38 protein-coding genes, 2 tRNA genes and 3 pseudogenes are annotated in these 45,921 nt (G+C 74.1%); 14 read left to right on the top strand and 29 right to left on the bottom strand.

All coding sequences use genetic code 11. From position 1 onward, the window contains the following. Positions 1-38: 38 nt before the first annotated feature. Genes purL through purS form a run of 3 tightly spaced genes read right to left on the bottom strand, consistent with a single transcriptional unit; the run spans position 39 to position 3,219 of the window. Positions 39-2,294, bottom strand: a complete 2,256-nt coding sequence (purL, locus tag ACFUK0_RS23320) for a phosphoribosylformylglycinamidine synthase subunit PurL (RefSeq protein ID WP_380253206.1) — start codon at positions 2,292-2,294, stop codon at positions 39-41. Further along, positions 2,294-2,971, bottom strand: coding sequence for a phosphoribosylformylglycinamidine synthase subunit PurQ (gene purQ, locus ACFUK0_RS23315; RefSeq protein ID WP_380253204.1), 678 nt, complete (start codon positions 2,969-2,971; stop codon positions 2,294-2,296). The genes purL and purQ overlap by 1 nt, the downstream gene beginning before the upstream one ends. Beyond that, positions 2,968-3,219, bottom strand: coding sequence for a phosphoribosylformylglycinamidine synthase subunit PurS (gene purS / locus ACFUK0_RS23310; RefSeq protein ID WP_073929151.1), 252 nt, complete (start codon positions 3,217-3,219; stop codon positions 2,968-2,970). Before purS ends, purQ begins: the two co-directional genes overlap by 4 nt. A 452-nt stretch (positions 3,220-3,671) precedes the next feature. Between purS and ACFUK0_RS23305 the strand changes: the two genes are divergently transcribed. From ACFUK0_RS23305 to ACFUK0_RS23275, 7 genes are all read left to right on the top strand, one after another. After that, complete coding sequence (locus ACFUK0_RS23305; protein WP_380253202.1) at positions 3,672-3,989, top strand: Lsr2 family protein; 318 nt, start codon at positions 3,672-3,674, stop codon at positions 3,987-3,989. A 143-nt stretch (positions 3,990-4,132) separates the two neighbouring features. After that, positions 4,133-4,205: transfer RNA gene (locus ACFUK0_RS23300), tRNA-Gly, on the top strand. A 60-nt stretch (positions 4,206-4,265) separates the two neighbouring features. Beyond that, positions 4,266-4,341, top strand: a tRNA-Gly gene (locus ACFUK0_RS23295). 168 nt (positions 4,342-4,509) lie between these two features. After that, a complete protein-coding gene (locus tag ACFUK0_RS23290) occupies positions 4,510-5,577 on the top strand; it encodes an ABC transporter ATP-binding protein (RefSeq protein ID WP_380253200.1) in 1,068 nt (355 codons plus the stop codon). After that, a complete protein-coding gene (locus ACFUK0_RS23285) occupies positions 5,574-6,404 on the top strand; it encodes an ABC transporter permease (RefSeq protein WP_380253198.1) in 831 nt (276 codons plus the stop codon). The genes ACFUK0_RS23290 and ACFUK0_RS23285 overlap by 4 nt, the downstream gene beginning before the upstream one ends. Before the next feature lie 71 nt (positions 6,405-6,475). Then, on the top strand, positions 6,476-7,747 hold the full coding sequence (locus ACFUK0_RS23280) for a sensor histidine kinase (RefSeq protein ID WP_380253196.1): 1,272 nt from the start codon (positions 6,476-6,478) through the stop codon (positions 7,745-7,747). Beyond that, positions 7,744-8,418: a response regulator gene (locus tag ACFUK0_RS23275; RefSeq protein ID WP_380253194.1), complete on the top strand. Its 675-nt coding sequence runs from the start codon at positions 7,744-7,746 to the stop codon at positions 8,416-8,418. The genes ACFUK0_RS23280 and ACFUK0_RS23275 overlap by 4 nt, the downstream gene beginning before the upstream one ends. 30 nt (positions 8,419-8,448) lie before the next feature. Here the strand turns inward: ACFUK0_RS23275 and ACFUK0_RS23270 are convergent, their stop codons facing one another. From ACFUK0_RS23270 to purD, 4 genes are all read right to left on the bottom strand, one after another. Further along, positions 8,449-9,348 (bottom strand): phosphoribosylaminoimidazolesuccinocarboxamide synthase, encoded by a 900-nt coding sequence (locus tag ACFUK0_RS23270; RefSeq protein ID WP_380253192.1) that lies wholly within the window; start codon positions 9,346-9,348, stop codon positions 8,449-8,451. Between the two features lie 112 nt (positions 9,349-9,460). Continuing rightward, positions 9,461-10,999, bottom strand: coding sequence for a N,N-dimethylformamidase beta subunit family domain-containing protein (locus ACFUK0_RS23265; RefSeq protein WP_380253190.1), 1,539 nt, complete (start codon positions 10,997-10,999; stop codon positions 9,461-9,463). 223 nt (positions 11,000-11,222) lie between these two features. Next, positions 11,223-12,824 carry a hypothetical protein gene (locus tag ACFUK0_RS23260; protein ID WP_380253188.1) on the bottom strand — a complete coding sequence of 534 codons (1,602 nt, stop codon included), beginning with the start codon at positions 12,822-12,824 and terminating at the stop codon, positions 11,223-11,225. A 568-nt stretch (positions 12,825-13,392) separates the two neighbouring features. Then, positions 13,393-14,640: a phosphoribosylamine--glycine ligase gene (gene purD / locus ACFUK0_RS23255; RefSeq protein ID WP_380253186.1), complete on the bottom strand. Its 1,248-nt coding sequence runs from the start codon at positions 14,638-14,640 to the stop codon at positions 13,393-13,395. A 539-nt stretch (positions 14,641-15,179) separates the two neighbouring features. On the opposite strand from purD, the gene ACFUK0_RS23250 reads away from it, so the two are divergent. Continuing rightward, entirely contained in the window at positions 15,180-15,971 is a 792-nt protein-coding gene (locus tag ACFUK0_RS23250) for an SLATT domain-containing protein (RefSeq protein ID WP_380253185.1), read from the top strand. 53 nt (positions 15,972-16,024) lie between these two features. Here the strand turns inward: ACFUK0_RS23250 and ACFUK0_RS23245 are convergent, their stop codons facing one another. The 3 genes from ACFUK0_RS23245 to ACFUK0_RS23235 form a co-directional block, all read right to left on the bottom strand. Further along, positions 16,025-16,672 (bottom strand): hypothetical protein, encoded by a 648-nt coding sequence (locus ACFUK0_RS23245; protein ID WP_380253183.1) that lies wholly within the window; start codon positions 16,670-16,672, stop codon positions 16,025-16,027. A gap of 85 nt (positions 16,673-16,757) precedes the next feature. Beyond that, positions 16,758-17,666 (bottom strand): GntR family transcriptional regulator, encoded by a 909-nt coding sequence (locus tag ACFUK0_RS23240; RefSeq protein ID WP_380253181.1) that lies wholly within the window; start codon positions 17,664-17,666, stop codon positions 16,758-16,760. Between the two features lie 109 nt (positions 17,667-17,775). After that, entirely contained in the window at positions 17,776-18,573 is a 798-nt protein-coding gene (locus tag ACFUK0_RS23235) for a carbon-nitrogen family hydrolase (RefSeq protein WP_380253179.1), read from the bottom strand. A gap of 170 nt (positions 18,574-18,743) precedes the next feature. Here ACFUK0_RS23235 and ACFUK0_RS23230 point away from each other — a divergent pair, with 170 nt between their 5' ends. After that, complete coding sequence (locus ACFUK0_RS23230; protein WP_380253177.1) at positions 18,744-19,565, top strand: maleylpyruvate isomerase family mycothiol-dependent enzyme; 822 nt, start codon at positions 18,744-18,746, stop codon at positions 19,563-19,565. Between the two features lie 50 nt (positions 19,566-19,615). Here ACFUK0_RS23230 and ACFUK0_RS23225 read toward each other — a convergent pair whose 3' ends face one another. The 6 genes from ACFUK0_RS23225 to pdhA all read right to left on the bottom strand — a co-directional run bounded on the left by ACFUK0_RS23225 (position 19,616) and on the right by pdhA (position 27,435). Then, positions 19,616-20,983: a nitrate/nitrite transporter gene (locus ACFUK0_RS23225; RefSeq protein ID WP_380253175.1), complete on the bottom strand. Its 1,368-nt coding sequence runs from the start codon at positions 20,981-20,983 to the stop codon at positions 19,616-19,618. Between the two features lie 62 nt (positions 20,984-21,045). Further along, positions 21,046-22,272, bottom strand: coding sequence for a M64 family metallopeptidase (locus tag ACFUK0_RS23220; RefSeq protein WP_380253173.1), 1,227 nt, complete (start codon positions 22,270-22,272; stop codon positions 21,046-21,048). A gap of 190 nt (positions 22,273-22,462) precedes the next feature. Then, positions 22,463-23,704, bottom strand: coding sequence for a benzoate/H(+) symporter BenE family transporter (locus tag ACFUK0_RS23215; RefSeq protein ID WP_380253171.1), 1,242 nt, complete (start codon positions 23,702-23,704; stop codon positions 22,463-22,465). A gap of 167 nt (positions 23,705-23,871) precedes the next feature. Next, positions 23,872-25,296, bottom strand: a complete 1,425-nt coding sequence (locus tag ACFUK0_RS23210) for a dihydrolipoamide acetyltransferase family protein (RefSeq protein WP_380253169.1) — start codon at positions 25,294-25,296, stop codon at positions 23,872-23,874. Between the two features lie 13 nt (positions 25,297-25,309). Next, complete coding sequence (locus ACFUK0_RS23205) at positions 25,310-26,284, bottom strand: alpha-ketoacid dehydrogenase subunit beta (protein ID WP_380253167.1); 975 nt, start codon at positions 26,282-26,284, stop codon at positions 25,310-25,312. After that, entirely contained in the window at positions 26,284-27,435 is a 1,152-nt protein-coding gene (gene pdhA, locus ACFUK0_RS23200) for a pyruvate dehydrogenase (acetyl-transferring) E1 component subunit alpha (protein WP_380253165.1), read from the bottom strand. The genes ACFUK0_RS23205 and pdhA overlap by 1 nt, the downstream gene beginning before the upstream one ends. A gap of 381 nt (positions 27,436-27,816) precedes the next feature. On the opposite strand from pdhA, the gene ACFUK0_RS23195 reads away from it, so the two are divergent. Together ACFUK0_RS23195 and ACFUK0_RS23190 are read left to right on the top strand one after the other, a co-directional pair. Continuing rightward, positions 27,817-28,476 (top strand): response regulator, encoded by a 660-nt coding sequence (locus ACFUK0_RS23195; RefSeq protein ID WP_380253163.1) that lies wholly within the window; start codon positions 27,817-27,819, stop codon positions 28,474-28,476. Positions 28,477-28,539: 63 nt separating this feature from the next. Beyond that, the gene (locus ACFUK0_RS23190) at positions 28,540-29,727 is read left to right on the top strand and encodes a phosphotransferase (RefSeq protein ID WP_380253161.1); all 1,188 of its coding nucleotides are present in this window, start codon (positions 28,540-28,542) and stop codon (positions 29,725-29,727) included. 10 nt (positions 29,728-29,737) lie between these two features. Here the strand turns inward: ACFUK0_RS23190 and ACFUK0_RS23185 are convergent, their stop codons facing one another. The 5 genes from ACFUK0_RS23185 to ACFUK0_RS23165 all read right to left on the bottom strand — a co-directional run bounded on the left by ACFUK0_RS23185 (position 29,738) and on the right by ACFUK0_RS23165 (position 36,337). Beyond that, a complete protein-coding gene (locus ACFUK0_RS23185; RefSeq protein ID WP_380253159.1) occupies positions 29,738-31,504 on the bottom strand; it encodes a protein kinase in 1,767 nt (588 codons plus the stop codon). 112 nt (positions 31,505-31,616) lie between these two features. After that, positions 31,617-33,086, bottom strand: a complete 1,470-nt coding sequence (locus tag ACFUK0_RS23180; protein WP_380253157.1) for a protein kinase — start codon at positions 33,084-33,086, stop codon at positions 31,617-31,619. Between the two features lie 219 nt (positions 33,087-33,305). Then, positions 33,306-33,911 (bottom strand): bacterial proteasome activator family protein, encoded by a 606-nt coding sequence (locus ACFUK0_RS23175; protein WP_380253155.1) that lies wholly within the window; start codon positions 33,909-33,911, stop codon positions 33,306-33,308. A 199-nt stretch (positions 33,912-34,110) separates the two neighbouring features. Further along, positions 34,111-35,223 (bottom strand): hypothetical protein, encoded by a 1,113-nt coding sequence (locus tag ACFUK0_RS23170; RefSeq protein ID WP_380253153.1) that lies wholly within the window; start codon positions 35,221-35,223, stop codon positions 34,111-34,113. A gap of 136 nt (positions 35,224-35,359) precedes the next feature. After that, a complete protein-coding gene (locus ACFUK0_RS23165) occupies positions 35,360-36,337 on the bottom strand; it encodes an NAD(P)H-quinone oxidoreductase (protein ID WP_380253151.1) in 978 nt (325 codons plus the stop codon). A 183-nt stretch (positions 36,338-36,520) separates the two neighbouring features. Here ACFUK0_RS23165 and ACFUK0_RS23160 point away from each other — a divergent pair, with 183 nt between their 5' ends. Further along, positions 36,521-37,639: a potassium channel family protein gene (locus tag ACFUK0_RS23160; RefSeq protein ID WP_380253149.1), complete on the top strand. Its 1,119-nt coding sequence runs from the start codon at positions 36,521-36,523 to the stop codon at positions 37,637-37,639. A 10-nt stretch (positions 37,640-37,649) separates the two neighbouring features. Here ACFUK0_RS23160 and ACFUK0_RS23155 read toward each other — a convergent pair whose 3' ends face one another. The 5 genes and pseudogenes from ACFUK0_RS23155 to ACFUK0_RS23135 all read right to left on the bottom strand — a co-directional run bounded on the left by ACFUK0_RS23155 (position 37,650) and on the right by ACFUK0_RS23135 (position 41,659). After that, positions 37,650-38,894: a molybdopterin molybdotransferase MoeA gene (locus tag ACFUK0_RS23155; RefSeq protein ID WP_380253208.1), complete on the bottom strand. Its 1,245-nt coding sequence runs from the start codon at positions 38,892-38,894 to the stop codon at positions 37,650-37,652. A gap of 5 nt (positions 38,895-38,899) precedes the next feature. Next, positions 38,900-39,157 (bottom strand): annotated as a pseudogene (locus ACFUK0_RS23150) (DUF6457 domain-containing protein); the annotation flags it as partial. Positions 39,158-39,271: 114 nt separating this feature from the next. Next, positions 39,272-39,856, bottom strand: a pseudogene (locus ACFUK0_RS23145) (molybdenum cofactor guanylyltransferase); the annotation flags it as partial. Positions 39,857-39,876: 20 nt separating this feature from the next. Continuing rightward, positions 39,877-40,833, bottom strand: a complete 957-nt coding sequence (locus ACFUK0_RS23140; protein ID WP_380253147.1) for an MBL fold metallo-hydrolase — start codon at positions 40,831-40,833, stop codon at positions 39,877-39,879. A 190-nt stretch (positions 40,834-41,023) separates the two neighbouring features. Beyond that, complete coding sequence (locus ACFUK0_RS23135) at positions 41,024-41,659, bottom strand: FMN-dependent NADH-azoreductase (protein WP_380253145.1); 636 nt, start codon at positions 41,657-41,659, stop codon at positions 41,024-41,026. Between the two features lie 105 nt (positions 41,660-41,764). On the opposite strand from ACFUK0_RS23135, the gene ACFUK0_RS23130 reads away from it, so the two are divergent. Then, positions 41,765-42,136, top strand: coding sequence for a winged helix-turn-helix transcriptional regulator (locus ACFUK0_RS23130; RefSeq protein ID WP_380253143.1), 372 nt, complete (start codon positions 41,765-41,767; stop codon positions 42,134-42,136). A gap of 134 nt (positions 42,137-42,270) precedes the next feature. On the opposite strand, the gene ACFUK0_RS23125 is transcribed toward ACFUK0_RS23130, so the two are convergent. Further along, entirely contained in the window at positions 42,271-43,038 is a 768-nt protein-coding gene (locus tag ACFUK0_RS23125; RefSeq protein WP_380253140.1) for a polyprenol monophosphomannose synthase, read from the bottom strand. 308 nt (positions 43,039-43,346) lie between these two features. Between ACFUK0_RS23125 and manA the strand changes: the two genes are divergently transcribed. Then, positions 43,347-44,546, top strand: a complete 1,200-nt coding sequence (gene manA, locus ACFUK0_RS23120; RefSeq protein ID WP_380253138.1) for a mannose-6-phosphate isomerase, class I — start codon at positions 43,347-43,349, stop codon at positions 44,544-44,546. A 74-nt stretch (positions 44,547-44,620) separates the two neighbouring features. On the opposite strand, the gene ACFUK0_RS23115 is transcribed toward manA, so the two are convergent. Both ACFUK0_RS23115 and ACFUK0_RS23110 read right to left on the bottom strand, forming a co-directional pair. Further along, a complete protein-coding gene (locus ACFUK0_RS23115) occupies positions 44,621-45,412 on the bottom strand; it encodes an ABC transporter permease (protein ID WP_380253136.1) in 792 nt (263 codons plus the stop codon). Next, positions 45,409-45,921, bottom strand: a pseudogene (locus ACFUK0_RS23110) (ABC transporter); the annotation flags it as partial. The pseudogene ACFUK0_RS23110 and the gene ACFUK0_RS23115, both read right to left, overlap by 4 nt.

Genomic DNA, 45,921 nt, shown 5'->3' with positions numbered 1-45,921 from the left:
CCGCGCGGGTGCGCGGGCCGCCCCTCGGGCAGTCGTGATCAGGCGAGCAGGGCCTCGATGACGCCGGTGTGGGCGTCCTTCAGCTCCGCCAGCGAGACGGCGAACTGGCCCTGGACCTCCAGGACGTCGCCGTCCACCACGCCGATCCGGGTGGCCGGCAGGCCACGCGCACCGCACATGTCGTTGAACCGGAGCTCCTCGCTGCGCGGGACGGCCACCACGGCGCGCCCGGCGGACTCGGAGAACAGGAACACGAACGGGTCCAGGCCGGCCGGGACGATCACCCGGGCGCCGTTGCCGCCCTTGAGGCAGCTCTCCACCAGGCTCTGCGCCAGGCCGCCGTCGGAGAGGTCGTGCGCCGCGTCGATCATGCCGTCGCGCGAGGCGGCGATCAGGATCTCGGCGAGCAGCCGCTCGCGCTCCAGGTCCACCTTGGGCGGCAGGCCGCCGAGGTGGTCGTGGGCGACCTGCGCCCAGGCCGAGCCGCCCAGCTCGTCGGCGGTGTCGCCGAGCAGGTAGAGGTGCTGGCCCTCCTCCGCGAAGCCGATCGGGGTGCGGCGGGTGACGTCGTCGATGACGCCGAGCACCGCGACCACGGGGGTCGGGTGGATGGCGGTCTCGCCGGTCTGGTTGTAGAGCGAGACGTTGCCGCCGGTGACCGGGGTGCCGAGGATCTGGCAGGCGTCGGCCAGACCGCGGGTCGCCTCGGCGAACTGCCACATGACGTCCGGGTCCTCGGGGGAGCCGAAGTTGAGGCAGTCCGAGACGGCGAGCGGCTTGGCGCCGCCGGCCGCGACGTTGCGGTAGGACTCGGCGAGGGCCAGCTGGGCGCCGGTGTACGGGTCCAGCTTGGTGTAGCGGCCGTTGCCGTCGGTGGCGACCGAGACGCCGAGGTTGGTCTCCTCGTCGATCCGGATCATGCCGGAGTCCTCGGGGGTGGCCAGCACGGTGTTGCCGATGACGTACCGGTCGTACTGGTCGGTGATCCACGCCTTGGAGGCCTGGTTCGGGGAGCCGGTGACGGCCAGCAGGGCCGCCTTGAGCTCCTCGCCGGTGGCCGGGCGCAGCAGGCGCTCGGCGGTCGGGGCGTCGGCCTGGAGCGCGTCCTGCCAGCTCGGACGGGCGTACGGGCGGTTGTACGTCGGGCCGTCGTGGGCGACGGAGCGCGGCGGCACGTCGACGACCTGCTCGCCGTGCCAGAAGATCTCCAGCCGCTCGCCCTCGGTCACCTCACCGATGACGGTGGCGATGACGTCCCACTTCTCGCAGATCTCCAGGAACCGCTCGACCTTGCCGGGCTCCACGATCGCGCACATGCGCTCCTGCGACTCGCTCATCAGGATCTCCTCGGGGGAGAGCGAGGAGTCGCGCAGCGGCACGGTGTCGAGGTCGACCCGCATGCCGCCGGAGCCGGCCGAGGCCAGCTCGCTGGTGGCGCAGGAGAGACCGGCGCCGCCGAGGTCCTGGATGCCCAGGACGAGCTTCTCGGCGAAGATCTCCAGGGTGCACTCGATGAGGAGCTTCTCCTGGAACGGGTCGCCGACCTGGACGGCCGGGCGCTTGGCCGGGCCGGTGGCGTCGAAGGTCTCCGAGGCGAGCACGGAGACGCCGCCGATGCCGTCGCCGCCGGTGCGGGCCCCGTACAGGATGACCTTGTTGCCGGCGCCGGAGGCCTGCGCGAGGTGGATGTCCTCGTGCTTCATGACGCCGACGCAGAGCGCGTTGACCAGCGGGTTGCCCTGGTAACAGGGGTCGAAGACGACCTCGCCGCCGATGTTCGGCAGGCCCAGGCAGTTGCCGTAGCCGCCGATGCCCGCGACGATGCCGGGCAGCACGCGCCGGGTGTCGGGGTGGTCGGCCGCACCGAAGCGCAGCGGGTCCATCACCGCGACCGGGCGGGCGCCCATCGCGAGGATGTCGCGGACGATGCCGCCGATGCCGGTGGCCGCGCCCTGGTAGGGCTCGATGTACGACGGGTGGTTGTGCGACTCGATCTTGAAGGTGACCGCGTAGCCCTGGCCGACGTCGACCACACCGGCGTTCTCGCCGATGCCGACGAGCATGGCGTCCGAGGCGGGCGCCTTCTCGCCGAACTGCTTGAGGTGCACCTTGGAGCTCTTGTACGAGCAGTGCTCCGACCACATGACCGAGTACATCGCGAGCTCGGCGCCGGTCGGGCGGCGGCCGAGGATCTCGCGGATGCGCGCGTACTCGTCCTCCTTGAGGCCCAGTTCGCGCCAGGGCTGGCCCGCGTCCGGGGTCTGCTCGGCGTTCTTGACGGTGTCGAGGCTCATCAGGCGTTCACCAGCTGCTTCAGTACGGAGGTGAAGAAGCCCAGGCCCTCGATGGTCGGGCCGGTGAGCGGCTCCACGGCGTGCTCGGGGTGCGGCATCAGGCCGACGACGTTGCCGGCGGCGTTGGTGATGCCGGCGATGTCGCGGTACGAACCGTTGGGGTTCAGGTCGAGGTAGCGGGCGACCACCCGGCCCTCGGCCTCCAGTTCGTCCAGCACGTGGGCGTCGGCGACGAAGCGGCCCTCGCCGTTCTTCAGCGGTACGACGATTTCCTGGCCGGCCGAGTAATCACCCGTCCACGCAGTGTTCGCGTTCTCGATCCGCAGCTTCTGGTCGCGGCAGATGAAGTGCAGCGAGTCGTTGCGGGTGAGCGCACCGGGCAGCAGGTGCGATTCGCACAGCACCTGGAAGCCGTTGCAGATTCCGAGGACGGGCATTCCCAGCTTCGCCTGCTCGATGATGGTGTCCATCACCGGCGAGAAGCGCGAGATCGCACCGCAGCGCAGATAGTCGCCGTAACTGAATCCGCCGGGCAGGACGACGGCGTCGACCTGGTGGAGATCCTTGTCACGGTGCCAGAGCGCGACCGGCTCGGCGCCGGCCAGGCGGACCGCGCGCTGCGCGTCACGGTCGTCGAGCGAGCCCGGGAAAGTGACGACGCCGACGCGGGTGGTCACGAGGACTCCTCCACTCGAACGGTGAAGTCCTCGATCACGGTGTTGGCGAGAAAGGTTTCGGCGGCTTCGCGGATGCGGGCGAGCGCGGCGTCATCGACCGGGCCCTCCAGCTCCAGCTCGAAACGCTTGCCCTGGCGGACGTCGGCGATCCCGGCGAAACCGAGGCGGGGCAGTGCACGCTGCACCGCCTGTCCCTGGGGGTCGAGGATCTCCGGCTTGAGCATGACGTCGACTACGACGCGTGCCACTGGCACTCCCGGTGGTGTCTTCGTGAAGGCGGGGGAACTCCAGACTACCGGGGGTTTGGGGTCCGATTGCGGCCCGGCCGGGGCGACGCGCGTAGACAATCGACCCTTACGAGACCGGGTCCGCAAGCCCGGAGCACTCCCGGCGTCGCCCCTTTTCGCCGCATTCGGACCCCTTCCCAAGAACACCCGAATACCGGCACTCCGGACAGATCGGCCATCCCTGACGACCCGTATACGTCGGCCGGCGAATCACGTGAATATCCGGAAAAGAAAGCGGGACTCTTCGATTTCCACCCGCTTCGGGTGCAGAATAGGGCCACCTGCCGCGGCAAGTGCTGCGTATCCGGCATGGCATCCCGCCTGCCCGTATGCGCTTGCGCGACTGGTGCACATCGGGCCTCAGGAGCGCACCCCGCGCCCTGCGGCCGAATTGCCCGAGAGGATTGACACCCATGGCTCAGCGTGTAGTTGTCACGCTCTCCGACGACCTGGACGGCGGCGCGGCAGCGGAAACCGTCCACTTCGGCGTCGACGGGAAGTCGTACGAGATCGACCTGTCCCTGGACAACGCGGAAAAGCTGCGGGAGGCCCTCGCTCCGTTCGTCGCGGCCGGCCGCCGCCAGAGCCGCACCGGAAAGTCCTTCCGGCGTACCGCCCTCACCCCGGACCCCGCCGCCGTGCGCGCCTGGGCGCAGTCCCGCGGCATGGAGCTGCCGGCCCGCGGCCGGATCCCCAAGGCCGTCTACGAGCAGTTCGCCGAGGCGAACTGACCCAGGCCCGGCCCACAGCGCCCGGCCGGTCGTCCTGCCCGCACGCAAAGGGTGGGGCGACCACCCCGGCCGATGGGGTAAAGTATTCCTCGTCGCCGCAACCGGATCCCGGTCGAGGCGACCAGTGCCTCACAAAGCACTGTGCGGACGTGGCTCAGTTGGTAGAGCATCACCTTGCCAAGGTGAGGGTCGCGAGTTCGAATCTCGTCGTCCGCTCGTAGTACGCAGTACCAGCAGTACGCAGTAGCAGTGCGGAACAACTCAATAGCTCAGCATGCGGACGTGGCTCAGTTGGTAGAGCATCACCTTGCCAAGGTGAGGGTCGCGAGTTCGAATCTCGTCGTCCGCTCCACAGAAAACGAAGGGCCCCCTCGACGAGGGGGCCCTTCGTCGTTCCCGCTTGCCGCCGGGGACCACCGGGCCGCCCATGACATTTGTCATCGCCGACCCGTGCGTCCTCACCCCCGGCCGGTGACAGCCCGCACTGCCCGCACGGCCGGGCCGCCGGGAGGCTTGAGGCATGGAACCCAGCCTGCTCCCGCCGCCCGCGGACACCGCGAGCGCCGACCACGTGATCGAGGTCACCGGCCTGCACCGCCGCTACGGCGGGGCCGGCGCCAACGGCTTCGACGCCGTCCGCGGCGTCGGCCTCGGCGTCCGCAGGGGCGAGCTGTTCGCCCTGCTCGGTACGAACGGCGCGGGCAAGACCTCCACCATGGAACTCATCGAGGGCCTGGCCGCACCCACCGCCGGGCGGGTCCGGGTGCTCGGCCACGACCCGTACCGCGAGCGCGGCGCCGTCCGGCCGCGGATCGGCATCATGCTGCAGGAGGGCGGCTTCCCCGGCGAGCTGACCGTCGCCGAGACCGGCCGCAGCTGGGCCGGGCTGACCAGCGGCGCCGGCCCGGACGGCGGCGGCCGGACACCCGCCGAGGCGCTGGAGCTGGTCGGGCTGACCGGCCGCCGCGGTGTCCGGGTCAAGCAGCTCTCCGGCGGCGAGCGGCGACGCCTCGACCTCGCGATGGCCCTGCTCGGCCGCCCCGAGGTGCTCTTCCTGGACGAGCCGAGCACCGGCCTCGACCCGGAGGCCAGGGCCGCCACCTGGCGGCTCGTCCGCGAGCTGCGCGCGCAGGGCACCACGGTGCTGCTGACCACGCACTACCTGGAGGAGGCCGAGGAACTGGCCGACCGGCTGGCGATCATGCACCGCGGCCGGATCGTCACCACCGGCACGGTCGCCGAGGTGATCGCCGGCCGCCCCTCCCGGATCTCCTTCGAGCTGCCCGAGCGGGAGGGCGGGTTCGCCACCCTCACGCTGCCGCCGCTGCCCGGCGCCGAAGTCCGCGCCGAGGGGCGCCGGATCACCGTGCAGACCACCGAGCTCCAGGCCGCCCTGACCGAGCTGCTCGGCTGGGCCGCCCACCACCAACTCGCCCTCGCCGGGCTCGACGCCCGCAGCGCCTCGCTCGAAGAGGCCTTCCTGGCCATCGCCGCCGGGGCCGGCGACCACCCGGACGACACCCCCGGGGCCCCCGCCGGGCCCGCCCGCCGTCACCCCCTGCGCAAGCTGATCGGAAGTGCCCGATGACCGCCGCCACCACCGCCCGGCGCGCCGCCGGCACCACCACCCCGGCCGGGCGGATCCTCGCCCTCGGCCGGGCCGAGGCCACCCTGCTGCTGCGCAACCGCAGCGCCGTCTTCGTCGCCCTGGGCCTGCCGGTGCTGATGGTCGGCGCCCTGCGCGGCCTCCTGGACCAGCAGGCCCAGGACCACCCCGGCCTGGACCTGGACGCCGCGCTGATCACCGGCATGATCGGCTTCGTACTGATGTTCGTCGTCTACTACAACCTGACCGGCGCGTACGTCGCCCGGCGCAACGACCTGGTGCTCAAGCGGCTGCGGACGGGCGAGGCGACCGACCTGGAGCTGCTGGCCGGCACCGCGGCCCCCGCGGCCGCGCTGGCCCTGCTGATGTGCGCGCTGGTCGGCGGTGCGGGAGCCGTCCTGCTGCACCTGCCGGTACCGGTGAACCCCCTGCTGATGCTCGCCGGTCTGGCCCTGGCGCTCGCCCTGCTGACCGCGCTCGCCGCACTGTCCAGCGCCTTCACCCGGACCGTCGAGACGGCCGGCATCACCACCCTGCCGGTGATGCTGCTGACCCAGTTCGGATCCGGCCTGCTGGTACCGCTGGAGGCGATGCCGGACGGCTTCGCCGACTTCTGCCGGCTACTGCCCACCACACCGGCCTTCAGCCTGATCCGGCTCGGCTGGTTCGGCACCGACGGATCGGGCCCGGCGACGGGGTTCGCGGGCACCTGGGGCGAGGCCGCGCCGCTGCTGGCCGTCGGCACGGTCTGGACGGTGCTGGCCGTCCGGGCCACCCTGCGCGGCTTCCGCTGGGAGCCCCGCCGCTGAACGGCTGGCCCGGCACGCTCCCCCACTGATAGACAGGCGGCAGGCTCATGGCAGCAGGGGGAACACCGAACATGGACGTCAGAGCACCGGTCCGGCGCTGGAGGAACGCCGGCAAACCGCAGCGCAGCGAGGTGTACCTCCGCTGGTCGCTCTACTTCATGGCGCTGCTCCAGCCGCTGGTCGTCCTGCTGTCCCTCGCCGGGGCGGTCGGCATCGGCCTGTCCGGGGAGGTGCCGGCCCTGCTGCTGGCCCTCTGCTGCGCCGTCACCTGGCTGTCGGTCAGGGCGTTCAGTGCCGCCGTCGACCACTACCTCGGCCGCCCGGGCGACATCGACCGCCGCCTCACCGTGCTCGCCACCGCCGCCCTGGGCGCGGTCTGGGCCGCCGCCCTGCTCTGCCTGCGGACGGGCAGTACTTCCGACGCGGACGCCACCTCGCTGGCCGCCATCGTGGCCGGCTGCCTGCTGGTCCTCTGGTTCGGGCCGGTCAGCGTCGCCCGCCCGCTGCGGAGCGTCGTCGTCCAGGGCCTGCTGGGGCTCGCCCTGCTCGCTCCCCCGCTGCTGCTGGCCGGCGGCGACCTCGCCACCACGCTCGGCATCCTGACCGGGCTCAGCCTGATCCTGCCGGCGCTCGGGGCCAGCTGCCGCAGCTTCGCCTGGCTGCTCGGGGTGGTCTGGGAGCTGGACGCCGCCCGCGAGGCGCAGTCCCGGCTGGCGGTGGCCGAGGAACGGCTGCGCTTCTCCCGGGACCTGCACGACGTGATGGGGCGCAACCTCACCACCATCGCGCTGAAGAGCGAGCTGGCCGTCCAGCTCGCCCGGCGCGGCCGGCCGGAGGCCGCCGACCAGATGACCGAGGTGCAGCGGATCGCCCAGGAGTCCCACCGCGAGGTCCGCGACCTCGTCCGTGGCTATCGCACGGCCGATCTGAACGCCGAGGTGATCGGCGCCCGCGCGGTGCTGCGGGCGGCCGGCGTCGAGTGCGAGATCGACCTCGGGGAGGAGGCGGGCGATCTCTCCGGGCCCGTCCAGTCGGTGCTCGGCTGGGTCCTGCGGGAGGCCACCACCAACGTGCTGCGGCACAGCGAGGCCGGCTGCTGCCGCGTCCGGCTGCGGGTCGACGATGGCCGGGCGGTACTGGAGCTGGAGAACGACGGCGTCCCCTCCCCCGCGACCGCACCGGCGCACCGGAGCAACGGCACCGGCCTGCACGGGCTGCGCGAGCGCCTCGCCGCCCACGGCGGCGAACTCGACCTGCCGGCCGCCGCCGCCGGCAGCTTCCTGCTGCGGGCGTCCGTCCCGCTGGCCGCCGGCCCGACCGTTCTGGAGCACACGCCCCGATGACCGACCCCACGATTGAGCCGACGACCGAGCCGACGACCGAGCTGGCCGCCGCGCCCGCGCCGCCGCCCGTCCGCGTCCTGCTCGCCGACGACGAGCACCTGATCCGGGGCGCGCTGGCCGCGCTGCTCGGGCTGGAGGACGACCTGACGGTGGTGGCCGAGGCCGCCTCCGGCCCGGAGGCGCTCGCGATGGCCCGGGCGCACCGGCCCGACGTCGCCGTGCTGGACCTGCAGATGCCGGGCCTGGACGGCATCGAGGTCGCCACCGAGCTGCGCCGGCTGCTGCCGGACTGCCGCACCATGATCGTCACCGGCCACGGCCGCCCCGGCTACCTCAAGCGGGCGCTGGAGGTCGGTGTCCGGGGCTTCCTGCCGAAGACCGTCTCGGCCGCCGACCTGGCCGGCATCATCCGCACCGTGCGGGCCGGCGGGCGCTACGTCGACCCGGAGCTCGCGGCGGACGCCATCGCGGCCGGGGAGAGCCCGCTGACGCCGCGCGAGACGGACGTCCTGGAGCTGGCCGCGGACGGCACCTCGGTGGCCGGCATCGCGGAGCGCGCGACGCTCTCCCAGGGCACCGTCCGCAACTACCTCTCCTCGGCCGCGGCGAAGCTCGGCGCGGAGAACCGGCACGCGGCGGTGCGGATCGCCCGCGAGCACGGCTGGATCTGAGCGCCTGCCTGCTCGCGGGCGGCCGGGCCGCTACACCCAGTCGGTGCCGGTCAGGCGCTCGTACGCCTCGATGTACTTCGCCCGGGTCAGCTCGACGATCTCGTCCGGCAGGGCCGGCGGGGGCAGCTCGCTGTGGCGGTCCCAGCCGGAGGCCGGGGAGGTCAGCCAGTCCCGGATGATCTGCTTGTCGAAGGACGGCTGGGTGCGGCCGGGCTGCCACTGGTCGGCGGGCCAGTAGCGCGAGGAGTCCGGGGTGAGCACCTCGTCGCCGATCACCAGCTCGCCGTCGGCCAGGCCGAACTCGAACTTGGTGTCGGCCAGGATGAGCCCGCGCTCCCGGGCGATGTCCCGGGCCCGGGAGTAGACGTCCAGCGTGGTGCGGCGCAGCTGCGCCGCCAGCTCGGCACCGATCCGGCGGGCGGTCTCCTCGTAGGGGACGTTCTCGTCGTGGTCGCCGACCTCGGCCTTGAGCGCCGGGGTGTAGATCGGGGCGGGCAGCTCGGAGCCGTCCTCCAGGCCGTCGGGCAGGGCGATGCCGCAGACCGTGCGGTCGTTGTCGTACTCGGTCAGGCCGGAGCCGGTCAGGTAGCCGCGGGCCACGCACTCGACCGGCGCCATCTCCAGGCTGCGGCAGATCAGCGTGCGGCCGGCCCAGTCGGCGGGGGCGCCGGCCGGCAGCTCGGTGGAGATCACGTGGTTGGGGACGATGTCGGCGATCCGCTCGAACCACCACAGCGAGAGCTGGGTGAGGATCCGGCCCTTGTCGGGGATCTCGTTGGGCAGCACCCAGTCGTGGGCCGACGTCCGGTCGCTGGCGACCATCACCAGCTCGCCGTTCGCGGCGCGGTAGAGATCCCGCACCTTGCCGGTGTGCAGGTGGATCAGGCCGGGTACCTGGACAGGCTCGGGCTTGGTGACAAATCCGCTCAAGGTCGTCTCAGTCCTCAGGGTGGTTCGCGGTATCGCGGGGCACGAAAGGGCAGGTCGGTGAGGCCGAGTCTTTCACGGGCCCCCTCGTGCTCCCACCCGCGGCGGCGTCCGCTCAGCCGTCCTTGCACAGACGGTCCAGCAGGTTGGCGGTCGCCCGCTGCACCCGCTCGTCGGTGTGGCCGGGGCGGTCCAGGGCCGGTGACCAGGCGAACGTACCGGCGGCGAACACGTACGCGCCGCTCGGCGCCCGGTACAGCGAGGTCTCCTGGTGGCGGATGCGCCCGGCCGAGTCCCGGTACGGGGAGTGCGCGAGCAGCACCCGCTCGGTGTGCTCGGGGAGCGCCACCTTGGGGAAGTAACGGTCCGCCTCGCCGGCCACGAGGCCGGGCAGCTCGTCGCCCTCCTGGAGGCCGGTGCCGTCCCAGAGCCAGTGCGTGGTGTTGCGGGCGACCAGCGGGACGGGTGCGGCGACCCGGCTCGCGTACTGGATGCCCAGCAGGTGCTGCTCGGGCTCGGCCGCGTCCCGCCAGAGCGCGCTCTGGCTGCCCGGGACCCCGGCGGCGGGGCTGCCCGCCGGGGCCTTCTGCCGCTTGCGGCAGTTCAGCAGCCGGTTGGGCTCACCGGAGGCGGCGGCGGAGAGCTCGACCCGCCAGTACATGGTGTTGGCGGACAGGAAGACCAGCGAGGTGCCGCCGTCCCTGGCCTGCTCGACGGCCCTGCGCATCGGCTCGGACCAGTACTCGTCGTGGCCGGGGAAGATCAGCGCGCGGTGCCGCTCCGGGGCGACCAGGCCCGCGTGCAGGTCCGTGGCGGTGGCGTAGGCGAGGTCGTAGCCGTAGCGCTCCGCCCAGCGGATGAAGTCGTAGGCGTGGCCGACGTGCAGCGGGAGGCCCGCGCCGGCGTGCGGGCGGTCGAAGGAGACGGTGACGGCCGCCTCCCGCTCGCCGAGCAGCCGGCCCCCCTCGTCCCAGGCGTGGTAGAGGCTGGCGCCGTCCCGGCCGTCCTCGGGGAAGAGGTTGTACGCCTGCCAGGTCACGTCGGGGAGCACCAGCAGCAGGTCCGCGGTGTGCACCGGGTCGTCGAAGTCCCTGACGGTGAACGGGATGTGGCTGCGGTGCAGGTTGTCACTGGTGGTCAGCACCGCGACGTACGCCCCGGGCCGCCAGTGCCCGGGGACCTGCAGCCGCCAGGAGTGCCACCAGTGGTGGCAGGAGACGGTGCGGCCGGCCACCAGCGGTGCGGGCTGGGCGAGGCCCGCGATCAGCGGGCTGGACGTCATGTGGTGGGCGCCGTCGCCCGCGTAGTGGCCGATCCGGTAGACGTCGACGGTGAACTCGCGGGGCGGGTGGACGGTCACCCGGAAGTCCACCGAGCCGCCGGGGCGCACCACGCCGGCCGAGGCGAAGCCCTTGATCTGCTGGTTCACGTCCTCGGCGTTGGCGGGCGTGCCGACCGGCGGCCGCGTGCGGGCGCCGGTGAACGGCTGCTGCCCCGGGGCGTCCAGCGAGACGTACCAGGGGACGGCTCCGCCGGCGGCGGCGACGTACTGCTCGGGGCTGCGCAGCCAGGGCAGCGGCCCCTGGCCGAAGGGGTCGGAGACGCCGTGCGCGTGCGTTCCGGACTCCCAGCGACGGTTGAGTTCGGTCCCCACGCGCCCCTCCCACAGGTGCACCTCCACCGACTGGCATGTGCCACCCGGATGTGCGTGCGGTCCAGCACACCACAGAGTGCTGGCGCTGCGTAGCCCCACGGTAGCAACTAGTGGTGATGAATCTTCCCGGCCGACGGCCGCAACGCCCCTGTCCTGCGGGAACCGTGAAAACCCTGGGGGCGCGTGGCCCGGCGCCGTGCGCCGCCCCCGCTCCGGTGGCCGCTCAGAGCCGCACGGGCTTCTCCAGCCGGACTCCGGCGGCGTCCAGCCAGGCCCGCAGCGGGCCGTCCTGGCCCTGCTCGACGGCCTGGGCGACCGGCTCGGCCAGGTCGGTGCGGCGCACCCCGCCGATCAGCAGGACGGGGCCGTCCAGCCAGTCCAGCCCGGGGGTGCCGCCGGCCGTGTCGACGGCGGCGCAGCAGACCATCGCGGTGACGTGCTCGACCAGCAGGTCCCGCCCGCTGCGGGCGGGCTCCAGCAGGGAGGTCGGCGCCGCGCTCAGGGCGAGCTGGGCGGCCAGCGCGGCGGCCAGCGGCTCGCCGTCGCCGTCGGCGAGGCGGGTGAGCAGCCGGGAGAGGGTGGGGGCACCGGGGCGGGCCTGCGGGGCCGGGCCGTCCAGGGCGGCCTGCAGGACGGCGGCCCTGGACCGCCAGCCCGCGTCGACGACCTCGGTGGGGTAGTCGGCCCAGTCCAGCTCCTTCCGGCCGGAGCCGGGCGCATCGGCGGGCACTCCGGCAGGTGCCCCTGCGGGCGGCTGCGGCGGCGCGAAGAACAGCTCGGCGGCGAGCCGCGAGACGGCCGTGTCCACGGTGCCCGGCTCCTCCAGCAGGTCGCAGGCGGGCCGGTCGCCGAGCCTGAGCCCGTAGCCGTCGGCCAGCCGGTCGCGGCGGGAGAGCTCGGTGAGCGCGGAGACCACGCCGGCGTTCAGGTGACAGGGGTGACGGCCGAGTTTCCAGGCGGGCAGCGCCACCCGGGTGAGCAGGCGGTCCCAGCCCGCGTAGGCGAGCCCGACCTGCTCCTGGGCGGAGATCCGCAGCCCGTAGTCGACGGTCTTGGCCTGTTCGGAGGCCCAGGCCGCGACGGAGCGCTCCAGCTCGGCGGAGTGCTCCCGGCAGGCGCGCAGCAGCCGGCGGGTGACCGCGTCGGTCAGCCGCCTGGTGCCGCGCCGGGCGGGCCGGTCGGCCGGCTCCGGGCCGAGCCCGGGGCCGGGTGTCGCGCCCTCGCCCGAGTCCAGGCTCGCGTCCAGGCTGCGGACGAACCGGCGGGCGGCGGCGATGTCCGGGTCGGCCGCCGCGGCGGTGCCCGCCACCACGGGCGCCAGCAGCGCGCGCAGTTCGCCGGCCCGCATCCACCACAGGAAGGGCGAGCCGATCACCAGGACGGGCGCCGGCGGCTCCTCGCCCCTGCCCCGGCGCCGGGGCACCGGGACGTCCTCCAGCCAGCTGTCGCAGTCGGGGGTGAGCGCGATGGCGGACGGCGCGGGCACGTCGAGGCGGTCGGCGAGTTCGCCGATCAGCCGGTACAGCTCGGGGGCGTCCCCGCGGGCCAGCGGCACGGCCGGGGTCTGCGGCGGCGTCGCCCGGCGGTGCGCGCGGGCCACCAGCCCGGCCGCCAGCAGGGTGGCGGCGGCGACGGCGCAGACCGCCCACCGGACGGCGTCCCAGGCTCCGGCGTCGGGCGAGCCCGGTGCGCCGAGCCGGCCGGTGACCCGCCCGGCGAGCAGCACCACCGCGACGGCGGCGGGCAGCACGGCGGCGGCCAGCGCCCGGCCCCGGATCCGTAGTACCGCCTGGGCCCGTGCACGCGCGCTCTCGACAGCGGCCATACGGTGCGGCACCCCCTTCGGAGTCCTCCGGCGCCCTGGTCGGGGCACCCGAGCCGACTCGAAACGATCAGTATCCGACCGGGAGCGGCGGTATCCGACCCCGGTTGTGCGTCCTGTGTGCATGCTGCGTGGCGCTTCTGACAGTTCTGACGCCCGCGTGCCGGTGGGCGTTCCGGATCGCCCGGCTTTCCACTCGTCCCGGTGACGGTGCGCGCCTTGCGGACGCCGCGTCGGCACCGCTGCGCGGCGGGCCCGGACCGGGCGGGCCCGCCGGGCCACGCACTCCCCCAGCATCCCCCCGCGACGCCCCCGCCACCCGGCGGCGATCACGGTGGCACGGCTCGTGGCACTGCGATCAGGCGCACCCTAAGGCCGCCGGCCGGGGTCCGTCAGCCGGACGCAGATGCTGTCACTCGAACAGGTGGAATCCGGCGCCCGATCGGTGCGGCACCCCCTGCGCACCCCTCCAGGCCGGAAACGCCGGAGGGCGCTGCGTCCATGGGGGTCCCTGGCGGGACGACCGGACGCAGCGCCCTCCGGGAGGGGCTGCCGGGAGCGGGGCGGGGCCCTACCGGGCCGCCTTCAGCGCGATGTCGGTGCGGTGCTGGCCGCCCTTGAGGCTGATCCGCCCGAGCGCGTCGTACGCCCGGCCACGGGCCTCGGCGAGGTCCGTACCGGTCGCCGTGACCGACAGCACGCGGCCACCGGCGCTGAGCACCTGGCCGTCGCCGTCCGCCCGGGTGCCGGCGTGCAGCACGTACGCGGTGCCGTCGGCCGCCTCGGCCTCGGCCAGGCCCTCGATCGGGTCGCCGGTGCGCGGGGCGGCCGGGTAGCCCTCGGAGGCAATCACCACGGTGACGGCCGCGCCGTCGTCCCAGCGCAGCGGCTCCAGCTCGCCGAGCGTGCCGGTGGCGGAGGCGTGCAGGACGCCGGCCAGCGGGGTCAGCAGCCGGGCCAGGACGACCTGGGTCTCCGGGTCGCCGAACCGCGCGTTGAACTCGATCACCCGGGTGCCGCGCGAGGTCAGCGCGAGGCCCGCGTAGAGCAGACCCGAGAACGGGGTGCCCCGGCGGCGCAGCTCGTCCACGGTCGGCTGCAGGACGTTCTCCAGCACCTCGTCGACCAGGCCCTCGGGCGCCCACGGCAGCGGCGAGTACGCGCCCATGCCGCCGGTGTTCGGGCCCTCGTCGCCGTCCAGCGCGCGCTTGAAGTCCTGGGCGGGCACCAGCGGGAGGACGGTGGTGCCGTCGGTGATCGCGAAGAGCGAGACCTCGGGGCCGTCCAGGTACTCCTCGATCACCACCCGGTCGCAGGACGCGGCGTGGGCCAGCGCCTCGGCGCGGTCGGAGGTGACCACCACGCCCTTGCCGGCGGCCAGGCCGTCGTCCTTGACGACGTACGGGGCGCCGAAGGCGTCCAGCGCCTCGGCCGCCTCGGCCGGGGTGGTGCAGACGTAGGAGCGGGCGGTGGGCACACCGGCCCCGGCCATCACGTCCTTGGCGAAGGCCTTGGAGCCCTCCAGCTGGGCGGCCTCCCCGGACGGGCCGAAGACGGGGATGCCGATCGCGCGCACGGCGTCGGAGACGCCCGCGACGAGCGGGGCCTCCGGGCCGACCACGACCAGGTCGGCGGTGAGCTGCCGGGCGAGCGCGGCGACTGCCGCACCGTCCAGCTGGTCGACCGGGTGGACCGTCGCCACCTGCGTGATCCCGGCGTTACCCGGGGCGCAGTGCAGCTCGGTGACGGCGGGATCTTGGGACAGAGAGCGGCACAGGGCGTGTTCGCGGGCGCCGCCGCCGATGACGAGGACCTTCACGTTTGGCAAGGGTAGTCGGTGGCGCGTTCGGAGCGCTCTCCGGCTCCGCCGCTGTGTCCGGCGGACGGCCCCCGAAGAGGCCCGGAATCGGAAGGAACTCCAGGACGGGGCCGTCGCCGCCCCGCCCCGCACCCGCCCCCGTGGCGGCGCCGAGTGCCCGGGTCAGGACAGCGGGTCACCGGCGGCTCGCTCGGAAGGGTGAAATCTCGCCGACCCCCGCAACCCTCCCACCTCGGCATCCTGAGGTCATTTCCGGTAACGATCATTGGTGAAGCGGCCCCACGGTCAGCCATTTGGCGGTAAGAAGTGCTGTTGGACAACCACCGGCCCTGGGCCGGTACGCGAACCTACGGGTGACCCACACCCTCCCGGCGGCTCGCGGTCCGCCGCAGCACCTCCGCTTCACCGGGATTTCACGCCCCGCCAGAGAGACGATCCGTCAGGAACCGTCTTGATACGGGACGAAACCCCGCATACCAGCACAGTCAGACCCCAGCCGATCAGACCCCAGCAGTCAGCCCGCACAGGGAGCCCCACAGGTGAGCCAGCCGGAAATGCAGCCCGAGGAGAGTGCCTGGGGCAAGGATGTCGGCGAGGAGGACCCGCCCGCGACGGCCACCGTCGCCGCAGGACGCTCCTCCACCCGCCGCCGTACCGATCTGAGCGCCCGCCAGTTCCCGCTGGGCGACTGGGGCGAGCCCGCCGAGCGGCTGGAGGAGCTCTACCGCTGGTCGGAGGAACGGGCCGTCGAGGCGATCGACTGGTACCGGCGCGACCGGCTGTGGAAGCGCCGCTGCGCCCGCCTGCTGCGGTTCGGCGCGACGGCCTTCGCGGTGGGCGGCGTGACGCTGCCGCTGGTGGCGCTGACCGACATCTCCGAGCGGCTGGCCGGCTGGGGCTACGTGGGCCTGGCGCTCTCCGCGGCCTGCCTCGGTGCCGACCGGGTCTTCGGCCTGACCAGCGGCTGGATGCGGGACGTCAGCACCGCACAGGCCCTGCAACGGCGCCTGGAGGCCTTCCAGTTCGACTGGGCCTCGGAGTGCGTGCGCGAGGTGCTCGGCCCGACCGAGGGCACCGCCGGCGAGGCCGCCGAACGCTGCCTCGGCGTCCTGCGGCGGTTCTGCGAGGACGTCTCGGACATGGTCCGCAGCGAGACCTCGGAGTGGATGCTGGAGTTCCGCGCGACGATGACCCAGCTGCCCACCCAGGGCCCGGGATCCTGGGGCGGCCGCAGTGAGTCAGGGAGCGGCGCCCAGGTCCGGATCCTGCCTCCGCCGGGCACCCGCCCGACGATGCCGCGCCAGCGCCCGCCGGAGGGCCCGCTCCGCTAGGGCCGGTCCGAGCGGTTCCGGGCGGGCGGGCCGGGCCGGGGGACACCGACCGCTCAGGCGAAGACGATCATCGATCCCTGGGTGAGGGAGCGGGCCGCCGCCGCGTACAGCCCGGCCCAGGCGTGGCGCTCGCGCGCGTACGGGTGGACGTCGTCCAGCGGCGGGGCGAACGGCTGCTCCAGCCCGGTCGGCCCGAGCGGCCTGGTCGGGGCCGGCGGTTCGAGCGGGTCGATGCCGAGGGCGGGCGCGACCGCCTGCAGCTCGCGCAGCAGCCCCTGGGTCGAACCCAGCGGGCCGCCGGAGGCGAGCAGCGCGTCGTCCACCAGCGGCACCGGGAACTCGATCGGGACGTACGCCCCGGCGTGGTCGAAGTGCCAGACCAGGTGGGACTGCTCCGCGGTGCTCTCGAACATCTCCAGCAGCTGCTCGTAGTCACCGCCGAGGGCGTCCACCGGGGTGATCTCGAACCCGGTCAGCCCGAGCAGGTAGGCCCGGCGCAGGAAGTGCAGCGAGTCGTAGTCGAAGGCGGCTATCGGCTCGACCGCACCGCTGAGACCCGGCACGTACTGGTACACCGGCACCTCGGGCAGCCCGTGGGCCGTCAGCGCGGCGTTGTAGACCACGAGGTCGTCCCGGAAGGGGTTCTCGGGGCTGTGGCTCAGGACGTCCACGAGCGGGACGAGCCAGAGGTCGCAGGCCATCAGCCGGCTCATCCTCTCGGAGCTGCGGAGCCGCACGCGTCAGCGGGCGGCGGGTGCGGGCGGTCGGGTTCGACGAGCGCCCACCCTACCGGCCCGCGGTGCGCTGCGAGTCCGGCTCCGCCGGGGGCAGGGTCCACCCCGGACCGCCGGGATGGACGGTGCGGGGCTGCGGCACCAGGCCCAGTGCGACATCGCCGGGGGGATCGGGGATCGCGCCCGTCCTCGGCCGGCCGGGCTGCGCCCCGGCCGGACCGGCCTGGTCGGCGGGGTCGGCCAGCAGGGACAGCACCCCGACGGTCGCCGGATCGTGCCCGGAGAGCCTGGCCAGCAGGTGCACGGTGGCGAGGTTGTACTCCCGCAGCGTGCGGCGGGCCCCGGCCAGGTCGAGGGCCTCCACCGCGTCGACGAACTCCGCGTGCCCGTCCCAGCACACCCCCGCGAGGTCCGGCAGCGCCCGCAGGTAGGGGGCCGCGAACATCCAGGACTGCACGCGCAGCCAGTCCAGGTACTCGGAGATCCGGCGGTTGCCGAGCAGCGCGCTCGCCTCCTGCCAGAACCGGCGGTCGCAGCCCACCATGACGTCCAGCTGCCCGGAGCGGGCCGCCTTGGCCGCCGCGTCCGCCCGGCGGCGCAGCGAGGGCAGCCGGGTTCCGTCCGGCCTGGCGGCCCAGCCGACCAGCCGGCGGAAGGCGCTGTCGGTGAGCAGCATCCGGGTCTCGAAGATCTCGACGAAGTCGTCCCAGCCGAACTCGGGCACGGTGAAACCGCGGTGGTGCTCGGCCCGGAGCAGCCCCTGGGCGGCGAGGTCCACCAGGGCCTCGCGCGCCGGGGTCGCGGAGACTCCGTAGCTCTCGGCGATCTCGCGGACGGTGAAGTTCCGGCCCGCGGCGAGGCGCCCGGCCATCATCTCCTCGCGCAGTGCCCCGGCGATCTGCTCGCGCAGGCTGTTGCGGTGGATGGCGGACCGGCTGTCCGCCGTACCTGTGTCCGGCACTGTGCGACCTCCTTCCGGGGCTGTGGGAACGCGACGGCCGCTCATCTTCTCAAACTCGGCCATGCTGCGTACACGGATCCCGGCACCCGGAATCAGTGGATTTGCGCCGTCAGCGCTGGACGGGCGCCGGGATCCCGAGCAGCCGGTCCCGCAGGACGGGGAACTCCGCCCGGGCCTTGGCCACCTCCGCCGGGTCGAACTCGACGGTCAGGACCTGCTCGCCCGCACCGGCCTCGGCCAGCACCCGGCCCCACGGGTCCACCACGATGCTGTGGCCGGCCTGCTCGACGCCGCCGTGCGTCCCGGCGGTGTTGCAGGCCAGGACGAAGGCCTGCTCCTCCACCGCCCGGGCGCGGGCGAGCAGCGTCCAGTGCTCGCGCCGCCGCTCCGGCCAGGCGGCCGGGACGACCAGCAGCTCCGCGCCCGCGTCCAGCAGGGCCCGGAAGAGTTCGGGGAAGCGCAGGTCGTAGCAGGTGGCGAGGCCCAGGACGCCGAAGTCGGTGGCCGCGGTGACGATCTCCTGCCCGGCGCCCATCACGACCGCCTCACCGCTGTCGAACCCGAAGCGGTGGATCTTTCGGTAGGTGTGGACGAGCTCGCCGTCCGGCGCGAACAGCAGCGAGGTGTTGTAGACCGGCCCGTCCGGGTCGCGTTCCACGATCGAACCCGCGTGCAGCCACACCCCGGCGGCTCTGGCGGCGGCCGACATCGCGTCGGAGGTCGGCCCGTCGAGCGGCTCGGCCCCGGTCGGCCAGGCGTCGTAGGCGAAGCCCCCGAGCGGCCAGAGCTCCGGCAGGACGACCAGGTCGGCGCCCTCCTGGGACCGCACCAGGGCGGCGGCACGAGCTCGCCGCTCCTCGGCCGGCTCGGCATCGGAGACCGCGAGTTGGATCAATGAAGCGCGCACAGTACCACCGTCCACGGCAAGAGTCCTACGATCGTCACCCGAAAGCGCTGCCCTGCTCTCTCCAGGCAGCGTAACGTGCGGTTAGCGCGTGCGCCCGGAAGCCGCGGTTCCCGGTCTCCCCCAGTCCTGGGCACGCGCGTTGGGCAGCTGACGGAGGGCCGGAGATTCCCGTGACGGACAACCAGACCGTGCAGGCTTACACCGATGCGTGGACGCAGTCCATCGAGGCGATATCGGAGCTGGTGGCGCCACTGCCCGCCGACGCCTGGAACCGGGCGACGGAGTGCCCCGGGTGGTCCGTGCGCGACGTCGTCTCGCACGTCATCGCGGTCGAGTCCGAACTGCTCGGCGACCCGCGCCCGATCCACTCGCTGCCGGGCGACCTGCGGCACGTCGTCGACGAGTTCACCCGGTACATGGAGCTGCCGGTCGACAAGCGCCGCTGCCACACCTCGCCCGAGATGACCGGCGAGCTGGAGTACACGATCATCCGCCGCTCCCGTGCCCTGCGCAATGCCCGCCAGCAGCCCACCGACCTCGTCCGCTGGCCGCTCGGGCCGCTCACCCGCGACGTGCCGTACCACGAGCTGCTCCGCAACCGGGTGATCGACGTCTGGGTGCACGAGCAGGATCTGCGCCGGGCCCTGCGCGAGCCCGGCAACCTCGGCTCGGCCGCCGCCCGGATCGCCCGGGACCAGCTGACGGCGGCCCTCCCGAAGGCCGTCGCCAAGCAGGCCGGCGCCCCCGCCGGGACGACCGTCGCCTTCGACGTCTCCGGCCCGCTGGAGTTCCTGCGCACCGTACGGGTGGACGCCGAAGGCCGCGGCACGGTGGACGAGACGGTGAGCCTGGCCCCCGACGTGCGGCTCACCCTCGACTGGGAGACCTACCTGCGGCTCGCCTGCGGCCGGGGCCGCCCCGGCCCCGTGAAGGTCGAGGGCGACGAGGAGCTGGCCGCCCGGATCCTCGCCAACTTCGCCGTGACGCCGTGACGCCGGCCGGCCGGTGAGCCCGTGATCCCGCCGGGCCCCGGCCGGTGCGGCTACGGCGCGGCGACCTTGCGCCGCAGCCGCAGGATCATCACGGTGCCCACGGCGAGCGGGACGTACATCCAGCAGAACGCCCAGCGGTAGGCGTCCGCCGAGTAGCCCGCGGCGCCGCCGGGCGAGAGGGCGTCGAGCAGGACGCCGATGCCGAACAGGGTGATCATCGTCCCGATGAAGCCGCCCATGTTGGCGATGCCGGAGGCGGTGCCGAGCCGGCCGGGCGGATTGTGGGCGCGGGCGTAGTCCAGGCCGACCAGGGAGGCCGGGCCGTTGCTGCCCATCACCAGGATGAGGACGACCAGCAGCCAGACCGGCGGGTGGGCGCCCGGCCAGGAGAGCGCGACGGCCCAGCTGACCGCGGTGGCGGCGATCACGGTCAGGGTCACCGGGATCCGGGCCCGGGCCGTCCGGGAGATCAGCTTGCCGAAGAACAGCCCGAAGGCCATGTTGCTGAAGACGAGCAGGGTGAGCAGGCCGCCGGCCTGGCCGCGGGTCATGCCCTGGGCCTCGACCAGGTAGGGCAGGCCCCAGAGCAGGCCGAAGGCGTTGCCGGGGAACTGGGTGGTGAAGTGCACCCAGAGCCCGAGCCGGGTGCCGGGCTCGCGCCACGAGTCGCGGATCTGGGCACGCACGGCGGGCCGGGGCGCGGCGGGCACGGGAGCCGCGCCGGCCTGGCCGGCGTCCGCCGGAGCCTCCCGAAGGAGCAGCGCGACCAGCGCGAACACGCCGATGCCGAGCAGGGCGGTGGCGGTGAAGGTGGGGGTCCAGCCCTCGCTGTGCAGGGCCTGGGCGAGCACGACGGTGGTGACCAGGTTGCCGCCCATCCCGGCGAGGCCGGTGAGCTGGGCGACCAGCGGGTTCTTGGCGGCGGGGAACCAGCGGGCCGCGATCCGCAGCACGCTGATGAAGGTCATCGCGTCGCCGCAGCCGAGGATCGCCCGGGAGGCCAGGGCGGGCGTGAAGGAGGAGCTGAAGGCGAACGCGAGCTGCCCCACGCTGAGCAGCAGGACGCCCAGCAGCAGTACCTTGCGCGGGCCGTACCGGTCGACCAGCAGCCCGACCGGGATCTGCATGGCCGCGTAGACCAGCACCTGGAGGATGGAGAACGTGGAGAGGGCCGAGGCGCCGATGCTGAAGCGTTCGGCGGCGTCCAGGCCGGCCACGCCGAGGCTGGTGCGGTGGATCACCGCGAGGAAGTAGGCGCTGACGCCGATCGACCAGGCGGCCCAGGCCGCGCGCCCGCCGGGCGGGCGGACGGGCACCGTGAAAGCGGCGGCGGTGGCGGCGGGGCCGGGGCCTGGGCCGGGGTTGAGTCGGGGACCGGGTACGGGCGGCGGGGCGGTGCGGGCTGGGTCCACGGTCATAGTGGGCCCAGATTAGTCATCCCATCATCCGAACCGAACCCCGGGGTCGGGTACGAAGTACCTCAGCCGCGGAGAGTCCAGGAGACCGTCCGGGTCATGTAACGGTCCCGGAATCCCTCGTCCCGCACCCAATCCGTGGTGTCCCGGACGACCGCCGAGACGGTCACCGTCCGGCCCGGCTCCACCGTCAGCCGCGCGGTGTCCAGTGAGCCGCGGTCCGCGGGCTGCGGGTCCAGCGGCACGCCGTCCACCCGCCAGTCGACCTGGAGCTGGCGGGAGCCGGCCAGCGGCAGCGGGCGAGCCTGCAGCAGGGGCCGCCCGGTGACCTCCCCGGCGGGCGGCAGCGGGCTGTCGGTGGGGCCGACCCGGCGGTAGATCTGCTCGATGATCGCCTCCCGGGAGGGCAGGTTGTACGTGCCGCCGAGGGTGCGCATCACCGAGTCGGGCGTCGGCCGGTAGATGCCGTTGGCACTGCGGTACGCCCCGACCGTCCCACCGCCGTCCGGCGACTGGGCACCCAGCCAGCGCCACCACTTGACCTGCTTGCGGCGCATCTCGTCCGCGTTCTCCAGGGCCAGGTTGGGGTAGTCGGCGTCGTCCGGGGCGCTGTCGTACTCGTCCCCGAGGTCCCCGACGGTGTGCCCGATCTCGTGCTGGATGATCCGGCCGGCGTCCGGGCTGCCGCCCGCCAGGGTGGTCACGCCGGTGCCGCCGGCGCCGCCGTACTCGGTGGAGTTGGCCAGCGCGATCAGGTACTGCGGGCCCTCGCCCTCCCCGGCGTAGCGGGCGGCGGCGGCCTCGTCCGCGCAGAGCAGCCGGGCCGTGCCGTCGCACCAGAAGTGCATGCCGAGCGGGGTGGCGCCCTTCTGGTCGTGGCTCTCGTCCTCGGAGATGCCGGAGACCGGGGAGACGACCTCGACCCTGCGTATGTTGAAGAAGCCCTGGTAGCTGCGGAACGGCTCGATCTCCATCAGCGACCGCCACGCCCGGTCCGCCTCCTGGCGGAAGAGGTCCTGCTGGTCGGCGGTGTAGCCGTCGCCGAGCAGCACCAGGGTGATCCGGTCGGCCGGGTCCCCGGTGCGCCGTATGTCGACGGTGGGCGCCACCCCGACGGCGTGCAGGTCGGCCCGCTGCACGGAGTGCGGCGGCACCGCCCGGTCGGCCGGCGCCCCGATCGAGCCGAAGGGCGAGGGCCCGGCCAGCTCCAGGGCGGCCGGGAGCACGGCGGTGGACAGCAGCACGAGAGCGGCCAGACTCCGGACGAGCCGGCCAGGGTTGCCAGGCGGCATGCGGGTGCGTCCTAGGTGATCCGGTCACCCGGCAGGCGCTCGGGTGGGGGTCGCGAAGACGTACCCCACGGGGTCGCGCCGCCATGGCAGACACGCTTCAACATCACTGGACTGGCCCAATGATCCGTATCGCCCCAGAGGTACCAACCAATGGCCGGACGCCCTCGACGACCCCGCCGCAGCCCAGGTGTCAGCCCCTCCGGCGCCGCCCCCGCGCATGCAGCACCAGATGGGTACCGACCCCCAGCAGCAGGCCCCAGAACGCCGAGCCGATGCCGAACAGCGACATCCCGGACGCCGTCGCCAGGAACGTCACCACCGCCGCGTCCCGGCCCTCCTCGTCCGCCACGGCAGCCGCCAGGCTGCCCTGCAGCGAGGCCAGCAGCGCGACCCCGGCGACCACCGCGACCAGCTCCCCCGGCAGCCCGGTGAACACCCCGACCAGCAGCCCGCCGAACGTTCCCACCAGCATGTACAGCGCCCCGGCGGACATCCCCGCGACATAGCGCCGGCCCGGGTCGGGATGCCCCTGCGGCCCCGCGCAGATCGCGGCGGTGATGGCGGCCAGGTTGACGCCCGGCGAGCCGAACGGCGCCAGCAGGACGGAGACGCCGCCGGTCGCCCCGATCAGCAGCCGGTCGTCCGGCCGGTAGCCGAAGGCCCGCAGCACCCCGAGCCCAGGCGCGTTCTGCGAGGCCAGCGCCACGATCGTGAGCGGCAGCGCCAGGCCGACCAGGGCCGACCACGAGAAGGCCGGGACGGTGAACACCGGCCGCACCGGGCCGCCCGCACCACCGAGGTGCAGCGCCAGGGTGCCGGTGGCCGCCGCCAGCACCCCGCCGGCCAGCAGCGCGACCGGCACGGCGTACCGGGGCGCGAACCGCCTGGCGAGCAGGAAGGCGGTGAAGGTGCCCAGCACCAGGGCGGGCGCACTGTGCAGCGCGGTGAACATGCCCGTGCCGAAGACGAACAGGATGCCTGCCAGCATCGCGTTCACGATCCCCGCCGGGACGGCCCGGGTCCACCGCCCGAACAGGCCGGTGGACCCGAGCAGCGCGACCACCACCCCGCTCACCAGGTACGCCCCCACCGCCTCCCGGTACGGGTAGGCGCCCAGGCCGGTCACCAGCAGGGCGGCGCCCGGCGTGGACCAGGCGGTGATCACCGGCATCCTGGTCCGCCAGCTGAGCAGCAGCGAGGTGGAGCCGCTGCCGAGGGCCACGGCCCAGATCCAGGAGGCCGTGTGCGCCTGGTCGAGCCGGCCCGCCGCGGCGGCCGCGAGGACCACCACGAGCGGGCCGGAGAACCCGACCACGACGCAGACCAGCCCCGCCAGCAGCGCCGGGAGGGAGACGTCGCGCCGCAACGACGGACGGTGGCCGCCGCCCGGGGACTCCCCGGCGGCCTGCGCTACGAGCTGCTGTTCGGACATCCCGGAAGTATCCCGGAGCGGCTCCGCGGAAGCTCCCGAAAAAACCTCCGGACCGGCCCGACCCCCCGGCGGGGACGGACGTCCCCGGTGAGGCACCCGGTCGGACGGCAGGGCCGTACCCCCACGGCGGTGGGGGTACGGCCCTGCCGGTCGTGCCGTGCGCGGTGTCAGCCCCAGGTGATCAGGCGCTTGGGGCGTTCCAGCAGTGCGGCGACGTCCGCCAGCACCTTGGAGCCGAGCTCCCCGTCCACCATCCGGTGGTCGAAGGAGAGTGCCAGCGTGGTCACCTGGCGCGGTACGACCTTGCCCTTGTGCACCCACGGCAGGTCCCGGACGGCGCCGAAGGCGAGGATGGCGGCCTCGCCCGGGTTGAGGATCGGCGTACCGGTGTCGACGCCGAAGACGCCGACGTTGGTGATGGTGACGGTGCCGCCCTGCATGTCGGCCGGTGACGTGCGGCCCTGCCGGGCGGTGTCGACCAGTTCGCCGAGCGCCACCGCGAGGCCGGAGAGGGTCCGGGAGCCGGCGTCCTTGATGTTGGGCACCAGCAGGCCGCGCGGGGTGGCCGCGGCGATGCCGAGGTTCACCTGCCCCTTGATGACGATCTCCTGCGCCGCCTCGTCCCAGGCCGCGTTGATCTCGGGGTGGCGCTTGATCGCGGTCAGCAGCGCCTTGGCGACCAGCAGCAGCGGGCTGACCCGGACGCCCTGGCCGAGTTCGCCGGTCTCCTTGAGGCGGCGGACGAACTTCATCGTGCGGGTCACGTCGACCTGGATGAACTCGGTGACGTGCGGGGCGGTGAAGGCCGAGGCCACCATCGCCTGCGCGGTCGCCCGGCGGACGCCCTTGACGGGGATCCGGACGTCGCCCGTGCCCGCGGCCGCAAGCACCGGCGGGGCCGGCTCGACGGCGACGGCCTGCGGAGCCACAGCGGCGGACTCGACGGGCGCGGGCGGCGCGGCCGCCGCGTGGACGTCCTCGCGGGTGATCACACCGTCCGGGCCGGTCGGGGTGACCGAGCGCAGGTCGATGCCGAGGTCCTTGGCGAGCTTGCGCACCGGCGGCTTGGCCAGCGGCCGGTCACCGGCGCCGGTGGACTGCTCGGGCAGGACCGGAACCACGACCGGCGCCGGCACGGGCACCGAGACAGGCACCGGCACCGGCACCGCCGCAGGCGCGTGTCCGGTGGCGGGCTTGCGCACCCGGCGCCGGTCGGCGCCGGTCCGCGGGCCGTAGCCGACCAGCACCTCGCGGCGCTCGGGCCGCTCCTCGGTGGCGGCGGAGGCGGCAGCGGCGGGTGCCGCGACCACGGCCGCGGTCTCGGCGGGGGCGGCGCCGGCCACCGCGACCGTGATGATCGCCGTACCGACGTCGACCGTGGCGCCGGCCGGGAAGAACAGCTGGTCGACCGTCCCGTTGAAGGGGATCGGCAGTTCGACCGCCGCCTTCGCGGTCTCCACCTCGCAGACGATCTGGCCGTCCGTGACGGTGTCGCCGGGCTTGACGTACCAGGTGAGGATCTCGGCCTCGGTGAGGCCCTCGCCGACGTCCGGCATCCTGAACTCGCGGAGCGAGCGAACTTCGGTGGTCATCATCGCTCCCGGCTCAGTACGCGAACGCGCGGTCGACGGCGTCGAGCACACGGTCGAGGTCGGGCAGGAACGCCTCTTCCACCCGGGAGGGCGGGTAGGGCGCGTGGTAGCCGCCGACCCGCAGGATCGGCGCCTCCAGGTGGTAGAAGCAGCGCTCGGTGAGGCGGGCGGCCAGCTCGGCGCCGAGGCCGAGGAAGACCGGCGCCTCGTGCACGACGACGGCGCGCCCGGTGCGCTTGACCGAGGCCTCCAGGGCCGCGAAGTCGATCGGGGAGAGCGAGCGCAGGTCGACGACCTCCAGCCGGCGGCCGTCCTCCTCGGCGGCCGCGGCGGCGTCGAGGCAGACCTTGACCATCGGCCCGTACGCGATCAGCGTGAGGTCGGCGCCGGGGCGCACGATCCGGGCGTCGTGCAGCGGGAGGCCGGCCTCGTCGCCGACCTCGCTCTTGTCCCAGTAGCGCCGCTTCGGCTCCAGGAAGATCACCGGGTCGTCCGAGGCGATGGCCTGGCGCAGCATCCAGTGCGCGTCGTGCGCGTTGGACGGGCTGACCACCCGCAGGCCGGCGGTGTGCGCGAAGTACGCCTCGTGCGACTCGCTGTGGTGCTCGACCGCACCGATGCCGCCCGCGTACGGGATGCGGATGGTGACGGGGAGCTTGATGTGCCCGAGCGCGCGGGCGTGCATCTTGGCGAGCTGGGAGACGATCTGGTCGAACGCGGGGTAGACGAAGCCGTCGAACTGGATCTCCACCACCGGACGGTAGCCGCGCAGCGCGAGCCCGATCGCGGTGCCGACGATGCCGGACTCGGCGAGCGGGGTGTCGATCACCCGGTCCTCGCCGAAGTCCTTCTGCAGGCCGTCGGTGATCCGGAAGACGCCGCCGAGCTTGCCGATGTCCTCACCCATCAGCAGCGTCTTGGGGTCCTCCTCCAGCGACCTGCGCAGGGCCTCGTTGAGCGCCTTGGCGATGCTGAGCTGACCGGCCATCAGAGGTTCTCCCCGCCCTCGAAGGAGGCCGCGTACGCGGTGTACTCGGCCCGTTCCTCGTCGACCAGTGTGTGCGGCTCCGCATAGACGTGGTCGAAGATCAGGGTCGGGTCCGGGTCGGGCATCGAGCGCACGCCCTCGCGGACCCGCAGGCCGAGCTCCTCGCTCCTGGCCTCCACGGAGGCGAAGAAGGCCTCGTCGGCCAGACCCTCGCGGTCGAGGTGGGCCTTGAGGCGGGAGATCGGGTCCTTGGCGCGCCAGGCCTCGGTCTCCTCGGTGAGCCGGTACCGGGTCGGGTCGTCGGACGTGGTGTGCGCGCCCATCCGGTAGGTGAAGGCCTCGATCAGCACCGGGCCGTTGCCGCTGCGGGCGTGGTCCAGTGCCCAGCGGGTGACCGCGAGGCAGGCCAGCACGTCGTTGCCGTCGACCCGGACGCCGGGGAAGCCGAAGCCGGAGGCGCGGCGGTACAGCGGGATCTTGGTCTGGTTGGTGGTCGGCTCGGAGATCGCCCACTGGTTGTTCTGGCAGAAGAAGACCACCGGCGCGTTGTAGACCGAGGCGAAGGTGAAGGCCTCGGAGACGTCGCCCTGGCTGGAGGCGCCGTCGCCGAAGTACGCGATCACCGCGTCGTCCGTGCCGTCCTTGGTGATGCCCATCGCGTAACCGGTGGCGTGCAGGGCCTGCGCGCCGATCACGATGGTGTAGAGGTGGAAGTTCTTCTCGTTCGGGTCCCAGCCGCCGTGGTTCACGCCGCGGAACATGCCGAGCAGGTTCAGCGGGTCCACGTCGCGGCACCAGGCGACGCCGTGCTCGCGGTAGGTGGGGAACGCGTAGTCCCCGGGGCGCATCGCGCGGCCGGAGCCGACCTGGGCGGCCTCCTGGCCGAGCAGCGACGCCCACAGGCCGAGTTCTCCCTGCCGCTGCAGCGAGGTGGCCTCGGCGTCGAAACGCCGGACGAGGACCAGGTCGCGGTAGAGGTCGCGGAGCTCTTCGGGCGTGGTGGTGAGCGGGTAGTCCGGGTGCTCGACCCGCTCTCCCTCGGGGGTCAGCAGCTGGACGAGGTCCGGCTGGGCTCCCGAGCCCGTGGGGAGGGTGTCAGGGACGGCCGGGGCAGCCTTCTTGCGCGCCCTCGCCGTGCTTTTGACGGTCACGTTCACTCCTCGGTCTGTCCGGCCGCCCGGGGTCGCCGGTGACCGGTCCGGTCACCGCCTCGCGAGGCGCGCGTGGGTGTGCGCACCGACTGCGGGGCAGGTGGTGATCCTCTTCCGACGGCGTACCTCACGAGAACGTTACCCAGCGACAGCCCTTGGCGCGCTTGCGCTAGGACGTCCTAGTTGTTCCCGCGCCCGGGAACGGCGCTTGTGGCGCAGCTCGCACGGCGGTGGCCGTCAGGACACCTGCGCACGCTATCCGGGCGGCGCGCTCCGCGTAAGGGGGTAACGGGGCTCGGTTTTGCCCCCGGCGTCGGGATCCGGCCAGCGCGCCGATCCCGGTGCTGGGCCTTTGCCCGGCCGGTATGGGACTCTTTGGGCGTGACGACAAACGGACATATCAGAGTATTTCTTCTCGACGATCACGAGGTGGTCCGGCGGGGCGTACACGACCTGCTGTCCGTCGAAGGGGACATCGAGGTGGTCGGCGAAGCCGGCACCGCCGCCGAGGCCCTCGCCCGGATCCCCGCCGTCCACCCCGACGTCGCGGTGCTGGACGTCCGACTGCCGGACGGCAACGGGGTGGAGGTCTGCCGCGAGGTCCGCTCCCAGCTGCCGGACATCAAGTGCCTGATGCTCACCTCGTTCTCCGACGACGAGGCGCTCTTCGACTCGATCATGGCCGGCGCCTCCGGGTACGTGCTCAAGGCGATCCGCGGAACGGACCTGATCAGCGCCGTCCGGGACGTCGCGGCCGGCAAGTCGCTGCTCGACCCGGTCGCCACCAGCCGGGTCCTGGAGCGGCTGCGCGACGGCGGCGAGAAGCAGGACGAGCGGCTCGCCCAGCTGACCAAGCAGGAGCGCCGCATCCTCGACCTGATCGGCGAGGGCATGACCAACCGCCAGATCGGCAACGAGCTGCACCTGGCCGAGAAGACCGTGAAGAACTACGTCTCCAGCCTGCTCGCCAAGATGGGGATGGAACGGCGCACCCAGGCCGCCGCCTTCGTGGCCCGCCACCAGGCCGACCAGCAGCACTGATTCTCTAATCAGAGAACTGACGCTTTGTCAAGGGCCCCCTGCCGGGGGCCCTACGCTCTGGCCGTGACCCCTCAATCACCCCTGGCCCCGGCAGGCTTCGCCCCGGCGCGCCTCCCCGTCCGCACGGCCGCCCTCACGCTCCGCCCGCCCCTTCCGCTCCTCCCGCCGGCCGCCCGGCGGACGCTGGCCGGGGCGCCCGCCCGGCCGGACCTCCAGGCGCCGCCGATAGGGACACTGAGCCCGCCCGTCCCCCGGTCCGCCCTGGCCGCCGTACTGAAGACCTACCGGCTGGGCCGGCTGCTGGCCGCGGCGCCGGTGGCGGAGGGCCTGCTCAACCGCGGTTACCGGGTCACCACCGAGGCCGGCACGTACTTCCTGAAGTGCTACGTCGACGCCGCCACCGCCGACCGGACGGCCATCACCGCCCAGCACCGGGCGACGGCCGGGCTGCAGGCCAGGGGGCTGCCCGTCCCGGCGCCGCTGCCGGGCACCGGCGGCCTGACGGTGACCGAACTCGGCGGGCGGTTCTTCGCGGTCTTCCCCTGGGTCGAGGGCCGGCACCGGCACGGCACCGAACTCGGCCTGTCGCAGTGCGACGCCCTCGGCGCGCTGCTCGGGCACCTGCACGGCGCGCTGGACGAGGTCTGCGCCCCCGTGGCGCAGCCCGCCGGCTACCGCACCGCCGACCCGCGCGACAGCGCCCGGCTCGCCGCCGACCTGCGCCGCCGGGCCCGTGCGAGCCGCCCGTACAGCCGTTTCGACGCACTCGCCGAGCAGCGGCTGACCGAGCGGCTCGACCTGCTGGGCTCGCTCGCCCACCGGCGGCCCGGCCCGCAGGCGGCCCCGGCCACCGGCTGGACCCACGGCGACTTCCACGGCCTGAACCTGCTGCATCGCGGCGACCGGGTCGGAGCCGTCCTGGACTGGGACAAGCTCGGCCCTCAACCACGCGCCGAGGAGGCCGTACGCGCCGCCACCCTGCTGTTCAACGACCGGCGCAGCGGAGTGCTCGACCTGGTCCGGGTCCGGCACTACTCGCAGGCCTACCGGGCGGCCGGGGCCGGCCGCCCGGAGGAGCTGGCGGCGGCGGTGCACCGGGTCTGGTGGGAGCGGCTGAACGACTTCTGGATCCTGCAGTGGCACTACCAGCGCGGCGACCACCGCGCCGACCCGCTGTTCGCCGCCTCGGCGGGTCAGCTGGCCTGGTGGTGTCAGGAGTACGAACAGATCCTGGACGCCTTCACCAACTGACCCGGCGGGGTCAGGGAGTCGCGGGCGGCGAAACGGGCACCTTGGGCGAGACCTCGACGGGCGGGGGGCTGGCCGTTCCACCGGCCGTGCTCGTCGCCGTCGGCGAGGTGGTCGCCGTCGGCGAGCTCGTGGCGGTCGGCGACTTCGACGCGGTGGCCGTCGGCGACGGTGACGCGGACGGCGACGGCGACGCGGACGGCGACGTGTGCTTGGTCGGCGACGGCGTCGGAGCGAAGGTCTGGTTGTCGCTCGGCGCCTGCGTCTTCTTCGAGGCGCTCGCGCTGGGCGACGGCGTCGGTTCGCTCGGCGTCGACGGCGGCGCCGTGCTGACGCTCGCCGGCGGCGTGGTGATGCCGGGGTCCGGTGTCCCGCCACCGCCGCTGAGCGCGAACGCGATCCCGATGCCGGCGGCGACGGCCACCGCCACCACACCGGCCACCCACACCCACGGGCCGCGCCCCCGGGGGGAGCCCTCGTCGTCGCCCCCGCCGTCGCCGCCGGGCGGCCCGCCCGCGGGCGGATAGCCGCCCGACGGGGTCTGCTGGTACGGGAGGACGGACGTCCGGTCGCCCGGGCCGACACCGAACTGCTCGGTGACGTCCGTGCCACCGGGCGGCGAACCGTAGCCACCGCTGCCCATGCCCGAGCCCGAGCCGGTGTCCAGGCCCGGGAAGCCGCCGCCGTGCCCCTGCCCGGCCGCGGCCAGGCCCGCCGCGGCGGCAGCCGCCGCCGCGGCGCCGGGGTAGCCGGCCGCGCCGGAGCCGTGCAGCTGGCGCAGCGCGTGCTGGAGGTGGGCGCGGAACTCGTCGGCGTCCTGGAAGCGGTCGTCGGGGTTCTTGGCGAGCGAGCGGAGCACCAGGTCGTCCAGCCCGGAGGGCACCCGCGGGTTGGCGTGCGACGGGGGCACCGGCGCGTCCTGGACGTGCTGGTAGACCACCGAGAGCGGGGTGTCGCCGGTGAACGGCGGCCGCAGCGTCAGCAGCTCGTAGAGCATGCAGCCGGCGGCGTACAGGTCGGAGCGGTGGTCGACCGGCTTGCCGAGCGCCTGCTCCGGCGAGAGGTACTGCGGGGTGCCCATCACCATGCCGGTCTGGGTCATGGTGCTGGCCGCGCCGGTCAGGGCGCGGGCGATGCCGAAGTCCATCACCTTGACGGCGCCGCCGGTCGTGATGATCACGTTGGCGGGCTTGATGTCGCGGTGCACGATGCCGTGCCGGTGGCTGTAGGCGAGGGCCTCCAGGACGCCGGCGATGATGATCAGCGCCTGGTCGACCGGCGGCGCCTCCTCGTCCACCAGCAGTTCGCGGACGGTCCGGCCCTCGACCAGCTCCATCACGATGTACGGCGTGGACTCCTCGCCGTGGTGCTCCTCGCCGGTGTCGTACACGGCGACGATGGAGTGGTGGTTGAGCCCGGCGACCGACTGCGCCTCGCGGCCGAACCGCAGCCGGGCGATGTCGTCCTGCGCCAGCTCGGGGCGCAGCAGCTTGACGGCGACCGTCCGCCCGAGCCGGACGTCCTGGGCGGCGAGCACCTCCGCCATGCCGCCGCGGCCGAGCCGGTGGGTGAGCCGGTAACGGCCGTCACCGACGGTGCCGAGCGGGGCGGCGCTGCCGCGACCCGGGGTGTGCGGCCCGTTCGCGGACGACGGGACGGCGGTGGTCGGGGCGGTGCCGTCACCGTCGCGGCCGGGCTCGCGCGGCGTCCGGTGTCCGACGTCCTCCCGGCCGGCGGGCTGGTCCCCCTCGCCGTCGCCAGGCTGCTGCGTCTGTGCCATCGCTCCTCGCCCCGGGCCTTCGCTCGGATCGCGGTCGCCCTGTCGCTACGTAATCCCTAGAACGCTACCGCCTCGGGCAGCCTGCTGTGCACGGCCGATCGGGCAGGGTACCTCAGAGCAGGGCCCCGCCGTCGCCGGGCAGGGCGTCCAGGTGCAGGGTGACGGCGGTGGACGGCGCCGGAAGGCTTCCGTAGCCGGTCGTGCTGTCGGCCTTGGTCGCCACGATCGCGATGATGATGACCACCAGGACGATCACGCCCAGGATGATCCCGACCACCACCAGCGCGGTGGAGCAGCCGCTGTTGCTCGCCGCCGGGCGCGGGGCGAACACCGGCTGCTGCTGCATCGGCATCGGCATCGGCATGGGCCGGGGCGCGGGAGTGTGCGCCTGCTGCGGGAAGGGCGGCGGCGTCTGCGGGTGGAAGCCGTGCGGCGGCGGCGTCTGGTACGGCTGCTGCGGCTGGTAGGGCTGCTGGAACGGCTGCGGCGTGTGCGGCGGCTGCGTCTGGTACGGCGGCGGGGGCGTCTGCGGGCCGTACTGCGGCGAGTTGTGCACCGGCTGGTACGGCTGCTGCACCTGCGGCGCGGGAGTGCGCAGGTCGCCGGGCACCTGCGGCATGCTGGTGAGCGACGGCGCGGCGAACGCCGAGCGCGGGCCCTCGCCGATCACCAGCGGGGTGCTGGCCTGGAGCGGGCTGCCGCCCTGGCCGCCGCCCAGCACGCGCTCGACCTCCTCGCGCATCGCCTCGGCGGTCGGGAACCGGTGCGCCGGGTCCTTGCGCAGCGCGCGGGCGACCAGTGCGTCCACCGCCGGGGTGACCGCCGGGTTCAGCGAGGACGGGGCCGGCGGCTCCTCCTGGACGTGCTTGTACGCGATCGAGAACGGGGAGTCCCCGTCGAACGGCAGCTGGCCGGTGAGCAGCTCGAACAGCATGCAGCCGACCGAGTAGAGGTCGGAGCGGGCGTCCACGCTCTTGCCGAGCGCCTGCTCGGGCGAGAGGTACTGCGGGGTGCCCACGACCATGCCGGTCTGGGTCATCGAGGTGACGCCGGACTGCAGCGCGCGGGCGATGCCGAAGTCCATCACCTTGACGACGCCCTTGCGGTCGAACATCACGTTGCCGGGCTTGATGTCACGGTGCACCAGGCCGGCGTCGTGCGAGGCCTCCAGGGCGGCCAGCACCCCGGTGGTGATCTTCAGCGCGCGGTCGGCGGGCATCGCGCCGTACTGGGCGACGGCCTCGTTGAGCACGTCGCGCAGCGGCTGGCCCTCGACCAGCTGCATCACGATGTACGGCGTGGTGGCGCCGTCGGCGGCGACGTCCTCGCCGGAGTCGTACACGGTGACGATGTTGGTGTGTTCGAGCCTCGCCACGGCCTGCGCCTCACGGCGGAACCGCTCCCGGAAGGACTGCTCGCGGCCCAGCTCGGTGTGCAGGGTCTTCACCGCGACCTGACGGTCCAGGACGTTGTCGTACGCCAGGTGGACCGAGGCCATCCCGCCCTCGCCGAGCAGGTGCTGAAGCACGTACCTGCCGTTGCCCAGGGAGTGGCCCTGACCCGCGCTGCCGTCCTCGCTCATGGTCCTTCGCTCCCCCTCGGCGCGGTGCCACCGCGGCCGTGACGTTCGGAATCATCCGTGTGGACCGGCACCTTCACCGGCCGGCCCGGCCCCGCCGCGGCCTCGGGGGGCCTGCGACTGGGGCCAGGGTATCGGCTCGGAACGCCACCGCTCTGTGCAGGGCCGACACTGTGACCCTGCTGCTACACCCCCGCCGGACGACCCCCGTCCGGACAGTGGCTACAGGTACGGGCCGGAGCGCATGCCGCGGCCCTCGCCCGGCTCCTCCAGGTCCTGCTCCGCACCGTGCAGGCCCGGCGGCAGCGCCCGGCGCATCTGCTCCAACTGCGCCCGGGCGGCCATCTGCTGGGCGAACAGCGCGGTCTGGATGCCGTGGAAGAGGCCCTCCAGCCAGCCGACCAGCTGCGCCTGCGCGATCCGCAGCTCGGCCTCGGTCGGGATGGTGTCCTCGGTGAAGGGCAGCGAGAGCCGCTCCAGTTCGGCGACCAGCTCGGGGGCCAGGCCCAGTTCCAGTTCCTTGATGGAACTGGAGTGGATGTCCTTCAGCCGGACCCGGCTGGCCTCGTCCAGAGGAGCCGCCCGGACCTCCTCCAGCAGCTGCTTGATCATGCTGCCGATGCGCATGACCTTCGCCGGCTGCTCCACCATCTCGGTCACCGGCAGCTCGCGCGGCTCGAACGCCTCGTCGTCGCCGAACCGGGCGAACCCCTGCCCGACGGGCCGTCCGTCCGGTCCGACGATCAGCACCTTCGGGCTGTCCTCCGACTGCCCGCCCGACGCCTGGTACGACTCCTGCTGCGAGCGCTCGTTCATCGGCTTCGTCATGAATCCCATTCTCTCTCACCGGGCTTCGGGACACGGAAGGACCCGGTGCACGCCGGTGCCTGCTCGGGTACGTACTGCGTGCGCAGCGGGGCGGGCCCGCACGGCGCCGGCGGCAGGGCCCGCGCCTCCCGGATGACCTGCCGGGGCATCAGATCCGGTCGCACGAGCCGGACGGGGCCAGGCTACCCGGCCCCGGCCCTCAGCCCCGCCGCATCCGCAGGCCCACCAGCGCCAGGCCGCTGCCGATCAGGGCCAGCCCCGCGCCGAGCGGCAGCTGCAGGGTCGAGGAGTCGCCCCAGCGGGCGGGTACGGCGACCGGGGCGGCCACGGCGACGACGTCCGGCGCGGGCTCCCCGACGGTGAGGTCCGGCCCCGCCTGGTCCTGACCGGTCCGGTCCTGCGGCGGCGCCCCCTCGGCCGCGGCGCCCCGGCCCGTCACCGGGGGGCCCGCCTCCCGGTGCTGCTGCGGGGCCATCGCCGGGCGGTGCCGGTGGACGGACGGCGCGGCGGCGGCGCCGGTCCGGCCGGGCACCGCGGACCGGTCGTCGGACACCGGCGGCCGGGACGGTCCGGCCGCCGGGGACGGCACGGCGGGCGGCTGCGCCGTCGATCCGGCGGACGGGGGCAGGGCGGACGGGAGGGCGGACGGGGCGAGGGAGGGGCCGAAGGAGGGGACGGGCGACGGCACGGGTATCGAGGACGGCTCCGCCCCCGGCGCGGGGGCGGCCGAGGCATCCGCCGACGGGCCGGACCACGGACCCGAGGACGGGCCGGCGGCCGGGTCCCGCTCCGGCGCCGCGGGGGGCGACAGCACCTGGCCCGGCAACGGCGTCGCGCGGGGCGAGTGCACCGGCACGCCGGCGGACCCATCTGCGGACTCCTCCGCCGGGCTCGGCACCTCGGGCGCCGCCGTCACCGGAGGAAGCTGGGCCGGCTCCGGCAGGTCCGGGTCGAGGGCCTCCTGCGCCTCCGGCTCGACGCCCTGGGCTGCCTGGGCGGCCCCGGCGGCCTGCGCGGCAGCGCTGTCAGCCGGCTGGAGCGCCGCGCCCGGGGCGGCTTCCACGGCGGCGTCCACGGTCTGCTGCGCGGTGGCGGCCGCCCCGGTCCCGGGGTCCGGTTCCGCCGCCATCGCGGGACCGGCCAGCAGCAGCGGGAGGGCGAGGCCGGCGGCGGCGAGGCCGGCGGCCGTCCGACGCCGGCGGGCGGCCACCGGCGCAGCGGCAGCGGCAGCGGCACGCGGACCGGTACCGGTGAGGGCGCGACGGGGCGCGGCGGGCGGGAGCTCGGAGAACACGTACGGAGTTGCGGCCACGGACGGAGGTCCTTCCGACGGCCGACCGCGCTCAGGCGCGGCCGGCGGCGGGACAGCTCCGGACCAGCGTCACACAATCCGACAATCCGGGCATTCCGAACGGCCGAATCCGGCCCCGCACCTCACCACCCGCACCTCACACCCGCAGCACCACCTTGCCCACCTGCGCACCCGCCTCCAGCAGCTGGTGCCCGGTGCCCGCCTCGGCCAGCGGCAGCACCTGGTGCACCACCGGCCGGACCACGCCACCCTCGATCAACGGCCAGACGTGCTCGCGCACCCCCGCCACGATCGCCGCCTTCTCCGCCAGCGGGCGTCCCCGCAGCGAGGTCGCGATCACGGCGGCCCGCTTGGCGAGCAGTGCGCCGAGGTTCAGCTCGGCCTTCACGCCGCCCTGCAGGCCGATGATCACCAGCCGTCCGTTCAGCGCCAGCGAGTCCACGTTCCGCTCCAGGTACTTGGCTCCCATGATGTCGAGGACGACGTCCACCCCGACCCCGCCGGTGGCCTCCTGGACGGCCTGCGCGAAGTCCTGCTCCCGGTAGTTGATGCCGACGTCCGCGCCCAGCCCGGCGCAGCGCGCGAGCTTCTCCGCGCTTCCCGCCGTCACCAGCACCCGGGCGCCGACGGCCTTCGCCAGCTGGATCGCCATCGTCCCGATGCCGCTCGCGCCACCGTGCAGCAGTACCGTCTCGGCGGGCCGCAGGTGCGCCACCATGAAGAGGTTCGACCAGACCGTCGCGGTCACCTCCGGCAGCGCGGCGGCCTCCTCCAGGCTGACGCCCTTGGGCACCGGCAGCAGCTGGCCGACCGGCACCGCGACCCGCTCCGCGTAGCCGCCGCCGGCCAGCAGCGCGCACACCTCGTCACCGATGCCCCAGCCGGCGACGCCGGCGCCGAGCGCGACGATCCGCCCCGAGCACTCCAGGCCCGGGTAGGGGGAGGCGCCGGGCGGCGGGTCGTAGAAGCCCTGACGCTGCAGCAGGTCGGCCCGGTTGACGGCGGTCGCCGCCACCTCGACCAGGACCTCGCCCTGGCCGGGCACCGGATCGGGAACTTCGGCCCAGGTCAGCGCTTCGGGGCCGCCGGGATGAGGAATCGTGATGGCTCGCATGACCGCCACGCTACGCCCGCCGGGCGCCCCCGCCGGTGACATACCAGCCGCGCCGGGCAGGGCACTTGGTGCTCCCGATGACGGGAGCGGCCCGCCCGGGCACACCCGGCCCGCCCGCCCCGGGGCCCGCCCGGGCCGCGCGGCGGTGCCACCCCGGCCGCCGGGAACCGCATGATTCTTCGTATGACCAACGACAGATCCCCATCCCGGTCCGGCGCCAGGCCGTCTTGGCTGCGGCTCGCCGGGTCCGGCGCCAGGAGCGTCGCGGGTGGCGGCACGGAGTCCGACCGTCAGATCTCGCTCCCCAGCAGGAGTGCCGCCCCACCGCTGCGCCAGGTGCTGAAGCGGCTGGCTCTGGCGCTGGGCGTGCTGGCCGCCACGACCCTGATCGTCTGGGGCGACCACAGCGGCTACAACGACAACTCCGACGGTTCGGTCGACCTGCTGGACGCCGCCTACTACGCCACCGTCACCCTCTCGACCACCGGGTACGGCGACATCACCCCGGTCAGCGACACCGCCCGGCTCGTCAACATCCTGGTGATCACCCCGCTGCGCGTGGTCTTCCTGATCATCCTGGTCGGCACCACCCTGGAGGTGCTGACCGAACGCACCCGCCAGCAATGGCGCATCGGACGCTGGAGGTCCACCGTGCGCGAGCACACCGTCGTCATCGGCTACGGAACCAAGGGGCGCAGCGCCGTCCACACCCTGCTGGGCCAAGGGGTCCCGAAGGACTCGATCGTGGTGGTCGACCCGCAACAGAAGGTGATCGACCAGGCCACCCGGGACGGCCTGGCCGGCGTGCTCGGCGACGCGACCCGGACGGAGACCCTGCTGCGGGCCGAAGTCCCGCGCGCCGCACAGGTCGTGATCGCGCCGCAGCGGGACGACACCGCCGTCCTGGTCACCCTGACCGCGCGCCAGCTCAACAAGGGGGCCACCGTGGTCGCCGCCGTCCGCGAGGACGAGAACGCGCCGCTGCTGCGCCAGAGCGGCGCCGACGTGGTGGTGACCAGCTCCAGTTCGGCGGGCCGGCTGCTCGGCATGTCGATGCTCAGCCCGCACGCGGGTTCCGTGATGGAGGACCTGCTGACGTACGGCAACGGTCTGGACGTGATCGAGCGCCCGGTCACCCGGGCCGAGGCGGGGCACAGTCCGCGCGAGTGCGCCGACCTGGTGGTCGCCGTGGTCCGGGGCCGCCGGGTGCTGAACTACACCGAGCCGGAGGCGGCCGTCCTGCAGCTCACCGACCGGGTGATCACCATCCGGCAGGCGATCCCCACCCCCAGCGGCATCTGACGTCCGCGCCCTAGGGGACGGGCAGCAGCTCGACGCCCGTCCCGGCCCGGACGCCGCCCGGCGGCACCACCGCCAGGGCCTCGGCCAGGGCCAGCCCGCGCAGCATCGCGGGGCCGTCGAAGGCCAGCGGCACGGCGCCGCGCTCGGTGCGCCGGACGGGCAGCAGCCGGGTGTCGTGCCGGTGGCCGGGCAGGTCGGCGGCGGCCGGCACCACGGACGGCCCGGCCACCGCCCGGCCACCGAGGCGGTGCAGCAGCGGCAGGGCCAGCGTGACGGCCCCGGCGACGGCGGCCAGCGGGTTGCCGGGCAGGCCCACCAGGTGGCGGCCGTCCGGCAGCTCGGCGAGCAGCATGGGGTGTCCGGGGCGGACGGCCACGCCGTCCACCACGAGCCGGGCCCCGGCCGCGTCCAGGGCCTGGTGCAGGAAGTCGACCGGCCCGGCGGCGGTGCCGCCGGTGGTGACCACGACGTCCGCGGGCGAGTGCCGGACCGCGTCCCGCAGCAGCCCGAAGTCGTCCCGGACGGGGCGCCGGCCGAGCACCTCCGCCCCGGCCGCGCGCAGCCAGGGCAGCAGCAGCGGGCCGAGCGCGTCCCGGACCCGGCCGGGCTGCGGGAGACCGGAGCCGAGCAGTTCGTCGCCGAGCACCAGCAGCTCGACGGTCGGGCGGCGGTGGACGGCCAGCCGGTCGTGGCCGCAGGCGGCGGCCAGGCCGAGCACGGACGGCCCGACCGGTGTCCCCGCCGGGAGCAGCTGCTCGCCGCGGTGGCACTCCTGGCCACGGGGGCGGACGTCCTGCCCGGGGGTCAGCGAGCCCGGCGTCCGGTCGTGCAGCAGGGAGCCGTCGACCCGGCCGTGCTCGCGCCGCAGCACGGCCGTGGCGCCCGGCGGGAGCTGGGCGCCGGTGGCGATCTCCACGGCCGCGCCGTCGGCGAGCGGCCCGGCCTGCTCTCCTGCGAGCAGACGGCCCGCCGGGCGCCACGGGCCGGGGCCGGAGACCGCCCAGCCGTCCATCGCGGAGGTGTCGAAGGCGGGCAGGTCGGTGAGGGCGGCGAGCGGCTCCGCCAGGGTGTGGCCGAGGGCGTCGGCGAGGTCCAGGCTCAGTGGCGCCGCCGCAGCCGGTGCCCGGCGCCCGGCCCGGCGGGCCGCTTCGCGGGCCTGCGGCCAGGTCAGCTCGGCGACGGCGCGGGCGCCCGGGCGGCTCCGGCCCACCGGGCCGGACCCCTGGGTCGCCGCGGCGGGCTCGGCATCGGTCAGGGCGCTCAACTCTGCTCCGGCGGGGCGGCCGCCGTCCAGCGCTCGGCGAGCGCCGCCGTGCGGCTGCTCGCGGCTGCCACGGCCTGAGCGCCGCCGCCCTGCTGGGCGGCGGCGTAGCCGATCAGGAAGGCGGTCAGCGGGGCCGCCGGGCGGGCCACCCCGTGGGCGACCACCCTGGCCAGGTCGAGCAGCCCGGGCACATCGACGTCGAGTTCGATGCCCAGCTCGGCGCTGACCTCGGCGATCCAGTCATCCAGCGTGCGGTCCATGGCCCCATGCTGCCCGATCGAACGCCCGCCGCGATGATGCGGCCGTGAGCACCGCGCGTCGTTTTGCTCACGCCCGCCTCCGCGCGGCGGTGAGCCGGCCGCTCAGCGCCCGTGCGCACGCTCCCGGTCGCGGGCCCGGGCCAGCTCGTCCCAGGTGTCGCAGTCGTACGCGACGCCGTCGGTGTCCGCCAGCCGTACGGTGCGCAGCGCGCCGGTGAGGCGGCGCAGCGGGAGGCCCGCCGGGTCGCCCAGGGCGGCCAGGGCGGTCCGCAGGGCGCCGGTGCGGTAGGCGGCGGCGAGCGGCTGGTCCCGTCCGTCGGCGTCCACCAGGACGGCCGCCTCGGGGGCGTCCGGTCCGCTGTCGAGGGCGGTGACCAGGCGGTGGACGGTCCGCTCGTCGAGGAAGGGCAGGTCGGCGGCGAGGAGCAGCACCGTCGCGCCGGTCACCGCACCGAGGCCGGCCGCGACCGCGGCGACCGGCCCGCCACCGGGCGGGTCCTCCCGTGCCCAGCGCACCCCCGCCCGGGCGGTCGGCCGCACCGGCCCGACGACCACCGTGGTGCCGGCGCCCGCGCAGGCGGCCAGGACCCGGTCGAGGAGGGTGCTCCCACCCACCGTGAGGCCGGGCTTGTCGGCCCCGCCGAGGCGCCGGGCTGCGCCGCCGGCCGGCACGATCGCGTCGTACGGTGTCATGCCGTCAGTATCCGCCGCGGCTAGCCGTCCCGGTCGTCGCCGTCCGTCCCGGGGTCCGCCTCCGCCTCCTCCTCGGACTCTGCTGCCGCCTCCTCGGACTCCGCCCTCCGCCGGGCCACGTTCGCCGCCGCTCCGCGCTCCAGGATGTCGGGCAGCGTCAGCCCGGCGTAGCGGCGGTTCATGGCGGCGACCAGTGCCTCCGCGTCGGTGGGGTGCTCCCGCAGCCGGTCGTCGAACTCCCGCAGGTACTCGCGGGTGAAGGCGAGCACCCGCAGCGCGTCGTCGTCCTGGTCGGGTGCCCGGTGCCCGGCGATGACCCGGTCGGCGCCGAGCCCGGCGATCCGGCCGAGGTTGTCCACCCAGTCGCGGCGCTGCTCGGGGGTGGTGTCGGCGGTCCAGACGTGGGCGCCGTTGTAGACGAAGTCGCCGGCGATCACCGTCCGGATGCTGGGCACGTGCACCACCGTGGAGCCGGCGCAGTCGCCCTGGCCGAGCAGCAGGACGGGGATCAGCTGCCGGTCGACCATCAACGGCTGCGGGAGCAGCTGCGCCGGCACCAGCGGGTGGTCGGGGATGTCGTCCCCGTAGACCGGCTTCCACTGGGCGACCTTGGCCGCGGCGGTGCGCAGGATCCCCTCCACCACCGGCGGAGCGGCCAGCAGCTGCGCGTCGGGGAAGAGCCGCAGCACCTCCTCGGCACCGAAGTAGTGGTCGGGGTGCTCGTGGGTGATGACGATGGCGAGCAGGCGGCGGCCCTTGCCCGCCACCCACTCGGCGAGCTCCCGGCCGGCGCTGCGGGTCAGCTGGGCGTCCACCAGGATCGCGGTGTGCTCGCCGAGGATCAGGGTGGACGTGGCGAAGAAGGCGGACTCCGGGCCGGTGAAGACGGCGGTCTCCAGCGGGCGGACGTCCGGGGCCCCCGTGCGGCTGGCCGCCGGCTCCGGTCCGGCGCTCTCCTCGGGCGGGGACGAGGTCACTGCTGCTCCCTGGTGGCGGTCGGCGGGCGGGCCTGCCGGTCGTACCGTTCAGCCCGCCGTGTGTGGGACCAGCATGGGAGCACCCGTCGCCGTTTGACGGGTAGGCGCGCCCGGCACACCGGTGCGCCCGGCGGCCGCACGCGACCCGCCGGGGGCCCGTGCGCCGCCGTCGTACCCGGCCCGCCGGGCCTCAGGCCGCGAGTGCCTTGGCCTTCTGCGCGGCCTCCTGCAGGGCCTGCGCCTTGGACGCGCGCGCGGTCTCGATGAACTCGGCCAGCGCCGGCTGCACGGCCGCCAGGGTGAACTCGGGCACGATGAAGTCGACCTCGATCCCGAGCATCCCGCTGAACACCTTCTCCAGGTAGGTGGTCACGAACTCGAAGCTCTCACGCGGGCTGCCCGGGCCGTACGAGCCGCCGCGGGAGGAGACCACGGTGACCGGCGTGCCGGCCGCCGACGGGGCCTCGCCGGCGGTGCGGCCGTACACGATCACCTGGTCGAGCCAGGCCTTGAGGCCGGACGGGATCGAGAAGTTGTACATCGGGGTGCCGATGACGACCGCGTCGGCCTGCTCCAGCTCGGCGGCCAGCTCCTCGCGCACGGCGAGCGCGGCGGCCTGCCCGGGGGTCCGCTGCTCCTCGGGGAGGAAGGGCGCCAGGATGCCGTCGGCGCCGAGGTGCGGAAGGGGATCGGCGGCGAGGTCGCGGTGGATCACGGTGCCCCCGGGGTGCTGCTCCAGCCAGGCGTCGCGGAAAGCGGCCGACACCTCCCGCGAGACGGATCCGTCGACGACGGCGGACGAGTCGATGTGCAGGAGCGTGGGCATGACGGACCTCCGATTAATAAGGGGCTGACCTTTCATGGGCAGCTGCAATTAACGTAGCAGCTTACTTTTCGATAGTCACTAGCGGGCGCCCGGTACGCTGTCCCCATGGCCCCGCAGGAGGTACCGCCGAGCACCGCCAACCCGTGCGCGGGCGTGGGCCTCGCCATCACCCGAGCCTTCGAACTGCTCGGCAAGCGCTGGAGCGGTCTGGTGGTCTCCGTGCTCGACACCCACGGCCCCAGCTACTTCTCCGAACTGCGCCGCGCCATCCCCGGCATCAGCGAGCGGATGCTCTCCGACCGCCTCACCGAACTCGCGGACGCCAGACTGGTCGTCCGCGAGGTCGACGAGGGCCCGCCGCTGCGGGTCAGCTACCACCTCACCGAGGCCGGCGCCGCCCTGCGCCCGGCCCTCGGCGAGCTCGCCACCTGGGCCGAGATCCACCTCCCGCCCGGCCGCGGCCCGGGCTCCTGCTGACCGGGCACCGGCCACGCACCACACCGCGCCGGGCGCCGAAAACGCAGACAGCACCCGGCCTCACGGCCGGGTGCTGCTGGATGCTGTGGGTACTGCCCGTACTGCCCGTACTGCCCGTACTGCTGCGGCGCGGGCTACTTCTTCTTGTTCTTGCCGGTGAGCTTGCCGAAGCGGTCGGCGACGCCCCACGAGGTGACCCGCCACAGGGCCTCGACCACGATGCTGCGGCTCATCTTCGACGCACCGAGCTCACGCTCGACGAAGGTGATCGGCACCTCGGCGACCTTGAAGCCCGCCTTCACCGTGCGCCACGCCAGGTCGACCTGGAAGCAGTAGCCGGCCGAGGCGACCTCGTCCATGCCCAGCCCCAGCAGCGTCTCCTTGCGGAACGCCCGGTAGCCGCCGGTGACATCGCGGATCGGCACGCCGAGCATCAGACGCGAGTACGTCGAGCCGCCGCGCGAGAGCAGCAGCCGCGACTTCGGCCAGTTCACGACCCGGCCGCCGGGCACCCAGCGCGAACCCAGCACCAGGTCGGCGCCGCGCAGCGCGGTCAGCAGCCGGTCCAGCTCCTCGGGGCGGTGGGAGCCGTCGGCGTCCATCTCCACCAGCACGTCGTAGCCGTTGTCGATGCCCCAGCGGAAGCCCGCCAGGTAGGCGGCGCCCAGGCCTTCCTTGCCCTTGCGGTGCAGCACCTGCACGTTCGGGTCCGCGGCGGCCAGCTTGTCGGCGATGTCGCCGGTGCCGTCCGGGCTGTTGTCGTCGGCCACCAGCACATGGACCTCGGGCACTGCCGCCCGGACCCGGCCGACGATCAACTCGACGTTCTCAGCCTCGTTGTAGGTCGGGATGATCACCAGCACCTTGCCGAGATCAGCAAAGCTCTGCTGGGTCGCGGTCACGTACAAGCCTCTCGAACGATGGGTGCGGATGTGCCACCGTCACCCGTATCAGAGACACAGACTTGCCGGGCGGCCCGCAGAGACAGAAGGTACTGAGAACCGGCATTCTATACCTGCCCCCGCAGCCCTCGGTCACCGTGCCCGAGCCCCTGCGGCCTCGCGGGACTCCCCGCGGCTTGGTCCGGTGCACGGCCGGTCGGTTAGGGTCGTCTCCCGGCCCTTCCCACAGGACCGCCCGCGCCCCGCAGGGAACTTCCCCAGCGATCCGGCACCCCACACCAGTGCAGCCAAGGAGTAGGACCGCGCGCATGGACAGGCTCGTCAACACCGTCCGCCCGTACGCCTGGGGCTCGGTCACCGCGATCCCCGAACTGCTCGGGCAGGAGCCCACCGGCCGCCCGCAGGCCGAGCTGTGGATGGGCGCCCACCCCGGCGCCCCGTCCCGCACCGACCGTGGCAACGGGCCGGTACCGCTGGACGAACTGATCGCCGCCGACCCGCGGGCCGAACTCGGCGAAGCCACCACGGCCAGGTTCGGCACCGGGCTGCCCTTCCTCTTCAAGGTCCTCGCCGCCGGCATCCCGCTGTCGATCCAGGCCCACCCGACGCTCGACCAGGCCCGGGCCGGCTTCGCCGACGAACAGGCCCGGGGCATCCAGCTCGACGCGCCGGACCGCAACTACCGCGACGCCAACCACAAGCCCGAACTGATCTGCGCACTCGACGAGTTCGACGGCCTCTGCGGCTTCCGCCGGCCCGCCGACGCCGCCGCCCTGCTGGCCGCCCTGAACGTGCCCGGGCTCGCCCCGCTGATCGACGTCCTGCACCAGGAGCCCGAGTCCGAGGCCCTGCGGGCGGCACTCGCCGGCGTCCTGTCGCTCGACCGGGCCACCGCCGCCGATCTCGTCCGGGAGACCGCCGAAGCCGTCGACCGGGCCGCCGCCGCCGACCCGGCCGGCCCGTACGCCCCGTACACGCTCATCACCCGGGAGTTCCCCGGCGACATCGGCCTGCTCGCCGGAATGCTCCTCAACCACGTCCGGCTGCAGCCGGGTGAGGCGCTCTACCTCGGCGCGGGCGTCCCGCACGGGTACCTGCACGGCACCGCCGTGGAACTCATGGCCAACTCGGACAACGTGCTGCGGGCGGGCCTCACGCCCAAGCACATCGACGTCCCCGAACTGCTGAAGGTCGTCGGGTTCACCGCCGCCGAACCGGACGTCCTGCGGCCCGTCCCCGCCGACGCCACGCCCGGCGAACTGCTCTACCCCGTACCGATCGACGAGTTCCGGCTCTCCCGGTTCGACCTCGGCGACGAACCCCGCCAGATCGACGGCCGCGCCCCGCAGATCCTGCTCTGCACCACCGGCGCCGCCCGCCTCACCGCCGCCGACGGACAGACCCTCGAACTCGCCCGCGGCGAGTCCGCGTTCCTGCCCGCCACCGGCACCGACACCACCCTCACCGGGCCCGGTGCCACGCTCTTCCGGGCCACCGTCACGCTCTGACCCCGAACGCCGCCACCCGTACCCGCCGTCGGACTCGCACGTCGGGGTCCGCGGGGGGCGGCCGGTCGTCGGGGTCACTTCGGGTCGCGGTCGAATGCGGCTTTGGACCAGCGGTAGCCGAGGGTGGCGAGGGTGAGGCACCAGAGGATGGTGATCCATCCGTTGTTGCCGATCTCGGTGCCGAGGAGCAGTCCGCGCAGGGTTTCGATGGCGGGAGTGAAGGGCTGGTACTGGGCGATGGGCTGGAACCAGCCGGGCATGGCGTGGACGGGGACGAAGGCGCTGGAGATGAGCGGCAGGAAGATCAGTGGCAGGGCGTTGTTGCTGGCCGCTTCGGCGCTGGGGCTGACCATGCCCATGCCGACGGCGATCCAGGTGAACGCGAGGGCGAAGAGGGTGAGGAGTCCGAGGGCGGCGGCCCATTCGAGGGCGGTGGCGTCGGTGGAGCGGAAGCCGATGGCGACGCCGACGGCGCCGACGAGGATGACGCTGGTGACGGCTTGCAGGACGCTGCCGATGACGTGGCCGATGAGGACGGATCCGCGGTGGACGGCCATGGTGCGGAAGCGGGCGATGATGCCTTCGGTCATGTCGTTGGAGACGGACACGGCGGTGCCGACGAGGGTCCCGCCGATGGTCATCAGGAGGATGCCGGGGACGAGGTAGGCGATGTAGGCGGAGCGGTCGGCGCCGGCGCCGCCGATGCCGGCGCTCATCACGTCGCCGAAGACGTAGACGAAGAGCAGCAGCAGGACGATCGGGGTGAGCAGCAGGTTGAGGGTGAGGGAGGGGTAGCGGCGGGCGTGCAGGAGGTTGCGGCGCAGCATGGTGGCCGAGTCGCGCACGGCGGGGGTCAGGGAGCTCATCGCAGCGTCTCCTCGGGCTGGGCGGGCGGGCCGGGCTGGGCGGGCAGGGCGGGCTGTGCGGTGGTGGTGAGGGCGAAGAAGACGTCGTCGAGGTCGGGGGTGTGGACGGTGAGTTCGTCGGCCTCGACGGCGGCGGTGTCGAGGCGGTCGAGGATGGTGCGCAGGTCGCGTTGGCTGCCGTCGCTGGGGATCTGCAGGGCGAGGGCCTCGTCGTCGCGGGTGGCGTCGGTGAGGGTGCGGGCGGCGGTGCGGTAGGCGGCGGGGTCGGAGAAGCGCAGGCGGACGTGGCCGCCGGGGACGAGTCGTTTGAGTTCTTCGGCGGTGCCGTGGGCGGCGATCCGGCCGTTGTCCAGGACGGCGATGCGGTCGGCGAGTTCGTCGGCCTCCTCCAGGTACTGGGTGGTGAGGAGGACCGTGGTACCGCCGGAGACGAGTTGCCGGATGATCTGCCACATGCTGTGCCGCGAGCGGGGGTCGAGGCCGGTGGTCGGCTCGTCGAGGAAGATGAT

The organism is Kitasatospora sp. NPDC057223 (assembly GCF_042669755.1).
Taxonomy (GTDB): Bacteria; Actinomycetota; Actinomycetes; order Streptomycetales; family Streptomycetaceae; genus Kitasatospora.
The sequence above is the reverse complement of the archived record's forward strand: the minus strand, read 5'-3'. Positions and strand labels throughout refer to the sequence as shown.

Bases quoted from the DNA above. Each gene is read 5' to 3' on its own strand.
- ACFUK0_RS23280 (WP_380253196.1), top strand. From the start codon at position 6,476: ATGGACGTCAGAGCACCGGTCCGGCGCTGGAGGAACGCCGGCAAACCG.
- ACFUK0_RS23185 (WP_380253159.1), bottom strand. From the start codon at position 31,504: ATGGCACAGACGCAGCAGCCTGGCGACGGCGAGGGGGACCAGCCCGCC.
- ACFUK0_RS23165 (WP_380253151.1), bottom strand. From the start codon at position 36,337: ATGCGAGCCATCACGATTCCTCATCCCGGCGGCCCCGAAGCGCTGACC.
- purL (WP_380253206.1), bottom strand. From the start codon at position 2,294: ATGAGCCTCGACACCGTCAAGAACGCCGAGCAGACCCCGGACGCGGGC.
- ACFUK0_RS23290 (WP_380253200.1), top strand. From the start codon at position 4,510: ATGGAACCCAGCCTGCTCCCGCCGCCCGCGGACACCGCGAGCGCCGAC.
- ACFUK0_RS23215 (WP_380253171.1), bottom strand. From the start codon at position 23,704: ATGTCCGAACAGCAGCTCGTAGCGCAGGCCGCCGGGGAGTCCCCGGGC.
- ACFUK0_RS23220 (WP_380253173.1), bottom strand. From the start codon at position 22,272: ATGCCGCCTGGCAACCCTGGCCGGCTCGTCCGGAGTCTGGCCGCTCTC.
- ACFUK0_RS23285 (WP_380253198.1), top strand. From the start codon at position 5,574: ATGACCGCCGCCACCACCGCCCGGCGCGCCGCCGGCACCACCACCCCG.
- ACFUK0_RS23115 (WP_380253136.1), bottom strand. From the start codon at position 45,412: ATGAGCTCCCTGACCCCCGCCGTGCGCGACTCGGCCACCATGCTGCGC.
- manA (WP_380253138.1), top strand. From the start codon at position 43,347: ATGGACAGGCTCGTCAACACCGTCCGCCCGTACGCCTGGGGCTCGGTC.
- ACFUK0_RS23275 (WP_380253194.1), top strand. From the start codon at position 7,744: ATGACCGACCCCACGATTGAGCCGACGACCGAGCCGACGACCGAGCTG.
- ACFUK0_RS23175 (WP_380253155.1), bottom strand. From the start codon at position 33,911: ATGACGAAGCCGATGAACGAGCGCTCGCAGCAGGAGTCGTACCAGGCG.
- ACFUK0_RS23205 (WP_380253167.1), bottom strand. From the start codon at position 26,284: ATGGCCGGTCAGCTCAGCATCGCCAAGGCGCTCAACGAGGCCCTGCGC.
- ACFUK0_RS23180 (WP_380253157.1), bottom strand. From the start codon at position 33,086: ATGAGCGAGGACGGCAGCGCGGGTCAGGGCCACTCCCTGGGCAACGGC.
- ACFUK0_RS23210 (WP_380253169.1), bottom strand. From the start codon at position 25,296: ATGACCACCGAAGTTCGCTCGCTCCGCGAGTTCAGGATGCCGGACGTC.
- ACFUK0_RS23260 (WP_380253188.1), bottom strand. From the start codon at position 12,824: ATGGCCGCTGTCGAGAGCGCGCGTGCACGGGCCCAGGCGGTACTACGG.
- ACFUK0_RS23245 (WP_380253183.1), bottom strand. From the start codon at position 16,672: ATGGCCTGCGACCTCTGGCTCGTCCCGCTCGTGGACGTCCTGAGCCAC.
- ACFUK0_RS23135 (WP_380253145.1), bottom strand. From the start codon at position 41,659: ATGCCCACGCTCCTGCACATCGACTCGTCCGCCGTCGTCGACGGATCC.
- ACFUK0_RS23130 (WP_380253143.1), top strand. From the start codon at position 41,765: ATGGCCCCGCAGGAGGTACCGCCGAGCACCGCCAACCCGTGCGCGGGC.
- ACFUK0_RS23160 (WP_380253149.1), top strand. From the start codon at position 36,521: ATGACCAACGACAGATCCCCATCCCGGTCCGGCGCCAGGCCGTCTTGG.
- ACFUK0_RS23225 (WP_380253175.1), bottom strand. From the start codon at position 20,983: ATGACCGTGGACCCAGCCCGCACCGCCCCGCCGCCCGTACCCGGTCCC.
- ACFUK0_RS23305 (WP_380253202.1), top strand. From the start codon at position 3,672: ATGGCTCAGCGTGTAGTTGTCACGCTCTCCGACGACCTGGACGGCGGC.